Source organism: Microbulbifer variabilis (assembly GCF_056232115.1).
Genome location: NZ_CP174325.1, coordinates 82,501 through 140,171 on the forward strand (window position 1 = coordinate 82,501; position 57,671 = coordinate 140,171).

At 47.9% G+C, this 57,671-nt stretch carries 55 protein-coding genes, 1 tRNA gene and 1 pseudogene (1 of these 57 running past the window's edge); 13 read left to right on the forward strand and 44 right to left on the reverse strand.

Annotated elements, in window-relative coordinates:
- Positions 1-227: 227 nt before the first annotated feature.
- The 30 genes and pseudogenes from ACJJI7_RS00365 to ACJJI7_RS00510 form a co-directional block, all read right to left on the reverse strand.
- Positions 228-317, reverse strand: a tRNA-Ser gene (locus ACJJI7_RS00365).
- 282 nt (positions 318-599) lie between these two features.
- Positions 600-794 (reverse strand): carbon storage regulator CsrA, encoded by a 195-nt coding sequence (gene csrA / locus ACJJI7_RS00370; RefSeq protein WP_020411317.1) that lies wholly within the window; start codon positions 792-794, stop codon positions 600-602.
- Positions 795-1,023: 229 nt separating this feature from the next.
- A complete protein-coding gene (locus ACJJI7_RS00375; RefSeq protein ID WP_282952804.1) occupies positions 1,024-2,256 on the reverse strand; it encodes an aspartate kinase in 1,233 nt (410 codons plus the stop codon).
- Between the two features lie 128 nt (positions 2,257-2,384).
- A complete protein-coding gene (gene alaS, locus ACJJI7_RS00380; protein WP_444901169.1) occupies positions 2,385-4,997 on the reverse strand; it encodes an alanine--tRNA ligase in 2,613 nt (870 codons plus the stop codon).
- Between the two features lie 72 nt (positions 4,998-5,069).
- Positions 5,070-5,417 carry a histidine triad nucleotide-binding protein gene (locus tag ACJJI7_RS00385; protein WP_444901168.1) on the reverse strand — a complete coding sequence of 116 codons (348 nt, stop codon included), beginning with the start codon at positions 5,415-5,417 and terminating at the stop codon, positions 5,070-5,072.
- Between the two features lie 4 nt (positions 5,418-5,421).
- Positions 5,422-5,607, reverse strand: coding sequence for a Trm112 family protein (locus ACJJI7_RS00390; protein ID WP_020411321.1), 186 nt, complete (start codon positions 5,605-5,607; stop codon positions 5,422-5,424).
- 144 nt (positions 5,608-5,751) lie between these two features.
- Complete coding sequence (locus ACJJI7_RS00395) at positions 5,752-6,591, reverse strand: alpha/beta hydrolase (RefSeq protein WP_282952803.1); 840 nt, start codon at positions 6,589-6,591, stop codon at positions 5,752-5,754.
- Positions 6,592-6,641: 50 nt separating this feature from the next.
- Entirely contained in the window at positions 6,642-7,661 is a 1,020-nt protein-coding gene (locus tag ACJJI7_RS00400; RefSeq protein ID WP_282952802.1) for a class I fructose-bisphosphate aldolase, read from the reverse strand.
- A 50-nt stretch (positions 7,662-7,711) separates the two neighbouring features.
- Positions 7,712-9,190: a glycerol kinase GlpK gene (gene glpK / locus ACJJI7_RS00405; RefSeq protein WP_282952801.1), complete on the reverse strand. Its 1,479-nt coding sequence runs from the start codon at positions 9,188-9,190 to the stop codon at positions 7,712-7,714.
- Between the two features lie 96 nt (positions 9,191-9,286).
- Positions 9,287-9,772 carry a regulatory protein RecX gene (locus ACJJI7_RS00410; protein WP_020411325.1) on the reverse strand — a complete coding sequence of 162 codons (486 nt, stop codon included), beginning with the start codon at positions 9,770-9,772 and terminating at the stop codon, positions 9,287-9,289.
- On the reverse strand, positions 9,773-10,807 hold the full coding sequence (recA, locus tag ACJJI7_RS00415) for a recombinase RecA (protein ID WP_353376146.1): 1,035 nt from the start codon (positions 10,805-10,807) through the stop codon (positions 9,773-9,775). It lies immediately after the preceding gene.
- 172 nt (positions 10,808-10,979) lie between these two features.
- On the reverse strand, positions 10,980-11,495 hold the full coding sequence (locus tag ACJJI7_RS00420) for a CinA family protein (protein ID WP_444901167.1): 516 nt from the start codon (positions 11,493-11,495) through the stop codon (positions 10,980-10,982).
- A 542-nt stretch (positions 11,496-12,037) separates the two neighbouring features.
- The gene (locus tag ACJJI7_RS00425) at positions 12,038-14,041 is read right to left on the reverse strand and encodes a polysaccharide biosynthesis protein (protein WP_282952800.1); all 2,004 of its coding nucleotides are present in this window, start codon (positions 14,039-14,041) and stop codon (positions 12,038-12,040) included.
- Positions 14,042-14,069: 28 nt separating this feature from the next.
- Positions 14,070-14,651 (reverse strand): acetyltransferase, encoded by a 582-nt coding sequence (locus ACJJI7_RS00430; RefSeq protein ID WP_282952799.1) that lies wholly within the window; start codon positions 14,649-14,651, stop codon positions 14,070-14,072.
- Between the two features lie 111 nt (positions 14,652-14,762).
- The gene (locus ACJJI7_RS00435) at positions 14,763-15,791 is read right to left on the reverse strand and encodes an MraY family glycosyltransferase (protein WP_282952798.1); all 1,029 of its coding nucleotides are present in this window, start codon (positions 15,789-15,791) and stop codon (positions 14,763-14,765) included.
- Positions 15,782-16,750 carry a UDP-glucose 4-epimerase family protein gene (locus ACJJI7_RS00440; protein ID WP_282952797.1) on the reverse strand — a complete coding sequence of 323 codons (969 nt, stop codon included), beginning with the start codon at positions 16,748-16,750 and terminating at the stop codon, positions 15,782-15,784. The genes ACJJI7_RS00435 and ACJJI7_RS00440 overlap by 10 nt, the downstream gene beginning before the upstream one ends.
- Positions 16,747-17,997, reverse strand: coding sequence for a glycosyltransferase family 4 protein (locus tag ACJJI7_RS00445; protein ID WP_282952796.1), 1,251 nt, complete (start codon positions 17,995-17,997; stop codon positions 16,747-16,749). The genes ACJJI7_RS00440 and ACJJI7_RS00445 overlap by 4 nt, the downstream gene beginning before the upstream one ends.
- A gap of 8 nt (positions 17,998-18,005) precedes the next feature.
- Positions 18,006-19,139: a non-hydrolyzing UDP-N-acetylglucosamine 2-epimerase gene (gene wecB / locus ACJJI7_RS00450; protein WP_282952795.1), complete on the reverse strand. Its 1,134-nt coding sequence runs from the start codon at positions 19,137-19,139 to the stop codon at positions 18,006-18,008.
- A gap of 23 nt (positions 19,140-19,162) precedes the next feature.
- Positions 19,163-20,281, reverse strand: a complete 1,119-nt coding sequence (gene wbjC, locus ACJJI7_RS00455) for a UDP-2-acetamido-2,6-beta-L-arabino-hexul-4-ose reductase (RefSeq protein ID WP_444901166.1) — start codon at positions 20,279-20,281, stop codon at positions 19,163-19,165.
- 3 nt (positions 20,282-20,284) lie between these two features.
- Positions 20,285-21,319 (reverse strand): polysaccharide biosynthesis protein, encoded by a 1,035-nt coding sequence (locus ACJJI7_RS00460; RefSeq protein ID WP_282952792.1) that lies wholly within the window; start codon positions 21,317-21,319, stop codon positions 20,285-20,287.
- A gap of 85 nt (positions 21,320-21,404) precedes the next feature.
- Positions 21,405-21,584, reverse strand: a pseudogene (locus ACJJI7_RS00465) (DapH/DapD/GlmU-related protein); the annotation flags it as partial.
- 318 nt (positions 21,585-21,902) lie between these two features.
- Positions 21,903-23,084, reverse strand: a complete 1,182-nt coding sequence (locus ACJJI7_RS00470; protein ID WP_444901165.1) for a glycosyltransferase family 4 protein — start codon at positions 23,082-23,084, stop codon at positions 21,903-21,905.
- A 14-nt stretch (positions 23,085-23,098) separates the two neighbouring features.
- A complete protein-coding gene (locus ACJJI7_RS00475; RefSeq protein WP_444901164.1) occupies positions 23,099-24,409 on the reverse strand; it encodes a hypothetical protein in 1,311 nt (436 codons plus the stop codon).
- Between the two features lie 2 nt (positions 24,410-24,411).
- A complete protein-coding gene (locus ACJJI7_RS00480; protein ID WP_444901163.1) occupies positions 24,412-25,683 on the reverse strand; it encodes an oligosaccharide flippase family protein in 1,272 nt (423 codons plus the stop codon).
- Positions 25,658-26,770 (reverse strand): DegT/DnrJ/EryC1/StrS family aminotransferase, encoded by a 1,113-nt coding sequence (locus ACJJI7_RS00485; RefSeq protein ID WP_282952785.1) that lies wholly within the window; start codon positions 26,768-26,770, stop codon positions 25,658-25,660. Before ACJJI7_RS00485 ends, ACJJI7_RS00480 begins: the two co-directional genes overlap by 26 nt.
- A 3-nt stretch (positions 26,771-26,773) precedes the next feature.
- A complete protein-coding gene (gene wbpD, locus ACJJI7_RS00490; protein ID WP_282952784.1) occupies positions 26,774-27,355 on the reverse strand; it encodes a UDP-2-acetamido-3-amino-2,3-dideoxy-D-glucuronate N-acetyltransferase in 582 nt (193 codons plus the stop codon).
- Between the two features lie 56 nt (positions 27,356-27,411).
- A complete protein-coding gene (gene wbpB / locus ACJJI7_RS00495; RefSeq protein WP_444901162.1) occupies positions 27,412-28,359 on the reverse strand; it encodes a UDP-N-acetyl-2-amino-2-deoxy-D-glucuronate oxidase in 948 nt (315 codons plus the stop codon).
- Positions 28,360-28,377: 18 nt separating this feature from the next.
- Positions 28,378-29,691, reverse strand: coding sequence for a UDP-N-acetyl-D-glucosamine 6-dehydrogenase (gene wbpA / locus ACJJI7_RS00500; RefSeq protein ID WP_444901161.1), 1,314 nt, complete (start codon positions 29,689-29,691; stop codon positions 28,378-28,380).
- A gap of 237 nt (positions 29,692-29,928) precedes the next feature.
- A complete protein-coding gene (locus ACJJI7_RS00505) occupies positions 29,929-31,026 on the reverse strand; it encodes an LPS O-antigen chain length determinant protein WzzB (RefSeq protein WP_282952783.1) in 1,098 nt (365 codons plus the stop codon).
- A gap of 1,270 nt (positions 31,027-32,296) precedes the next feature.
- Positions 32,297-32,731, reverse strand: coding sequence for a GNAT family N-acetyltransferase (locus ACJJI7_RS00510; protein WP_444901160.1), 435 nt, complete (start codon positions 32,729-32,731; stop codon positions 32,297-32,299).
- 28 nt (positions 32,732-32,759) lie between these two features.
- Here ACJJI7_RS00510 and ACJJI7_RS00515 point away from each other — a divergent pair, with 28 nt between their 5' ends.
- Both ACJJI7_RS00515 and ACJJI7_RS00520 read left to right on the forward strand, forming a co-directional pair.
- Positions 32,760-33,359 (forward strand): tRNA-uridine aminocarboxypropyltransferase, encoded by a 600-nt coding sequence (locus ACJJI7_RS00515; protein ID WP_444901159.1) that lies wholly within the window; start codon positions 32,760-32,762, stop codon positions 33,357-33,359.
- Positions 33,360-33,885: 526 nt separating this feature from the next.
- Positions 33,886-34,485, forward strand: coding sequence for a TetR/AcrR family transcriptional regulator (locus ACJJI7_RS00520; protein WP_282952778.1), 600 nt, complete (start codon positions 33,886-33,888; stop codon positions 34,483-34,485).
- Between the two features lie 90 nt (positions 34,486-34,575).
- On the opposite strand, the gene ACJJI7_RS00525 is transcribed toward ACJJI7_RS00520, so the two are convergent.
- Positions 34,576-35,346 carry a sulfite exporter TauE/SafE family protein gene (locus ACJJI7_RS00525; RefSeq protein WP_282952777.1) on the reverse strand — a complete coding sequence of 257 codons (771 nt, stop codon included), beginning with the start codon at positions 35,344-35,346 and terminating at the stop codon, positions 34,576-34,578.
- A 3-nt stretch (positions 35,347-35,349) separates the two neighbouring features.
- A complete protein-coding gene (locus tag ACJJI7_RS00530; protein ID WP_444901158.1) occupies positions 35,350-36,138 on the reverse strand; it encodes a TauD/TfdA family dioxygenase in 789 nt (262 codons plus the stop codon).
- 301 nt (positions 36,139-36,439) lie between these two features.
- On the opposite strand from ACJJI7_RS00530, the gene ACJJI7_RS00535 reads away from it, so the two are divergent.
- Entirely contained in the window at positions 36,440-37,627 is a 1,188-nt protein-coding gene (locus ACJJI7_RS00535; RefSeq protein ID WP_444901157.1) for a glutathione S-transferase, read from the forward strand.
- Positions 37,628-38,435: 808 nt separating this feature from the next.
- Entirely contained in the window at positions 38,436-38,624 is a 189-nt protein-coding gene (gene csrA / locus ACJJI7_RS00540) for a carbon storage regulator CsrA (RefSeq protein ID WP_282952774.1), read from the forward strand.
- A 387-nt stretch (positions 38,625-39,011) separates the two neighbouring features.
- Here the strand turns inward: csrA (ACJJI7_RS00540) and ACJJI7_RS00545 are convergent, their stop codons facing one another.
- From ACJJI7_RS00545 to ACJJI7_RS00565, 5 genes are all read right to left on the reverse strand, one after another.
- Positions 39,012-39,398, reverse strand: coding sequence for a DUF805 domain-containing protein (locus ACJJI7_RS00545; protein WP_282952773.1), 387 nt, complete (start codon positions 39,396-39,398; stop codon positions 39,012-39,014).
- 149 nt (positions 39,399-39,547) lie between these two features.
- Positions 39,548-39,853, reverse strand: coding sequence for a DUF5076 domain-containing protein (locus tag ACJJI7_RS00550; RefSeq protein WP_444901156.1), 306 nt, complete (start codon positions 39,851-39,853; stop codon positions 39,548-39,550).
- A 1,104-nt stretch (positions 39,854-40,957) separates the two neighbouring features.
- Positions 40,958-41,557, reverse strand: a complete 600-nt coding sequence (locus ACJJI7_RS00555; protein ID WP_353376120.1) for a dihydrofolate reductase family protein — start codon at positions 41,555-41,557, stop codon at positions 40,958-40,960.
- A gap of 49 nt (positions 41,558-41,606) precedes the next feature.
- The gene (locus tag ACJJI7_RS00560; protein ID WP_444901155.1) at positions 41,607-42,020 is read right to left on the reverse strand and encodes a hypothetical protein; all 414 of its coding nucleotides are present in this window, start codon (positions 42,018-42,020) and stop codon (positions 41,607-41,609) included.
- Positions 42,021-42,172: 152 nt separating this feature from the next.
- On the reverse strand, positions 42,173-42,439 hold the full coding sequence (locus tag ACJJI7_RS00565; protein WP_353376118.1) for a hypothetical protein: 267 nt from the start codon (positions 42,437-42,439) through the stop codon (positions 42,173-42,175).
- 2,368 nt (positions 42,440-44,807) lie between these two features.
- Here ACJJI7_RS00565 and mutS point away from each other — a divergent pair.
- The 4 genes from mutS (at position 44,808) to ACJJI7_RS00585 (ending at position 48,918) form a co-directional block, all read left to right on the forward strand.
- Positions 44,808-47,459 carry a DNA mismatch repair protein MutS gene (gene mutS, locus ACJJI7_RS00570; RefSeq protein ID WP_444901154.1) on the forward strand — a complete coding sequence of 884 codons (2,652 nt, stop codon included), beginning with the start codon at positions 44,808-44,810 and terminating at the stop codon, positions 47,457-47,459.
- 139 nt (positions 47,460-47,598) lie between these two features.
- The gene (fdxA, locus tag ACJJI7_RS00575; protein WP_020411359.1) at positions 47,599-47,922 is read left to right on the forward strand and encodes a ferredoxin FdxA; all 324 of its coding nucleotides are present in this window, start codon (positions 47,599-47,601) and stop codon (positions 47,920-47,922) included.
- Positions 47,923-47,990: 68 nt separating this feature from the next.
- The gene (locus ACJJI7_RS00580) at positions 47,991-48,659 is read left to right on the forward strand and encodes a polysaccharide deacetylase family protein (protein WP_282952769.1); all 669 of its coding nucleotides are present in this window, start codon (positions 47,991-47,993) and stop codon (positions 48,657-48,659) included.
- A 91-nt stretch (positions 48,660-48,750) separates the two neighbouring features.
- Positions 48,751-48,918 (forward strand): DUF1328 domain-containing protein, encoded by a 168-nt coding sequence (locus tag ACJJI7_RS00585; protein ID WP_020411361.1) that lies wholly within the window; start codon positions 48,751-48,753, stop codon positions 48,916-48,918.
- A gap of 55 nt (positions 48,919-48,973) precedes the next feature.
- On the opposite strand, the gene ACJJI7_RS00590 is transcribed toward ACJJI7_RS00585, so the two are convergent.
- Positions 48,974-49,516, reverse strand: coding sequence for a carboxymuconolactone decarboxylase family protein (locus ACJJI7_RS00590; RefSeq protein WP_020411362.1), 543 nt, complete (start codon positions 49,514-49,516; stop codon positions 48,974-48,976).
- Between the two features lie 149 nt (positions 49,517-49,665).
- Between ACJJI7_RS00590 and dinB the strand changes: the two genes are divergently transcribed.
- From dinB to ACJJI7_RS00615, 5 genes are all read left to right on the forward strand, one after another.
- Positions 49,666-50,691: a DNA polymerase IV gene (gene dinB, locus ACJJI7_RS00595; protein ID WP_020411363.1), complete on the forward strand. Its 1,026-nt coding sequence runs from the start codon at positions 49,666-49,668 to the stop codon at positions 50,689-50,691.
- A 308-nt stretch (positions 50,692-50,999) separates the two neighbouring features.
- Positions 51,000-51,527 carry an RNA polymerase sigma factor gene (locus ACJJI7_RS00600; RefSeq protein WP_020411364.1) on the forward strand — a complete coding sequence of 176 codons (528 nt, stop codon included), beginning with the start codon at positions 51,000-51,002 and terminating at the stop codon, positions 51,525-51,527.
- 13 nt (positions 51,528-51,540) lie between these two features.
- On the forward strand, positions 51,541-51,990 hold the full coding sequence (locus ACJJI7_RS00605) for a hypothetical protein (RefSeq protein ID WP_020411365.1): 450 nt from the start codon (positions 51,541-51,543) through the stop codon (positions 51,988-51,990).
- A gap of 125 nt (positions 51,991-52,115) precedes the next feature.
- Positions 52,116-52,694 carry a hypothetical protein gene (locus ACJJI7_RS00610; protein ID WP_157533296.1) on the forward strand — a complete coding sequence of 193 codons (579 nt, stop codon included), beginning with the start codon at positions 52,116-52,118 and terminating at the stop codon, positions 52,692-52,694.
- A 3-nt stretch (positions 52,695-52,697) separates the two neighbouring features.
- Positions 52,698-53,027: a hypothetical protein gene (locus ACJJI7_RS00615; protein ID WP_020411367.1), complete on the forward strand. Its 330-nt coding sequence runs from the start codon at positions 52,698-52,700 to the stop codon at positions 53,025-53,027.
- 23 nt (positions 53,028-53,050) lie between these two features.
- Here the strand turns inward: ACJJI7_RS00615 and ACJJI7_RS00620 are convergent, their stop codons facing one another.
- The 6 genes from ACJJI7_RS00620 to ACJJI7_RS00645 all read right to left on the reverse strand — a co-directional run.
- Positions 53,051-53,512, reverse strand: a complete 462-nt coding sequence (locus ACJJI7_RS00620) for a MaoC family dehydratase (RefSeq protein WP_020411368.1) — start codon at positions 53,510-53,512, stop codon at positions 53,051-53,053.
- A gap of 94 nt (positions 53,513-53,606) precedes the next feature.
- Complete coding sequence (locus ACJJI7_RS00625) at positions 53,607-54,383, reverse strand: SDR family NAD(P)-dependent oxidoreductase (RefSeq protein ID WP_020411369.1); 777 nt, start codon at positions 54,381-54,383, stop codon at positions 53,607-53,609.
- Position 54,384: 1 nt separating this feature from the next.
- The gene (locus tag ACJJI7_RS00630) at positions 54,385-55,161 is read right to left on the reverse strand and encodes an SDR family oxidoreductase (protein ID WP_020411370.1); all 777 of its coding nucleotides are present in this window, start codon (positions 55,159-55,161) and stop codon (positions 54,385-54,387) included.
- Positions 55,162-55,219: 58 nt separating this feature from the next.
- The gene (locus ACJJI7_RS00635; RefSeq protein ID WP_371840129.1) at positions 55,220-56,275 is read right to left on the reverse strand and encodes a phosphotransferase; all 1,056 of its coding nucleotides are present in this window, start codon (positions 56,273-56,275) and stop codon (positions 55,220-55,222) included.
- Positions 56,268-57,500: an acyl-CoA dehydrogenase family protein gene (locus ACJJI7_RS00640; protein WP_444901153.1), complete on the reverse strand. Its 1,233-nt coding sequence runs from the start codon at positions 57,498-57,500 to the stop codon at positions 56,268-56,270. The genes ACJJI7_RS00635 and ACJJI7_RS00640 overlap by 8 nt, the downstream gene beginning before the upstream one ends.
- A 35-nt stretch (positions 57,501-57,535) precedes the next feature.
- Positions 57,536-57,671, reverse strand: the final stretch of a protein-coding gene (locus ACJJI7_RS00645; protein ID WP_371840131.1) for a histidine phosphatase family protein. 542 nt of this gene lie beyond the right edge of the window; only the last 136 of its 678 coding nucleotides appear in the window; its start codon lies beyond the right edge, outside the window; the stop codon is at positions 57,536-57,538.

The window sequence follows — 57,671 nt, forward strand, 5'->3', positions numbered from 1 at the left end:
CTAACTGCGGGACGCGTATTCTACACATCCGGGCTGCTGAATCAAGTGATTTTTTGCAGCTTTTTTTTCGGTGATTTGAACTGCTCAAAGCGCTTTTCAAATCCCGGCAAGGTTGTTTCCGCCCCTGCTTGAAGTGGCGCGCATTATAGCTTCGCAACTTCCTTTTGCAAGCGCCTCAAAAATTATTTTTTGGGGCCGCAGACCTTCTTTTCAGAGGGCCTTTTATATGGCGGTGAGAGAGGGATTCGAACCCTCGATGAGTGTTAACCCATACGCCCTTAGCAGGGGCGCGCCTTCAGCCACTCGGCCATCTCACCTTTTTAATTTGCTTCGAAACTTTTCTTCCGAAAAACCTCTTTTAGGAGGTTCTTTCTACTCAACAACCTAACTGGTTGCTCGCTGAAAGTGGGCGGCATAATACCAACGGCCCGACAAAAAGCAATGGGGAATCAATAACTTTTTGCACTTTTTTGTCTTATCGAACACCTTTTAGACAACACGGGCAAAAAAACGACTTTCCCGCCAAGCACTTCTTTTGAGGAGAAGATTCAAAAATAAAAAAAGGCCGGGTTACCGGCCTTTTTAGGGAAACTGTGCGTCTAGTCGTTACCACCCTCCTCAGAGGATTGCTTTTCACGCTGGATACGCTGGTAAATTTCTTCGCGGTGCACGGCGACTTCCTTTGGCGCATTGACACCAATACGCACCTGATTGCCCTTCACCCCCAGCACGGTAACCGTGACATTGTCGCCAACCATCAGCGTTTCGCCAATTCGGCGGGTTAAAATCAACATTACCTACTTCTCCTTGATCATCCTGTGATAAAGAGCGGCCGGTGTTTTCCTGACGCTGCTCTTATTTGGTCATCTTAACCGGATGGCGGTGCAAAAAGGTCAAAAACTACCCATCACACTATTCAGTATTGACCAGTCGAACAAAATCTCAACAGGTTGGATGTAATGCCAAGCAACTGAATCGAAATGGGTGGCTCTTGCCGCCTTAGCTCCGGTTATAGCGTTTATTTCATCTCTGTTTATCAGAGAGCTCAAATTCACTATGCAAGGCACGCACAGCAAGCTCGAGGTAGCGCTCATCGATAATCACCGATATCTTTATTTCAGATGTGGTGATCATCTGAATATTGATATTGTCTTCACCCAGAGCACTAAACATACGACTGGCCACGTTCGCATGGGAACGCATTCCCACGCCGACAATTGATACTTTGGCAATCTTGTCGTCTGTGATCACTTCGCGTGCGCCAAGTTCCGCCGAAACACGCTCCAGAACATCACGCGCTTTATGCAGATCATTTCGATGCACAGTAAAAGTAAAGTCTGTAGTTCCATCAACCGCGCTGATGTTTTGCACGATCACGTCCACTTCAATATTTTCGCGGCCAACTGGTGCAAGAATACGGCAGGCAACCCCAGGGGTATCCGGAACACCGCGAATAGTTAGCTTGGCTTCATCACGGTTGAATGCGATACCAGATACGACGGGTTGTTCCATCTCGTTGTTTTCCTCATCCAGACTAATCAGGGTTCCTTCACCCTCTTCAAAAGTTGAAAGTACGCGCAGCGGAACCTTGTATTTACCGGCAAACTCTACGGCGCGGATCTGCAGGACCTTTGAGCCAAGACTCGCCATCTCCAGCATTTCCTCAAACGTAATCCGATCCATACGACGCGCACTATCCACCACTCGTGGATCAGTGGTGTAGACCCCATCAACATCCGTATAAATCTGGCACTCAGTGGCATCAAGCGCTGCAGCGAGAGCCACGCCCGTGGTATCTGAACCACCGCGCCCCAAAGTAGTGATATTTCCATCATCATCTACCCCCTGGAAGCCGGCTACTACAATTACTTTGCCGTTATCCAGGTCAGCGCGCATGCGTTCAACATCAATACGCTGGATACGTGCTTTGGTATGGGCGTTGTCCGTGAGGATCTTGACCTGCCCCCCGGTATAGGAGCAGGCATCATAGCCACGTTTCTTCAGAGCCATGCTCAATAGCGCAATGGTGACCTGCTCACCGGTAGACACCAGCACATCCAGCTCGCGGGGATCGGGTTTTTCCTGGATCTGATATGCCAAATCAATCAGGCGGTTGGTCTCTCCACTCATGGCAGAAAGCACCACAACCAAGCCATGCCCTTTGGCGCGAAACGTGGCTACTTTATCAGCGACAGCCTCTATACGCTCTATCGAGCCTACAGAGGTTCCACCGTATTTCTGCACGAACAAACTCATAATCTTTGTGTTTCCTTAGCCCCTGGCCAAGTACGCGCACTGCTCTGACTTGTGCAGGCGCGCACTTAATCACCAAACTTCGGTGAAATCAACTTCACATACGACTTCTGGCGCCGTTTTTACCGAAATCAGCTGCTGAGGGAGCCCTCAACCCATGTGGGCACCTCCTGCAACATACCCGCCAGGGCGGCAACATCAGTTCCTCCCCCCTGTGCCATATCCTTACGGCCACCGCCCTTACCACCAAGCTTGGCAGCGGCAAAGCGCATAAGATCCCCCGCTGACAGGCGATCTGTCAGGTCCTTGGTTACTGCCGCTACCAGAGCCACCTTATCCTCACCAGGTGCTGCAAGCAGGACAACACCACTACCAAGCTTGTTTTTCATCTGGTCAGCCAGGTCTCTCAGGGATTTAGGGTCTGCGCCATCAACAGACGCCGCCAATAACTTGAAGCCAGCAATTTCCACCGCTTGAGCAGAGAGATCACCTCCGGCACCACTGGCCAATTTGGTCTTAAGCTGACCAATTTCCTTCTCCAATTTGCGGTTGTTAAGCAATAGCTGCTCAACTTTATCGGCAAGGCTATCCGGGCGCGCCTTGAGAAGTGCTGCAATATGTTCAAGACGCTGCTGGGTTTGATCGAACAATGACAGCGCATGTGCGCCAGTCACGGCTTCAATACGGCGTTGACCGGAGGCGATACCGCTCTCACTCACAATGCGCAGAAGACCTATATCACCGGTGCGCTTGACATGAGTCCCGCCGCATAACTCAACAGAAAAAGCGCCAGTTTCAGTCTCTCCCATGGAAAGAACACGAACTGTATCGCCATATTTCTCACCGAACAGGGCCATTGCCCCCATTTCCTTGGCAGACTCAATATCGGTTTCGCAAGTATCAACCGGAGTATTGGCGCGAACCTGGGCATTCACCAGGGATTCAATGGCATGCAGCTGCTTATTGGTAACAGCCTCTGGATGAGAGAAATCGAAACGAAGGCGCTCGGAGTCCACCAGCGACCCCTTTTGCGTAACATGCTCGCCCAACACTTTGCGCAGAGCAGCGTGCAGCAGGTGGGTGGCGGAGTGATTCAGTGCGGTTGCCTGGCGCACTTCTGCAGACACCTTGGCAGAAATTTGATCACCAATAGTGATGACACCCTGCAACATTTTACCGGTGTGCAAGTGGTGGCCGCCCTGCTTGGTACAATCACGAACCTCAAAACGGCCAGCTGTTGAACTCAGATAGCCACTATCGCCAGCCTGGCCTCCAGACTCGGCATAAAACGGGGTGCGGTCGAGAATCACCGCACCTTCTTCACCTTCCTCCAGGCGATCGACTTGCTCGCTACCTTTGACGATAGCGATAACCCTGCCCCGCGCCTCAGTTGTTTCGTAACCGAGGAACTCTGTCACACCTTCCAGATCCAGAACCTCGGTATAGTCCTGTTTGAATTTACCTGCTGCGCGCGCACGTTCGCGCTGGGCTTCCATCGCAGCCTCATAACCTGCCATATCCAGTGACAAACCACGCTCTCGGGCAATATCCTGAGTCAGGTCGGTGGGGAAGCCATAAGTATCATGTAAAGTAAACACCAGCTCACCAGGAATCTCGCTATCTTCCAGGGAGGCCAGCGCACTCTCCAGCAGAGCCATCCCTTTGTCCAGGGTTTTGGCAAACTGCTCTTCCTCTTTACGTAGAGCCTGCTCAATAAGCTCTTGCTTCTCACGCAACTCAGGATAAGCATCACCCATTTGCTCAGTCAGGGCTTCCACTAACTTAAAAAAGAACACCTCTTTATGGCCGAGTTTGTGACCATGACGCACAGCACGACGGATAATGCGACGCAACACAAAACCCCGCCCCTCATTGGATGGCATCACCCCATCAGCAATCAGGAAGGAGCAAGAGCGAATATGGTCTGCAATGACACGCAGGGATTTTTCTTCGAGGTTCTTGCAGGAGACTATTTCACTAGCAGCTTTAAGCAGCGCCTGGAAAAGATCAATTTCATAATTTGAGTGCACGCTTTGCATAACCGCGGCAATACGTTCCAAACCCATGCCTGTATCTACGGAGGGCTTGGGCAGTGGGTGCAGTTCGCCATCAGCAGTGCGCTCGTACTGCATAAATACCAGGTTCCAAATCTCAATATAGCGGTCGAGATCGTCGTTATCGGAACCTGGGGGGCCACCGGGAACATCGGCACCGTGATCGTAGAAAATTTCTGAGCTGGGCCCACAAGGACCTGTATCGCCCATTTGCCAGAAGTTGTCCTCATCGAGGCGAGAAAAACGCTCTGCGCTAACGCCCACTTCTTTTAACCAGATATCAGCGGCCTCATCATCGCTGATATGAACAGTCACCCACAGGCGCTCTTCGGGCAGACCCAGTACTTTTGTGAGGAAATCCCAGGCAAAGCGGATGGCTTCACGCTTGAAATAATCGCCAAAACTGAAGTTGCCCAACATTTCAAAGAAGGTGTGATGGCGCGCGGTATAGCCCACATTCTCCAGGTCATTGTGCTTGCCTCCGGCACGCACACAGCGCTGGGAGCTAGCGGCCCGATTGTAAGGACGCTTTTCCTGACCGAGGAAGGTGTCCTTAAACTGCACCATGCCGGCATTGGTGAATAGCAGGGTCGGGTCATTGCCCGGAACCAGAGAGCTCGACGGCACCACAGTATGGCCCTGCTCGGCAAAGTAATTCAGAAAGGCGTCGCGAATCTGTGCGCTTTTCATCCGGCGTAATTCCACTTCGTTAGTTGAAAGTTATGTGAACGACACCGATGACGCGGTGCCACGTCTGTCCTGCTACTGCGCAAGCCCTTGTTCGGGCATCTTCTTTTGAGCCAGCAGGTGAACATGCAGGTGAAATACGGTCTGCCCCGCACTACGGCCATTGTTAACCACCAGCCGAAAGCCCTCGAGTCGCAAGCGCCGGCCCAGCTCGGCTGCCACCCACATCAGGTGGCCGAGTAGACCTTTGTCTTCGCTTTTGGCATCGGACAGATTAACTAGAGGTTTGCGCGGGATAATGAGGAGATGGATCGGGGCTTGTGGCGCCCGATCCTCAATAACGACACAAAGGTCATCCTCGTAGATTTTCTCGGCCGGGATATCGCCCGAGATTATTTGACTGAAAACGCTGGGTTCACCCATTGGCTTATTTTTCCAGCTTTTCCTCAGCTGTCAGCTGACGCGCCTCAGATTCCAGCATCACCGGAATCCCGTCCCTAACCGGATAGGCCAAGCCACTGGCTCGACAAACCAGCTCCTGGGTATCTTCGCGGTACTCAAGCGGTGCCTTACTTACAGGACACACTAATAGGCTCAGCAACTTCTTATCCATGTTCCACCCCACTATTTCCCCCCGACACAACTTCCGGGGGGCAAAAATGACCGCGTATCATACAATGCTTCATGGGGTTTTTCACGGTATTCGCCTCTGCTTAAGCCAACAGATTTCCCCGTTTTAACCCATCTTTACCTATTTTTATCCAGAGATGACAGGGTTTGAGGCTGGCAAAATGGAGTTTAGGTGGCCCAGTAGTAAATCACGGGCTAGACGCCCCTCCTCCACCTCGTTGAACAGCTCGTGGTAAGCTGCCGGAAAACAGTGAAGCCTTTTATTGGTCGAACCCATTCGACCAAACCACTCCCGGCTCAGCTCTACATCCACCAAACGATCCGATTCCGGCAGCAGCATTAAGCAGGGTGTAAGCAGCCGCTCCAGGTTAGCTGACAGAAACGCCCTCTCCTGGAGAAAGCTTTCAAACCAACGCAGGGAAACCCCGTGGTGGGCAAGCTCATCATTGCGATAGGCTTCGACAATAGAAACATCCCGGCTCAACCACTTGTCATCAATTCGACTGGAAAGTACAAGCTTCGGAAATAATTTGGCCAGCATCATTACCAGCCACAGCTCCAGGCCAGCGGGCTCTTTAGCTCCGCGAAATCCAGGCGCAGACAGGATCACACTGTCCACGAAACCATACCGAATAGCGCTGCCGCAGGCCACCACCGCCCCCATACTATGACCCAACAGATGCACACTTGTATCGGGGTTACCACTTTTGACCAAACAAATAAATTCATGCAGGTCCTCGCAATAAAGGGAGAAATCATCAATATGCCCCCTTTTTCCATCCGATAACCCATGACCATAATGATCGGGGGCGTAGACGCTGAACCCGGCACGATTCAGATACTGGGCCAGCATGGTGTAGCGGCCGCTATGCTCACCCAAGCCGTGGGAAATAACTACTACCCCAAGCGCTTTCTCAACCCACCAACGGCGGTAGTGCAGGCTTACATTTCTGGTTACAAACTCCATTGCCCCTCCTTATTTTCCTTATTGTTGTAGCTTGGACCATTCGGCACCTGTCAGCTCTCCCGCTCCAGACTGCTGCGGTACTGTCCCAACATGGCCAAATGGTTAAGGCGTGCCCGCTTGAGTAACGCACCCTGTGCTTTGGCAATATTCTCAGAGCGCCCCGCCCAAGCTGCCAATGCTGGCTGCTGCAACGCCCGGCCGTAGGAAAAGCTCAGTTGCCAAGGTGCATTATTTATCTTGTTCAACGCGTTGAGATTTTCAGAAGCCTCTTCGTTCCCCTGGCCACCAGAGAGGAAGTTTATGCTCGGTACGGCTGCTGGCACTGACCGACGTAAACTTCGCAGGGTGGATTCCGCAACCTGCTGCGGCTCCGCTCGCGCCGATTGCGCCCCAGGTATGACCATGCTGGGCTTCAGTAACATCAATTCAAGAGTGACACCATGACGATACAGCGCGTGAAAAACAGTATGCCAAACTTGTTCATTAACTTCGGCACAACGCTCAATGCTGTGATCCCCATCCATGAGAACTTCCGGCTCCACAATTGGCACCACGCCCTCGGCCTGACACACAGCTGCGTAACGGGCCAACATTTCGGCATTGGCCCGTAGCCCGAGCTCGGTGGGATTGTGTGGACTAACTGGATAGACTTCACGCCACTTGGCAAATCGAGCTCCCTGCTTTTTGTACTCGCGCAGTCGTTCGGCAAGTCCATCCAGGCCATATGTAATCATATCCCCCGCAGCACCAGCCAATGGCCCTTTTCCCTTGTCGACCTTAATCCCGGGGACAACCTTTTGATTCGCAGCCACCTGTGCCAAAAGTTTGCCATTAGCACTGCATTGACCAAGCGTCTCCTCAAACAGAATTACCCCACTGATAAAATCTCCCAGGCCCTTTGCCTCTAGCAGGGCCGCACGGTAATCCCGTCGACTCTGCTCGGTGGACTCCACCCCAATCGTGTTGAAACGCTTGGCAATAGTGCCACTGCTCTCATCTGCAGCGAGAATTCCCCTGCGACCATCCACCAATGCATCAACTGTTGCCTGTAACTCCTCCCAAACCGCCATTTGGCCACCTCCCTGTGCCGAAAGCCCATCTTGAAAAATTATTGGCCTAACTAAAATGCCTTACACGCGGCAACTGCCCGTTGCCAGCCGGCCAACCGCGATTTCCTTTCTGAAGCAGCCATAGAGGGCATAAAATCTCGCTCAATCTCCCTCAAACATTCCGGCAACTTGTCAAAGTGCCACAGACCACTACCAATACCCGCCAGAAGAGCAGCGCCGATGGCTGTAGACTCGATTTGCTTTGGCCGCTCAACCCGCAACGCAGAAATATCTGCCTGAAACTGCATCAGGAAATTATTTGCGCATGCCCCACCATCCACTCGCATATGGCTAATGGATACCCCGAGAGCCCCCTCCATCAAGCGCGCCAACTCATCACTCTGATAGGCGATAGATTCAAGCGTAGCGCGCACTATTTCTGCCCGGCCAGCGCCGCGACTCAAGCCGCACACAGTGCCCCTCGCTGATGGGTCCCAATGAGGAGCACCGAGGCCACTGAACGCGGGCACCAGGTAAACTCCACGGGTATCAGGAATACTCTGCGCAATCACCTCTGTATCCACTGCCTGCTGAATCAAGCCCATCTCATCACGTAGCCATTGGATCGCAGACCCCGCGGTAAATACCGACCCCTCAACTGCATAAGCAGGGGCACCGCTGATATCACAGGCAATAGTGGCGAGCAGCCCCGGAGATGGCTTCGGTCGCTTCTCACCTGCAAAAGCCAGCATAAAACAGCCAGTACCATAAGTATTTTTGATCTCCCCGGGACGGAGACAGCCCTGACCAAACAACGCTGCCTGCTGATCGCCGGCCACACCACAAATAGGTGCGCTTGCCCCAATGAACGCCTCAGGATCGGTATCGGTAAAATGACCGGCAGAAGGCCGGATTTCCGGCAGGATAGACTCTGGACAACCAAAGAGAGCCAGCAATTCCGGATCCCAGCGCTTTTGTTCCAGGTTGTAAAGTAGGGTGCGACTGGCATTGGTGTGATCAGTCAAGTGTGCGCGGCCACCGCTCATTTTCCACACCAGCCAGCTATCTACTGTGCCGAAACACAGGTCTCCGCGATGAGCGCGCTCCAGCAGCTGTGGCTGTGCACGGAAAATCCACAGCAATTTGCTTGCGGAGAAATAGGCATCCAACAGCAATCCACTTCGTTCGCGCAGCCAATCAGATTTTTCTGCAGCAGCTAACTCCTGGCAGATTTCTGCGGAGCGACGGCACTGCCATACAATGGCGGGGTGCACCGGCTCGCCGGTATGCCGGTCCCACAGAACTGTAGTTTCACGCTGATTGGTAATACCCACTGCCTCAACATCGGACGCGCGGATGCCGGCGCGTTGCAGAGCTGCCGCGCAAACCCGCTGCGTCACCTGCCAAATCTCTTCGGCATTCTGCTCAACCCAACCGGGTTTAGGGTAGTAGTTGGGGATTTCAGAGTAACTGCGCCCAACCAGAGCACCGCTACTATTAAAGACAAAGGCCGTAGTGCCCGTAGTGCCCTGGTCAATGGATAGGATCATAGGGTGTCTCGCGCTTATTATTCTTGCTTTCATCATCACAGGTCGGACAGCAACAATACCACCGTGACCCAATCATGCATGAGAGTATAAGCCCGATTACTTCCCGTCTAGCGCCCAGCTGATAGCATCTGCGGGAAAACCGCGATACGCCAAATAGCGCTGGCGCCTTGCGCGCTCTTTCATTTGCTGGTCTCTGGGCAGCGCTATATTGATAGGAGCACGGTATTTGCGCTGGAGCTGCTCCTGGGCAAGCTCAAACCAATCAACCTCCAGCTGCTCAATCGCATGGGTCGCGAGCTCTCCTCGAATCCCCCGCTGCTGCAACTCCTGACGAATACGCATAGGCCCCTGCCCACGCTGAACACGAGCGCGGACAAATACTTCAGCAAAGCGCTGATCTGACTGATAATTAAGTGTTTGCAAGCGCTCGAATAGAGCATCGAAATCGGCACCGGGGAACTTGCCCGCAAGCTTTTGCTTCAATTCATGGCGCGAATGCTCACGACGGGCAAGTAACTCAAGCGCCGCACCGAACAGCACTTGAGCGGGATCAACGGAGAAATCCGTGTTTGAATAAGGCACTTACTCTTCCGGGAGTTCCACTACCTCTTCGGGGCTTGCCGGAACCAGGTCACCCAGCAGTTGCGCACGCAGCTGCCCTTCAATCTCATTGCGGATATCCGGGTTGTCACGTAAGAACTTTGTGGCGTTAGCCTTACCCTGGCCAATCTTCTCGCCCTTATAACTGTACCAGGCACCAGCCTTGTCAACCAAGCCCAGCTTCACTCCATAGTCGACGACCTCGCCAACCATATTGATGCCTTCGCCATACATGATCTGGAATTCAGTCTGCTTGAAGGGGGGCGCCACCTTATTTTTGACAACTTTTACGCGAGTCTCATTACCCACTACCTCATCGCCGTCCTTTACGGAACCGATACGACGGATATCCAGACGCACGGAAGAATAGAACTTAAGCGCGTTACCACCAGTGGTGGTTTCCGGGGAACCAAACATCACACCGATCTTCATACGGATCTGGTTAATAAAAATTGCCAGAGTATTGGTGTTCTTGATATTACCGGTCAGCTTGCGCAAAGCCTGGGACATCAGGCGGGCCTGCAAGCCGACGTGGGAATCCCCCATCTCGCCCTCAATCTCTGCACGCGGGGTCAAGGCCGCCACAGAGTCCACTACCAGCACGTCCACGGCACCGGAGCGTACCAGCATATCGGCCACTTCGAGAGCCTGCTCACCGGTATCCGGCTGGGAAACGATCAGCTCGTCAACATTAACACCCAGCTTCTCTGCATAGATGGGGTCGAGCGCATGTTCAGCATCCACAAACGCGCAGGTGCCACCTTTGCGCTGCGCCTCAGCAATAACTTGCAGTGTCAGGGTAGTTTTACCTGAGGATTCAGGACCATAGATCTCAACAATACGGCCGCGGGGCAGACCACCAATACCCAGGGCCACATCCAGACCTAAGGAGCCAGTTGAGATCGCCGGGATACGCTCGCGCTCTTTATCTCCCATGCGCATCACTGTGCCTTTGCCAAACTGGCGTTCGATCTGCGAGAGCGCCGCCTTTAGCGCCTTGTCTTTATTGGAATCCATGACCATTCCCATATTGCTAAGCTGTGTTGATTGGTGGCAAGCTTAACGAAGGATTACTGTATAGGCAACCAGTAATTCCGGCACAACCGGTACCAGTCACCATCGCGCAAATTATGGGCTTTGGGCAGCTGCAAAGCTCGCCCTAACATTGCCAAGGTAACCCCCTGCAGCCCTAAACCGGATGCTCATCCAGGATAGCGAGCATACCTTTGATTGCCTCTCTCACAGTCTGCGCCTGTACTTCAGCCCTATCGCCTTGAAAATGAAAGCAACGGGCATCGATCTGCACGGGTTCCTGCCCATCGGCATGAGCCCAGGCAATCCAGACGGTACCTACAGGCTTCTCTTCAGTACCACCATCGGGACCGGCGATACCACTCACTGCAACAGATAGATTGGCATCCATCATTGCCAACACGCCACAGGCCATCTGGCGGGCAACCGGCTCGCTGACAGCACCAAACTGTTGTAAATCCTTGACATCTACACCTAGAACGCTGTGTTTGATGCGGTTGGCATAACTCACGACAGAGCCATCAAACCAACTTGATGCCCCGGCAATAGCGGTTATCGCTGCGGCAACAGCCCCCCCAGTGCAAGACTCCGCAGCGGTAACTCGCCATGCACGTTTATCCAGCTCTTCGCCCAATTGCTGAGCTAACAGGGTAACGTCTCTATACTCAATCATTACACTTCCCATTAAATTGAATCGGGAGTAGCCCCCTGCCAGGCAGCAGCCTTGATACACATTGCTCCTAAACCATCGATACGATTGATGCTTTATTAGCTTCGAATTTTAGGGGGCCGGCTATCAAGAGTAGTTTTTCATATCGAGATTAAAAAAGACTGATCGCTTACAGCCTTGATCAACGCTGACTTCAGGGAAAACGAAATACAAAATGCCAGAGAGCCTTCCCCAAAGCGAGACCATCAAAACCACCTCCATATTTACCATGATCATGAGATCAGAGTTGTTCACTTATTGGATGATGGCTGGTTTTACTCCAGCCACTCAAAACCAAGTCTATTGAAATCCAATTGGCTCATGTCCACAAATAAGAGAAGGGAAACGAAATTCAGGTCGGTAGTATCATTTAGCCATGGCGGAATTTATTAACGAGCTGTTTTGAACAGCCAACGGTGAAAATTTTTCCGCCATTCTTGCATCTAGCTTCGCACTAAACCTGGGCTAAGTTACGACGAAGGTGGTACATGAACTGTTCGGCGCGATTAAGCCAGCTCAGGTTCCGCACATCGCTTCTGATGAACCCAATCTACAATTTCGCCCTCAGGGATATAACCACAAACAGTTTCCCTCAGTAGCTGGCGTACCCGCTCATAATCATCACGCTCTACCGCACTAAGTAGCTGGGCCAACACCGCCTTGAATGATTCCCAGGACAAGTGATCTTCTGTCGCGCACATGATCATTGGGTGATCGGTCGGGCTGACGTTATCACCAATCAAAAGTTCTTCATAAAGCTTTTCGCCAGGGCGCAAACCGGTAAACTCGATAGCAATATCACCGTGTGGGTCTTTCTCAGAGCGTACAGAGCAACCGCTGAGGTGGATCATCTTTTCTGCTAACTCGGCAATTTTCACTGGACTACCCATATCCAGTACAAACACATCTCCACCCTGCCCCATCGCACCAGCTTGAATAACCAACTGAGCAGCCTCAGGTATCGTCATAAAGTAGCGGGTAATATTTGGGTGCGTTACCGTTACCGGACCCCCACGCTTAATCTGATCACGAAAACGCGGGATCACCGACCCCGATGAACCCAGCACATTGCCGAATCGAACCATGGTGAAACGGGTTTTGTTAACCTGGTTTACAGCTTCACCATCATTGAACAGCGTAGGAGCGGGCTCTTGGCTCAGCGCCTGTAGCACCATTTCTGCAAGGCGTTTAGTGCTACCCATCACATTGGTTGGGCGCACCGCTTTGTCAGTAGAAATCAATACAAAGTGTTCAACTCCTGCTTTTACCGCCGCCTGGGCGGTATGCAGAGAGCCAAACACGTTGTTCATCACACCCTCGGCAATATTATGTTCAACCATCGGGACGTGCTTATATGCCGCCGCATGATACACCGTGGCCACATCCCAGGAGCGCATCAGATCCAATAGGCGCCCTGGGTTACGGATAGACCCAAGGACCGGCACCAATCGCACTGGCAACGATTCACGTCGGATCCGCTGCTCCAACTCTGTATGGATGCTGTAAAGGTTAAACTCACTGTGCTCAAACAACAGCAGTGTAGTTGGACCTGTAGCTACAATCTGACGACACAACTCCGAACCAATCGAGCCTCCAGCGCCAGTCACCATCACTACATGACCACGAATACATCTTTCAAAAAGAGCCTGCTGTGGCGGCACCGCATCGCGGCCAAGTAAATCAGCAACATCTACTTCCTGAATATCTTCGACTTTAACCCGACCGCTGGCCAAATCCATGAAGCCCGGTACGCTACGCACATGTAAAGGGAATCTTTCGAGTAACTCAAGTATCTCGCGTCGGCGTGCTCGAGAGGCAGACGGAATTGCAAGAAGAATTTCCTCAGCTCCGGTTTGCTCAATCATCCGCTGAATATTCTTGGGTTTGAAAACCCGTAAACCCGCAATCACCCGATTGGCAATGCCACGATCATCATCGATAAAAGCCACCGGCAGCATGACTCGATCTATACGTAATGCCGCTACCAATTGATTACCTGCCGCCCCAGCACCGTAGATAGCCACCTTCGGTAAGTGATCGACTCGATTGATAAAGGGCACCTGCTGGCTAGCCACATACCAGTCGCCCATAAAGTACTGTCGCATGACCAGCCTGAGGCCGCCAATCATCAATAGGCTTAGCCAGCAGTAGATAAACACAACCGAGCGAGGCACTCTTACCGGTGGCTCGCGGTTCAAGTAAACAGCTAAAGCAAGTACCAAAGCCGATAGCATTACCGCTTTGAAGATGCTAATCAGCGCATCCTTGCCGAAATAGCGCATCACCGCACGATACATCCCAAACCTAACAAAAATAGGTATCGCGATTAACGGTGCACTGATAAATAACCAAGCGTGTTCGGCAAAGGGGTTAACAGGCTTATCCAAACCCAAACGAATTGCAAAAGCCAGCCAAAGAGCTAGCCACACTAGCAGAACATCAGTTACCACTTGTAAGATGCGTTTATTGCGACGGGGCAGCCCCAGTAGCCAGTTGCGCAGCTTATCCATTATTCTTTGGACCCCATAATAGTAATCATTATGCTGTCAGCACCGTTCCCGGAGCCAAGACCTCCCCCTCGGCTATAACTACGCGATACCCAGCACTGCACCCCGCCTGCAACCAGGCTTTTGCACCCACCTGCACTCCGCCAGCTATATGTACGCCAACTCCTAAGTGGGCAAACTCCCCCAAGCAAGCATCATGATCCACAGTTGCGTGAGCATTGACGATTGCACCGCAGTCAATCCGTGCATCCACTCCAACCATGGCTAACGCCATTATCGTACTTCCCGCCCCCAGCACTGCACTAGCACTGACAGACGCAGAGGGATGGACGACCGTAGCCACTGGAAAGCCCTCTCGCTGTAGAGTTGCCAACCACTGCTCTCTTAATACATTATTACCAACTGCTGCAATGGCAGCATCCACTGTTCCAGCAACCTCAGCCAAAGTGAAGCTATTCGCTATTACAGGGCAATTGAAAGATTCTTTCAATTCCGGCCAACGGTCATCAGCAAAACAAACCCGCTGCCATTCTCCTGACAACATTGCGGCCTCAGCCACGGCTTTGCCATGGCCACCTGCCCCCAGAATTAGCAGTGTTTTTTTTAGGCTCATATCTCAATTACTTGTCACGCAAAGTGTCATTACTTTTTAAGGGTTTCATTTTAGGACGTACTTTTCGCTACCAGGAATAACCAATAAATTAACTACAGTAAGATCCATTACCTATTCTTGCCCGCCCGCTTTAAACTTCACCGCCAGTACCAGCAGGGGGAAATAAGCAATAAGCAAACCTAGCATACCATTCAATTCTCCCAGTCCAACCCACAATGCAATTGGCAGCAACCAAAGTAAATTAATACCCAGCACTGCCAGAGTTACAGGCAAGTGATTACCGAACTGACGTGAGGCGTACTGGTAAGCATGACTTCGATGTGCCTCATACACCTTTTCTCCACGCAGCAAGCGACGCATCAAGGTCCAAGTGGCATCCAATACGAAGACCCCGAGCAGGATTAACCAGCTCCATAATAACTGCGGTGCCACCCAGGCAGCCTGCAGAGACAATATCCCCAAAGTGATACCTAGAAAACCGCTGCCCGCATCGCCCATAAATATTCTTGCAGGAGGAAAGTTCCAAAACAAAAAGCCTACGACCGCAACAGCAAGAAGCAGCGGCGTGATCCATACCGGAGTCTGTAGTGAGCCGGTAAAACCCAAGACTGCATACAACAGAGCTCCGCCCAGGCATACACAAATGGCCTCTACACTGGCAACGCCATCAATGCCATCCATAAAATTGTAGAGATTCAACAGCCAAACTAGATAGACAGCCGCCAGCGCATGCCCAATCCACCCCAAGTCCAGGGGCATACCGAATAGACTCAGTGGCGGTAGCCCACCCAACCAGAACAATGCCCAAATGGCAGCCGTGAAGTGCCCCAATAATCTCCAGCGAGCGGGAATATGGCCATGGTCATCCAGAAAGCCAATTACGGCCACACCGGTACCTGCTCCCAGTAGCGCCCACATCACGTCCCAGGACAACATATTTGCCCAAGTCAAAACCGGCAAAGTTACCAGGAAGGCCACCACAATGGCCACCCCACCGCCGCGCGGCGTCGGCACAGAGTGCGAACTGCGTGCATTCGGGATATCCATCAGGCTCCGTGTTAGTGCGTAACGACGCAAGGCACCAGTCATAAAAAGTGAAACGCAAGCCACAGCAAACAGCAGCAAAATAGTCATTTGCATTGCTGCTCCAAAAAGTGCTTCGCCGTCTTATGCAACGCCTGGTCAACACTAACCGGGGGAGCCCAGTTTAATAGCTCTCGTGTTTTATCGATATTAACCTGCAAAGATCCGCACAGCCTCTGAGAGAGAGATCGCCTCCCTAAAACCGCCGCACTAGCCTCCAAAAGCCTGCCTGGAACAGGCAACAATCGTGCAGGCTTACCTAATGCTATGCCCATCCTACGCAACAACCCCGTAGTAGAAAGATCTTCACCATCGCTAACCAGGAAAGTCTGATTGGCAGCAGCAGGATGGCAAACACAAGTTACGATCAGATCGACTAGATTATCTAACGCGACCAGACTGCGCTGATTGTAAATAGCCCCGAAAGGCAAAGGTATGCCTTTATGCAACCAACGCATCATATTGAAAAAGTTAGCTTTCACACCCGGCCCATACACAAGTGTCGGGCGGATAATCACCACCTCCATCCCAGTTTCAACCGCCAGTGCACGCAACCCCTTCTCAGCTTCCAATTTGGAGATACCATACGAATCTTTAGGAGCCGCCTTCACATCGGCAAGGAAAGGCTCTCTCCCTGACGTACACTCACCATTAACTTTAATCGAGCTGATGAAGATGAAACGGCGTACACCCTGTTCGGCAGCCTGGCGAGCGAGGTTTAACGTGCCTTCAACATTGACTTTATAGAACTCCGCAAACGGGTCAGGTGACGTATCCTGCATAACATGGACACGAGCAGCCAAATGGATCACTACATCAGTATCTATTAATGAAGATTCCCAGCTAGTAGTGCCATCAAGAAAATCAAAATGTGAGTTAATCACTCCAACAGGTAATTCTGATATTGGAGTTCTAGAGCAGGCTACTATCCTGTATCCGTCAGCAGACATACGAGAAAGCAGCCCTCTTCCAACAAACCCACTACCACCAGTTAAAAGTACTTTTTTTGCAGTCAATTTTTTTGCCTCAGGGTAGCCTGGTGAAATAAGCTCTCCAGCCTTGAGAATAGCTTCTCCTTAGAAAAATTGTCTTGATAGTAACGTTTAGCTGCGTCCCCCATATCTTCCCTTTGTGATGCACTCATCTGTGCCATTTGGCTAACAACCGCTGTTAAGCCGCGACGGTCTCCCGAGTTGCAGACCAGTCCTGCATTAGCCTCCTCAATGATTCGACCCGCCTCCCCATCGATCATCCCCAAAATAGGCTTACCCGATGCCAAGTAAGCCTGCACCTTACCTGGAATGGTCTTCTCGAATACCTCATTGGTCTTCAATGAGACCAAGAGTGCATCAGCTATTGCAAATAATGGGGGCATAGCCTCGAGAGGGTGACGCCCAAGTAAATATACGTTATCCAGATCTCGTTCGTTGACTTGCTCCTCAAGCCACCTGCTCATCCTACCGTCCCCAACAATAACCCAGCGGATGTCTAGCTGGCTGCGCAACCCCTCAGCCACATCAAGAATCGCAGGAAAATCCTGGGCCTCTCCCAGGTTGCCTGCAAATAAAATTGTAAACGAACAGGGAGCATGCTCAATTAGCAACGACTTCTCTTCAGGAACACTAGAAAAACCATCCTCAGCCCAACTTGGGAAATACACCAACCTATTGGGAGGCATCATACGCGTGCAGTACTGCTGCACACTGGTGGAAAAAGCTTTTGATTGGAGAAGTAAATAATCAGCCTTGTTATATATCCAAGACACGACCTTTCCTACCGCCGAAAGCAGGCGCTCATTACTCAATACTCCAACTGCTTTCAATGTCTCTGGCCATAAATCAAGAACCCAGATAAATACTGGTACTTTCTTTAACTTTCCAATCACAAGAGCTGGGATGGCCGACATGATCGGTGAGACCGCATAAACAAAAATTACGTCAAATTTATTTCCGCGTAATTTCCAGCCACCCAATACCGCTCCACTTAAGAAAAACGATACATAATTTAAGAAAAGAGTAATACTTCTTTTTCCCCGAGGGACAATCGGCACCCGTACAATTTTTGCACCACGATATTCAACATAGTCATTTGGCGATTGACGGAAATCGTCAAATATATGTCCTTCCGGGTAGTTAGGCCTACCTGTCAAAACAGTAACTGAGTGCCCGCGCTGAACCAAGCCTTCAGCAAGGTCATTAATACGCATATTTTCAGGCCAAAAATATTGACTGACAATCAGAATGTTCAATTTTTGCTCAGGCATGCAAAAGCTCAGCTGTTCCGCTTCCAGACATTGCGCATCACATAATCTCGATAACTATGAATAATACGCACCACTTTTTCACCAACATTAGGCATACTGTAATCTGCTACCGTACGTAAACTGCGCTCTATACCCCTTGTTTGAGTCTCAAGTATCTGTAGGCCCTGCATAACTCTCTCGACTTCAAGCCCAACCATCATGACAGCAGCTTCTTCCATACCCTCAGGGCGCTCATGAGCTTCACGGATATTCAATGCTGGAAAGTTGAGAATCGAGGACTCTTCATTGATCGTTCCACTATCTGAAAGCACGGCTTTTGCTGTAAGCTGTAGCTTGTTGTAATCCTTGAAACCGAGCGGTTTGAGTAAGCGCACATTTTCATGAAATACAATTTTCATTGCGTCAACCCGCTTCTGAGTACGAGGATGGGTTGAAACAATCACTGGATAGCCATAATGCTCCGCAACAGAGTTAAGAACATTTACTAGCTTGAGAAAGTTATTATCGGAATCGACATTTTCTTCCCGGTGAGCACTTATCAAGAAAAACTTTCCAGCCTTTAGGTCTAAGCGGCCTAATATATCTGAAGCTTCAATGCCGTCTCGATAATGATTAAGTACCTCGAACATGGGGCTACCTGTTTTAATCACCATCTCAGGCGGTAGCCCCTCTCTTAAGAGATATTCTCGGGCAATTGTACTGTAAGTCAGATTAATATCGGCCGTATGGTCCACAATACGGCGATTGATTTCTTCAGGAACACGCATATCAAAGCAACGGTTGCCAGCTTCCATATGAAAAGTCGGTATCTTGCGTCGCTTAGCAGGAATTACTGCCATGCAACTATTGGTATCGCCCAATACCAGCAATGCCTCCGGCTGAACTTCAGCCAGCACACGATCCACGGCAACAATCACGTTTCCTATAGTTTCGGCACCGGTCTCTCCAGCTGCATTGAGAAAAAAATCAGGTTTTCGAATACCGAGATCCTGAAAAAAAACCTCGTTCAATTCGTAATCATAGTTTTGGCCAGTATGAATCAATAGATGCTCACAGTGCTGATCCAGCTTGGCCATAACACGCGAAAGGCGGATAATCTCTGGACGAGTACCTACTACAGTGACAACTTTCAACTTTTTCATGGAAATTCTCAACAAGAGGGTGTTTATGCCTCAACCCCGATGGAGCAGGCATAGGTATCGGGTTGCTCGCGATTAAAAATCTCATTAGCCCAGAGCATCACTATCATCTCTTCATCACCAACATTAGTAATGTCATGGGTCCAACCGGGCACTGTTTCGACTATCTCCGGCTGGTCACCCGAAGTGATCAGCTCATGAAATTCACTAGTGCTGATATTGCGAAAGCGGAAACAGGCCCGCCCCTTGACAACTAAAAATTTTTCCGTTTTGGTGTGATGGTAATGGCCACCCCGCGTAACCCCTGGGTGGGCGCTAAAAAAAGAAAACTGCCCAGAATCTTTGGTCTTAAGCATTTCCACAAACACTCCACGTTGATCGCCATATTTCGGCACCTCATAAGCGAAACGCTCGGGCGGTAAATTACTCAAATACGTAGAATGAAGGGCGCGAACTAAGCCGGAACCGACACGTTCACTAACTAAAGTGGTGCGACTATCACGGAATGCGTATAATTGTTCAGCCAACTCACCGACCGTAACTTGGAATTGCGGATCAATAGTAACAAACGGGGTACCTACCTTTCTGCCTTCCATCACTGCGATAAAGTGAGCAATCACATCATCGACATAAACCAAGGTGATGGACGCCTGAGCGTCGTTGACCTGTATTGGTATGTCTCGTGCGATGTTATGGCAGAATGTCGCCACAGCCGAATTGTAATTTGGCCGGGCCCATTTGCCGAACACATTAGGCAAGCGGAAAATATGCACCTCGGAGCCATACCTGCAATTCAGGTCAAGCAACTCTTTCTCGGCATTGCGCTTGCTGTTCCCATAGAGATTATCCAGCTCAGCCTGGCTTGATGAGGTGTACAACACAGGGATATTCCGGCCACTAGTTTCGATAGTCTCACATAGCTTACGAGTCAGGTCGGTATTTCCACTCTGAAACTCCTTAGGATCCTGTGGGCGATTGACTCCAGCCAGGTGAAACACAAAATCAGCTTGCTCTACAAGGCTCTCCAAGGCATCTAACGAATCATTTCGGGTAAAGCATAATATCTCAATATCTTGCCGCTCTTCCAAGTGCGAGATAAGATTCCGCGCAATGAAACCATTTGAACCGGTGATCAATACTTTCATCGATCACTCCTCCAGCGTAGCGTGCTCACCACGCTGGATAGCACTCATAAAGTCCAGCTTGAGGAGCAAACGTTGCATACTCTCGACATCCAGGCGTTTGGTATTGTGCGAGTTATAGTCTTCCATAAGCGAGATCTTTTCCTCCCCCTGCTCTACAAATTTGGCATAGTTAAGATCACGTAAGTCCGGCGGCACGCGATAGTAATCGCCCCTATCTTCGGCACAAGCCATTTCTTCACGACTAAGCAATGCCTCATAAAGTTTCTCGCCATGCCGAGTGCCGATTACCTGGATGGGGTGGTCAGGTTTGTCTAACATTTGCGTCAATGCCTTGGCAAGAACTTCCACTGTAGCGGCCGGTGCTTTCTGCACAAATAGGTCACCGTTACTGCCATACTCGAAGGCGTAAAGCACTAAGTCTACGGCGTCTGCCAACGTCATCATAAAGCGGGTCATGTTTGGGTCAGTTAACGTCAGAGGCTGCCCGGAACGAATCTGCTCGATAAACAGGGGAATTACCGAGCCACGGGAGGCCATAACATTTCCGTACCGGGTACCGCAAATTACTGTTCTACTCTCATCTACATTGCGTGACTTCGCCACCATGACCTTCTCCATCATAGCCTTAGAGATGCCCATGGCATTAATCGGATACACCGCTTTATCGGTACTCAAACAAACAACTCGTTTGATCCCATTCTGGATAGCAGCTTCTAGCACGTTTTCAGTGCCCAAAACGTTAGTCTTCACCGCTTCCATAGGGTGAAATTCACAAGAAGGCACTTGCTTTAACGCAGCAGCATGAAAAATGAAATCAACACCGCGTGTAGCATTTAACACACTTTGATAATCACGCACATCACCAATGTAAAATTTCAATTTGGGATTTGAGTAGCGCTTTCGAATAGCATCTTGCTTCTTCTCATCACGACTGAAGATACGGATTTCTTTGACGCCAGTATCAAGAAAGCGCTTAAGTACAGCATTACCGAAGGAGCCTGTCCCCCCCGTTATTAACAGAACTTTACCAACAAACATAAGTCGTTTCCTATTTACCAATATCAGAGCAAAAGCGACCGCGCCTAGGAGCCTGCTCAAGCATTACGTCGTGTATGTTAATATCCTCAACTGAAGAAAATCGATCTTTGATTTTCTTTGCAGGTACACCACCATAAATCTCATACGGCGGCACATCTTTCGTCACAACAGAGTTTGCGGCGATGATAGCCCCACGCCCAACTCTGACTCCACTCATTATCACACTGCCGTAGCCGACCCACACATCATCTTCAATAATCGTTTGCTTTGGCTTCGGACGACCTGAAAATATCATGGGCGTCCCAGGAATATCGAATCTATGATCTCCGCCTGTTATCGTTACATTTGGACCAAACATTGTATACCGGCCAATACTCACTTTCGGACATATTCTACAACCATCAGAAATAAAGCTATACTCGGCAGCCACAAAGTCTCTTGAGACTCGCCCCTTTCCAGCCATAAAAAAAGTCGAGTGCACATGCTTAAGCCCATAAAACTTACGTTTCAGCAACATAAGTGACGATCGGTAAAAAATGTATATAGCATCAATGTTTCTCAGGTATATACGTAACGACATAATTTAACCCCCTCTAGATTTCAGCTCTCGCTTAAACTCCCGAGCAATCACCTTCCAACTATAGTGTTCACGCATCCGAGCAGCGGCAAGGAAACCAATAGCAGAACGCCGTTTAATATCTCGATATTTCATTAATGTCGCCTTCATTGATGCCACATTACCCAGCTCATAAGTCGAGCCAATATCCTCCCAGCGCTCTTGCGCTTTTTCCTGATCACTCAGGATAACCGGTAGACCACACGCGGAAGCATCAAGGGTGCTAGTAGTAATCGAGCGAGGCCATGCTGCAATATCAGCTGCACGATAAAATGCTGGCAGCTCAGACCAAGGCACAAATGGCTGAATAGTAGATTTTTTATACTTTTTTAACTTTTCTTTCTCAGGCCCATCACCCACGAAAACAGCAACAAAAGGGTATCCTTCAGAATTTAACTCTTCCACCGCCTGTGCCAGAACCTCAACTGATTTAGCCGTAGTCATTCTGCCCGTCCATATACACACAATTTCTTCATTCGAGATTCCCAGACTCTCTCTTACTTCAAATCGAGCCCTCAGCACAGAAGGGTCCACAGCAGGAAAAAATATATTCGTGTCTACGCCAAGGGATATGACTACTGTTTTACGTCTAGGCACACCATAGAAATCCACTACTGCATCAATACAATCTTCCGTTGAACCAATACATTTGGTGACAAAATAGCTGAAAAATTTTCCAATCAAGAAACGAGAAAAGAAATTATGAACCTTTACCATAGATAGACCTCCCTCCCTCAGAGCCTGAGGAAGAGCGGAATAAGCTTGACCAGTAGAAGTGAAAATCTCAAACCCCAAGAGCAATTTGGCCAGCACTACTTGACCCAGAACAGGGGACGCAATACCTCTGACTATGACAACATCTGGATCTATACTTTTTAACTTATTGAAGAGTCCCTTGATAAGAATTCGCTTCCCCAGATTCTTATAAGCACAAGTGTGTATAGTGCAATTCTCAGATTTTTCCTCTTCTAAATAATCGCCCTTTTCAGGCAGCGCCCCAAAGAATGCTGCCGAATTCTGATAATACGCCGGGAGACGGCAAGTTATTATGTGCACTTGATCCCCCTCAGCCCCAAGCTCCTTGGGCAAAACATTATCAATATAACCGAGACCTTCTGTATAAGTCTCAACAACGTAGGCAATTTTCATGAATCTCACACTCTTTAAGCAATAGTCGGCCCCTTATAGCTTCTATCACTACGTTCTAATTTCATATTGAATGCAGGTGAAAACAAAGATAAAACGAGCAAAACCACTAAGCCATTTGTAATTAGTGACACCTGTATTGGGCCATTCAGCATAGAAACGATATGAGGCAAAAATATCAAATAAGCATAATGACCATACTTATCCTCCAGCAACGACTGAGCAACTCCAAGAAGCAAGGCTGCAACTAATGTAGAGCCCAAAACCCCCAACCACCCGGCATTAATAAAGCCATCACCAAAAAAACCTGTATTTGCCCTTACAAATTTCCCCCAATATTCATTACCAACCATAACAAAGGGGTCAACATCATAGACAGGATCGACAAAATGTCTCAAAAAACTATTAGACCAATATACAAGCTGAGCATCAGAGAACATCTCAATTATAAATAGACTAATCACCCCATGCGCATAGACAACCCTATCTACAAGGAGGGCAGACACAGATTTATCTTCAGAGCCAAAATCATTCCAAAAAGCAACTAGAATCATTAGCAAAAACAGAGTGGAAACAAGGTGTACACCGACCCTTTTTTTCCACAAGCCTGAAGTAACAAAGCCAACAACCATCAAAAACGGCACCAAAAGAGCCACTTTGAAGGCTGTTATTGAAAACACAACAAAAAAGCCAATCAGTGCAAGAACAATCAGATCAAGCCGGCGTCGCATCATGGATATCAACAAAAGAAGAGGCGAAAAAACCATAAACTGCCAATTCACAAAATATGAAACTACATTAGCCGATTCAGTATAAATCGCGCGCTGCATATAAATATTACTAATCGCACCAAATGAAAAAACATCCTTAAAAGTAAAAACTATAAGGCAAATATTCAAAATGTTAATCAAGAATAATACAAATAGGAATTGTGTCTTTCGAATATAGCCGAACCCACACCAATCAATTTTAAAACTCTTCAACCCAAAAAATACACCCATAATTGAGAACATCACAGATATAACAACCGCAAAGCATGAGACCTCCGAAAAAACATATCTAGGGTTGTAATATGGCATCAGAGAGAAAAAAGGGATGAAAAGGGTAAATAGTAAACAAGCGTTAAAGATCGCATATACACCCGACCTAATAAAGGCTGCCGGGATAGCCACCAAAACAACACAGAGAAGAGACACCACAAAAAGAGACACATTATGACTCTCATTTCTTAATGCGGCAAAAAGATTCCACTCATAAAAAAATGGATGCAAGACATAAAGCAATATAGAAAATAGAATAGAAGTCAGCAAAAAAACAAACTGTCTCATCCTTATGCCACCACTTGCTCGCGACGAACAAACGAATTAATACTGAAAACTGTTAGGATTATATTGAGCACATAAATAAGACACATAGAAACCCCATAAGCTCCAAGAGACTCCACATCCCCAAATCCAGTTAAAAAACACAAGACCAGCGCCAAATTAGGCACCAATAATCTAATCAGGTCCCAGAGAAGCTGAACATCTTGTCTATCTATAACATTGAGTGTCTGACTAAGAGGCGCAACTACAAACTGTCCCAAGAAAAAAGGAATAAGATATATGACATAATCTGTTACCTTTGACCACTGCGCGCCAAAAATATAGTCAACCCCCCACCAAAGAATGAGGGTAGCCGAGCAAACCAAAGGTAAACCGACGGCCAAGAGGTTTCGGCAAGATCGCAAATAAAACCCCAATAGCCGCTCAGGTTCAGACTCTTTAATCTTTGGGAGTTCAGAAAGGTAAACATTAGCGATCGCCATCCCTAAAAACGCCATAGGCGCACCCATAGCTCGATGTGCTAAAGAAAAAAAACCTGCAGACGCAGCACCGTAAAGATAAACGAGAAGAAACGGAGTCAAATGTAAAGCACTAACATTCAAGACGCTTGCTGGCATAGAAAACAGTGGGAATCGTATATACCTGACAGCTACAACTTTCAATCTCGGATACGAAGGGAGCCGGGTATCTCTAATCACACCTGATAAAATCTTTATTGCACCCACTGCCTGGCTAAGCACATAGCCAGCCACAAGGGCAATCACACCAATACCCGCGAGTCCCAACCCTACCTGGGTCACGGCCTGAAATAAGCTCCGACTCACATTCGCCTTTGCTAAATCATTGAAAGATTTCCCCCTTACGGCCCAATAATTAGCAACTTGGAAAGCTCCAGCAAATATTACACCGATCGGCAAAAACCAAATTAATCCCTGATCCCCCCAAAATACAAACCCCGACGATGTTGTGAGCACGACAAAAACAAATACAAAAAAACCACTAACTAGAAGAACCCAAAGACATAAAAAGACTAGTGTTTGAGCTTGCTTTACATTTCGCACCTTTGGCAGGGCGAACTCATATCGTAAAGAACTTACTGCAAGCAAAATTGTAAGTGCTGATGTAAATACCGCCAAAAATCCAAATTCCTCTGGAGAGAAAATCCTTGTCAGGATCGGCGTCACCCCTAAAGTTATACCTTGGGCAATTGCGGCACTTCCCGCAAGAAGCATAACCGATGCTAGAAAGGAATTAACTTTCAGTTTGGCAAATAACACTTACCGCGGCTCCGTATGCTGTAGCAATAGCCGACAACTGCTGCTCTGACAAATAAGGATGCATTGGTAAACTCATCACTTCATTAGCGACTCGATCCCCTACAGGGAGAAAGCTTCTACTGTCTGCAACTGCGGGTTGCTTATTAAGCGGTATGGGGTAATGTACTGCGGTTGGGATGCCAGACCTGTGAAACTCAGCTAACAAATGCTCTCGCCCTTTAACACGAATGGTATATTGGGCATAGACACTAGTATTATGGGGCTCTACATAAGGAGTAAAGGTACACCCCACTTCATGTAACTTTCGGTTGTATAAGTCAGCGACCTGCTGACGCAAAACTATTTCTTCAGCAAAAATAGCTAGTTTAGGTAATAGTATCGCGGCTTGTAATGTATCCAGTCGGCTATTTACACCTACCCGAATGTGGTGATAGCGACGATCTTGTCCATGACGAGCAATTTGGCGAAGTACTTTTGCTAGCTCATCGTCATTTGTGAACAAGGCGCCACCATCACCGTAACACCCCAATGGCTTACTCGGGAAGAAGCTAGTGCATCCAACAGTCGTAAGATTACAAGAACGCTTACCTTTATAAGTAGCACCAAAGCTCTGTGCAGCATCTTCTATCACTGGTATACCATATTTAGCTGCAATGGCATTAATAGCATCCAAGTCGGCGCACTGACCATAAAGCGACACTGGGATAATCGCCTTCGTACGCGGAGTGATAGCAGCTTCCAGCAGGTGCGGGTCGAGGTTGTAAGTACGTGGATCAATATCCACGTATATCGGCTTCGCGCCCAGCAATACTACAGTTTCAGCAGTGGCAATATAAGAAAAACCAGGCGTGATAACCTCATCACCGGATTCAATGCCAAAAGCCATCAGAGCGATTTGTAGAGCGTCAGTACCGTTGGCGCAGGTAATGCAGTATTTAGCTCCAACAAAATCTGCCAGTTTTTCTTCCAGCTCTGAGACTTCCGGCCCTAGGATATATTTGCCATGAGTCAGGACACGCTGAATACCAGCATCGATTTTATCCTTGATGTGAACTTGCTGAGCTTTCAGGTCGATAAAGTCAATCATATATTACACACCCACTTTGCTGAGCATACTACCCTTCAACACATAGTGTGCATTCGTGTGTTGACAAACTACCTTCCCCTCGCCCATCACAGGTAATGCCAACTGCTCACCAAACTCACTCATCCAGCCGATCTGCCTCGCGGGAACGCCAACCATCAGCGCATAATCCGGCACATTCTTGTTCACCACTGCTCCCGCTCCGATAAAAGCGAACTCCCCGATAGTCACACCGCAAACGATTGTACAATTGGCCCCGAGAGTAGCCCCTTTTTTTACTAAAGTGTCCCTGTACTCATTTTTACGCTCAATCAAAGAGCGCGGGTTATAGACATTGGTGAAAACCATACTTGGCCCGCAGAATACTCCCTGCTCAAGGGTAACATTGTCGTATACTGATACGTTATTTTGCACCTTACAGTTATCGCCAATTACGACTTTGTTTCCGACAAAGACGTTCTGCCCTAATGACACCCCTTTACCTATACGTGCGCCACCACAAACGTGAACAAAATGCCACACACGAGAGCCGTCACCAATTTGCGCACCATCGTCAATGATGGCGCTTGAATGTTGGTAATGAGTCATATGAGGTCCTCTCTTTCAACTACTCTGACCACCAGCTAGCTGGCGCCTAAAACTTATCAAATGAGTTGCTGAAGGAATGGATGACCTTCCTGATTTTGAGGGCCAACAATGGCAGCAGAACGGATAGCATCTACGGTTTCAACGCAATGACGCGCATCTTCAATGCCATAGCCCCCCCCAGAAAGGATCTCCCGGTAACTTGTAGTATGCAAGTCGGTAAAACCTTCAGAAAACTCCATCTCTTCTCCGCTTACAGTAATCGAGCGATAGGTAGGCTTTTTGCCTTTAACCGAAGCAGGCAGGTCGTTAGCATCAATGGACAGAAACCAGCGAACACGAGCTTTTTCATATTCGAGATAACCCGCCGCTTTATGCTCACCAGTAAAATGCACGACACTTCTCTGCAAATTGCCAAAAATAAAATGCAACATATCGTAGAAGTGAACACCAATATTGGTCGCCACACCGAAGGATTTACGTGGATCGCCTTTCCAGCTCTCCATATACCATTTGCCCCGCGAGGTGATATAAGTAAGGTCCACATCATATTTATGCTCACTTGCCTCGCGGGCAACCTTATCCTTGAGATCAAGGATTGCCTGGTGGTGCCGCAGTTGAAGAATATTGTACACGCGTTTGCCGGTTTCTCGCTCGATCAGGGACAACTCATCAAGTATCACGGGAGTTGGAACCAACGGTTTCTCACAAATCACATCACAACCTAAACGCAAGCCAGCAGCGATATGAGCGTGATGCAAGTAGTTGGGCGAGCAGACGGAAACGTAATCTAATGCCGTCTCAGTGTTACGCTTCAAAGTCCAGGCATGCTCTGTAAATCGCTCGAATTCGGTGAAGAATTCACTTTGCGGAGAAATGCTGTCGATAATACCAACGGAATCATTGATATCATAAGCAGACACCAACTCGTTACCAGTGTCTTTGATTGCGCGCATATGGCGCGGAGCGATATAACCGGCCGCACCGATCAGGGCAAAACGTTTCAAAAGTGTAACTCCAGCAAATCAGGCTTTAATGATGTGGGCTTTAGGAACGCGGTATCTACCACGGCTATCAACGATCAAGCGCGCATGTTGACAAATCAGATCATAATCGAACTCATCATGGTCGGTCGCAAGAACAACAGCATCGAAACTAGCGAGCTTTTCAGCTGTCAGCGGCTCGCTGGACAGATTGAAATGGTGCTCACGCATTTTTGGAAAAACTGGCACATGAGGATCACTATAAGCCACCTGACCACCTTTAGCTTCCAGCAACTCCATAATTTCGACAGAAGGCGACTCGCGCATATCATCTACATTCTTTTTATAGGCGATACCGAGAACCAGCACCCTACTCCCTTTCAAAGCCTTGCCACTATCATTGAGGCCATCCACCAACTTATTGACGACATACTCGGGCATTGCCTGGTTGACCTCGCCAGATAGCTCGATAAATCGAGTATGCAAGCCATACTCTCGAGCTTTCCAAGTCAAGTAAAAAGGATCGATGGGGATACAATGCCCCCCCAACCCCGGACCTGGATAGTAGGGAGTAAAGCCAAATGGCTTGGTAGCAGCTGCATCGACTACCTCGAAGATATCAATACCCATACGATCGGCAACCACCTTCATTTCGTTAACCAAGCCAATATTCACTGCGCGGTGAATATTTTCTAACAACTTGGTCATTTCCGCTGCCTTAGTCGAGCTGACAGAGACGACCTTATCGATTGCCTGCTCATACAATGCATTTCCGACCTCCAAGCAAGACTCAGTTTGACCACCAATCACCTTCGGAATCGTACGGGTTTCGAAATCAGGGTTACCTGGATCTTCCCTCTCAGGAGAATAAACTAAAAATATATTCTTACCGACATGCAGACCACTCTCCTCTATACGCGGCAACAGCTCTTCTTCAGTGGTGCCAGGATATGTAGTGCTCTCCAACGAAAGCACTTGAGCATTACGAAGATAGGGTTTAACCGCACTGACTGTACTGGTCACAAAACTCATGTCCGGCTCACGGTATTTATTGAGCGGAGTAGGTACACAGAGGATAAGAGCATCACATTCACTGACTCGCCGAAAATCGGTTGTAGCCTCAAAACCACTTTCCCGAGCGCTGGCAATTTTCTCACCAGGTATATGCTCAATGTAGCTCTGCCCAGTATTTAACTTAGAGACCTTATCCTCATCAATATCAATGCCGAGAACACAATAGCCAATATCGTTATAACGCAGCATCAAGGGAAGGCCAACATAGCCCAACCCAACTATACCTATGATGGCCTCTTTATTTTTGAGCTTAGCAATAATTTCTTGCTTAATCTCAGTCATCAGGTCTAACTCCGATTGAAAATTATTCTCTTTTGGGCTTGAGGTAACTAGGTGTGAGAGCAAACCTAATTCACATGCTAGATTTACTTCACTTATCCCATTAAATCGGACCACTCAAGGTCAAGCTACAACTAACTCAATGAGGTAGATGCTGTGCTCTACCCTACCAGCTCACACTTTCCCTAACCTTGCAAGCATTAATTAAATAGCCGGTCGATTTTCTCAACAAGTGGATTGTCAAGTTCTCAGCATTGGAGGCTCAGCTGAGCTTGAGAAATCATGGAATGCATCAGCTTCCTTACTGAACATCAAACGAACCAAAGCAATGAAGAGGCCAAGCATCCCTCCAAGAATAATACCCAGCGCCAAAATCAATGCCTTTCTAGGTTTAATGGGCGCATCTGGAACTTTTACAACACCATCCGGACGGGAAACAGCAAGCTCCTTCCCTGATATAGACTGGACTCCTTTGAGGAGGCTGAGCTGCTCTTCCACAAAGCGCAACGAAGGTATAAATGGATCATCCGAAGTACGACTTTCCAGTGCCTCGATCTCGGCATTGATCGCTTTAGTACCACGCATATACATTAAGTTACCACTCATAAAGGCCGACAGCTGTTCCGCCGCTTGCCCACTGAGTACTGGAGGGGAGCCCAACCCGACTTTACTCGCCACTGCTAAAGCCTCCCTAAGCTTAGAAAGGCGATCATTTTTGCGAATTTTTGCAAACTCCCTCAAGGTTTTGAGTTCTTGCTGGAGCTGCTGAATCCTCACTTCAGACTCTCGTTGAGTATGATTCAATACATTTGCCAAAGTTCGTCGAGTTACCTGATCTAAATACTGTCTAGCCCACTCTGCTGACTCAGCTGCATCATGGCTCTCTACAATAATCAAGTAAGCTGGCTGTCTTTTTGTAGGAGGTTTGACCCTCAATACTTCAGCAAATTTCTCGTATAGCCGATCCCGGGACCCTAAGCGTTGATCACTATCGAGGGATGGCATATACACTTCTTCGAAGAACTGTCGGCGGCTCTTTTCGGATTGAAGGTTACTTGTAAACTCAGAGAATATTTCGTTTACAGTAAAGGGCTTGAGTCCACTCTTGCTCCCTCGCGCTAAGTTAAAATCGGCAATATCGCTGAGTGTTGGCGGCAACAAACCAATACGCGCTTCGTAAACAGGCTTACTCAGGAATGCATAAAGTGCAGCTCCAAGGGTAACAACGAGAGTTACTAACGCTATCATCCACTTTTGAGCCCATAGGCCCTGCACCAAGGCAATCAAATCAATTTCGTCCCCCCCAGGTATGCCCCTGAGGTTATTAGCATTACTCACTTTCGATCCACCTTGTTTTGACTTATTTTCATTTACCACGAGAGCGAATGGACTCCCTAAGCGCTCGCGCAAAAACGGGGCATTTTGCCATCGCCCTCGTGCATTGCAACCCCCAAGACAAGTTGCTCTGGGGCAGGTCAACCGGTATCGAAGCTGGCCCGCTCCCTCATGCCCCCTTTATATTGTCAACTAACTTAGCTTCGACCAGAAAATTGCAAGGTTTTTCCTTTAGAGTACGGCTAACGTCAAACAAAGTGGCTTTACGTAGTTGTACGTGCACATCCAGATGCGACGCGACTACTACTTACTCGTAATTACCACAGGATAGATGTGGGTACATAGCCACACGTAACAGTGTTTGCACATTCTACTCGCACCCAACAAGCTAAGATTCGCTACCCACCCTACCAACCACGATTGGACAATCCCCAGAATCCAAATAATTAGCAGCATTTCGACGATGGAAATAGAAGGGGGTCGGAACATACAACACCCCAGCACCAAGCTAACCGACCATTATATACGAATTGAGAACCAAGTTACAGACCAAATCTCTTAATGAAGATTAATTCACTAGGGTGAATGGCTACCTTATTTTAGTACCGTGCCACCACTAATCACTCCCACCGCTCATCACCAGCTAAAGAAGTAACGACCGTCGGCTACATGCCTTTGAGTCAAAGCTATGGATTTTAACCAACCTCAAGCACCTTACCGCGAATCATGGGCCCATATTGTCTTGTTTGATACAGAAAGGGGGAGCGCTTCGCTTGGCGAGCACATGAACCCAGCCCCCCCCCAAATATGATTGTTGCGAGCCCCTCCCCTCCAAGCCGGGATTTCAAGCAACTCTGCTCGAGTGGCCATCCAAGATACTCCCCGAAAGCTGAGAGTGGCCAAATAGTCCCCTCCTGTAAAAAACGCCAGCTACTACTTAAAAGAAAGTACAAGCCAGGAATTTCAATAACCAAGAGCATAGATGATGTAAACACCTAGCATGAAGACAAGACGCTCACTCCGTACCAGCCGAGGGAAACACACAATTGCCCATCTCCACCGGCGAAATAAGCTAGTCCACCGTTTAGCCCCAAAAAAAACGCATTATTCGAATAAAGAGCCTAAGGAATCAACACCCACTAAATTCCATAGGAAGAGCACCCAATTGATGGTGCCCATAGGGGAAGAAGTTTCACTTGAAGTGAAATTAAATATTAACTATGCCCCGCACCAACAAAGATTTAGCCTAGGCAAAAATACACAAACAGGACAGCTACCTATACCCCATCAACAAAATCCCACGGCCCTGCTTCAGATAACTGCGGTACAGGTCACCAACAGGCCCTACCAATACCTCAGCGCCGAGTCGCTTAAAGCCAAAGGATAAATAAAGGGGTTCCAAGTCAGTATACGGAAAGGTGTAAGTATTCTGGTTAAACCTTTCAGCCAGGAGCGCTAACAGGCTACGCGCCACTCCCCTCCCCTGATGCAACGGCGCCACCGAAACCCCAGCAAGCAGCCTGAAGGTGTCGTACCCCCTTAAGTAGCCACAAGCTACAATCTCCCCCTTTTCATCCCGCACCACAGCACAGTCCTCATAACGCCTAGCTTTGCCTCGAAAGCCATGCATGCGATAAAATTTATTCGCCAGTGGTATCTCAATATCTGACAACCACTGAGCCCGATAGGAAGGCTGTGTTAACGTCACTATTCCGCCTGCATGATGTAGAAAAGAAATGCCCAGAAAAACCTGTGATACCTGCCTGCGCCCACAGAATGCGTGCTACTGTACCGCTCTGGTAAAGGTAGCTAATACCATAAAGGTGCTGATCATACAGCACCCTCTAGAGGGGAAGCACCCATTTAATACCGGGCGTATGGCGCATCTTTGCCTCAGTAACAGTGAGATGATCATTGCTGAGAAGCTCTCAGGCTCAGAACTGGATACACTTCTCGACACACCTTCAGCACTCCTATACCCATCCCTAGGTTGGCTACCCGATAATATTGACTTGGATATCGATTCCTTTATAAGCGACAGTGACAGCAACCAACAACCGGTAATTACACAGCTGATAGTTATTGATGCTACCTGGAAAAAGTCTAAGAAGATTCTCCACTTAAACCCTCAACTTCAAACCCTTCCCAGAGTCAATCTCAGTGGTGGTTTAAAGTCCAATTACACAATTCGAAAAACCTCAATATCAAATGGTTTATCAACAATTGAAAGTATTGTCCAGGCAATGCAACTGCTTGAACAAAAAACTGATTTTCAAAGATTACTAAAGCCATTTGAGAGGATGATCGCCTTACAGAAACTTAGCTACCTGAACTAACCCTACTCGCCCCAACCCAAGTATTATTTCTACTACATGTGTTATTCCCCCTTAAAGGTATCAGCCGACCTGATTCCTTTAGCTAATTCCTCTACGGCCACAAAATCCCTTCATTAACAATTTGACTTACAAAAGACTCATTAAAAACTGGACCCCCATAACCAGCCAGTAAGAGCTAATCGAAAATATTCGTTTTCAACCCATACAGCCCTAAGAACGGGCAGGCAACATGGCCAAGCCATGACTTCTTGACGACATCTTCATAAAAAAACAATAGTTAACACCTTAAATCGAAAAAATATGTCGCAATGTCCAGACTGATACGTCTTTGCCTAATAGAAGCAGGCATAAGATGACTCCATAGGGATTAGACAGCTCTTTATGTCAAATAGATTGCCGTATTGAAGTCACATGAAGATTAACCAATCGGACGCTGCCAACGGTAACGCCTTTCTGGAGTTGTCAGAGGAAAGGCCCAAGCTATTAATTTTCATCAGAAAACGAATCCGCAACACACAGGAAACAGGTGAAAGACCAAAAGGCCCCAAATAAGCGCGCCTTGCGCGCAGACGCAGTGCGTAATGAGGATGCGTTACTGGAGACAGCCAAAAAGGTATTTCAAATTTCAGGTATGAATGCACCCGTCAGAGAGATTGCCGCTAAAGCCGGCGTGGGTATAGGTACCCTGTACCGCAGGTTCCCGCAGCGGTCAGATTTGGTGGCCAGCGTATTCCGTCGAGAAGTGGATGACTGCGCTGCGGAAGCCGCCACCCTTGCTGCTGAAAAGAGTCCGCTGCAAGCGCTAACCCTCTGGTTAAAGCGCTATGTTAATTTTCTCGCTGATAAAAAAGGATTGGCCGCAGCCCTCCATTCCGGTGATCCTGCATTCGAAGCACTGCCAGCCTATTTCCGTGAAAATTTCGAACCGGCCTTGGGTACACTACTCGCTGCAGTCATGAAATCCGGAGAAATTCAGGAAGAGGTTGATCCCTTTGATCTGTTACGCACGATCGGCAACCTGTCTGTCACAAGCAGTGAAGACGATATTCAACATACATATCGTATATTGGACTTACTGATTAAGGGATTGCAGTTTACTGGAGGTACTAAAGGGAAAGTAGGGTAATGCTTTTACATGTAAATTAATAATGGGGCTAGATGTAGCCCCACTTATCAATTAACTCATGGCGTTGTAGATATCCTCTTCTCCGTGGTTTCACGTCACTCCTGCCTCAATAGATACCAAATTTGCCACCCCTTGATAGACCAGCAAACACATAAAAAAAGATAAAGCATATCGAATCATCGAGCGATATCGGTCGCTATCAATTCTAGTCTGTAACCTAAAACCTACCACCAACCCTAAATAGGCAGCAATAGTTATTATGGATAACGGAATCAATTCAAATTCATTATAGGTTAGGTACAAAGAAAGAATCGCAAGTTGCATCAACTTACCGATAAAAAAGCAGATATTTGAGACAAAAATAATTTCCAGCTTGGATTTTGTCATTTCAAGCAGGTAGATCATAAGAATTGGCGCGATAGCATTTGTAGCGCCGCCTATTAATCCTGCCAACAGGCCCATTAGAACTGCAAAAAACTGTGGTCTTTTCGATAACGCAGATAAGTATTTTCTCAAGACTCCAGAGAACAGGTAAATTAATATGGACCCTGCGAGTAACAGCTTTAGAATATCAGGGTTAACCCATGTTAACAGCCATGCTCCTGACAAACTTCCCAACGAAACAAGAAGGATAACTAAACTATATTTAGACAAGTCAATCTGAAAACTCCTACATTTATATAAGCTTGATACTATCACCAACAGTGAAGGTACCATCGTTAAAATAACAGCAGCTTTCAGATCATAGACCAGTGCCAGAATGGGGGTCGAGAGCATTGGAAAGCCAAAGCCCAATGCTCCATGGAATAAGCCTGCAATCAATATTAAAAGCAAACCAACTAAAATTATCTCTATCGCCACTCGCTAAGCAACCCTCAAAGTAGCAGGCATATTGAAGCGTATGCGCTTAAGGTGCCTCTTCTTATCCTTTATCTTGGTCCTAGCATGAAGATAACGCCGATTATCTAACAATAATATTTGATTATCACCCAAATGAAATCTAAACATATTGTGTGACAGCGAAATCTTCAGCTCAAGTTCACTTAATGCCTCCAGCTCATCCTTAGAACAAAGGCTTCGCTCGATAATATCATACCTATATCTAAACCCATGGCTTTCATCAATTAGGGTCGCCTCAATAAAGCTGGCTTTTTTATGGAATTCTTCTGGCACTCTTAATCTAAACCTCTTATTTGAAAGTATTTGAAAAGCTCTCTCGCTAAGGCTCTCAATAATCCTATCAGCACATACCAAAACACTTTCACCTCCTCCAAGAGTATCTGCTCTCACCACATGAAGGCCGAAGTACCCTGGCATTTCCTGCTCAAAGGCACCATCATTGTGCAGATTAAATTCCCGGTCGCCATGCGATATTGCAAGTGCCTCATCGCCTGTTTCTCCACCAATCCTAACGTCCCATACTGTGCGCCCCCTTCCATCATGTTCATGAATTAAGCCTATGGTACTGACTATATTCTTCATAATTTCGGCTGAATCATCTGGAAAGCCCAACCGTATTAGTACGATACCTTTTTTAAGTAGCGCTATTTTATAACTTTCATATTCATAGTCAGAGTTCGAGCCCAAATTAAAGCAGCAATAATCTGGAACCCTAAGTGGTATAGCATGAGATGATAAATGTAACGATGACATAGCTAGCTCCCTCTATGGTTTCACAATTTCCAACGTAAGGTATGTCTGCGATCACTGACAATCAATGAAGAGCAAGCTTTATGCCAGAAATGATCAGCGCATCACAAATTGTTGCATTTTGGCAATTGATTATTCCCTGAGTTATCTATCAGCTCCAACAACGTAGCTGTACAATATGGTCAAGAGTTCAAATACCTGATGTACCTGTAGCTTGCTCCAGATAAGTGATAGCGATACCCCCACTCCGTCTGTAGATAGTTTAATTTTAGCGCGTTTGATCCGAGAATCTTAGGAGCACGACATGAGCAAACCCTATAAGTTATATGGTATGGCTGCCTCCCTTTATACCGCCAAGGCCCGTAGCTATCTGCGTAAGCAAGGGATTGATTTTAAAGAGTACGGTGTCAATAGTGATCACTATGGCCAGCAACTACTTCCTGTGCTGGGCCGCTTTATTATGCCCGCCATAGAAACACCAAACGGCGAAGTAATTCAGGACAGCTCAGATATTATTGAGTACTTTGAACGGAAAGGTAGTACTCACAACTCCGCCTACCCGACCAGCACTGTTTTACAGCTAATCTCGTACTTATTCGAACTATTTGGCGGAGAAGGCTTACTGCGACCCGCGATGCATTATCGCTGGAATTTTGATACCCAGAACCTGCAGTATCTCAAGAACGAGTTTGTAGCGGGACTCGCTCCCCCCAATGCTGACGAGGAAACAGAAAATAGTTTGTTCGGCTTTGCCTGTAGCCGTATGCGGAAAGCCTGCCAAGGCTTTGGAGTATCCGAGCAGAGTGCAGCTTTGATTGAGGCCTCCTACAAAGAGTTCCTTGATCTCTTCTCTCACCATCTAAAGAAATTTCCCTATCTACTGGGACATCAACCTACTTTAGGTGACTACGCACTAATGGGACCATTGTATGCCCACTTGTATCGGGACCCAGCACCCGGAATGTTGATGCGGCAACACGCCCCTATAGTTGCGCGCTGGGTGGAGCGTATGAATACAACTGAGGATTGTTGGGTAGAACATATGGAGTCAAATTCTCCCCTTGTTGACCCAGCATGTCTCCCACCGACCTTAAAGGCCTTAATGCGATATATTGCTATAGAGTACTTGCCTGAATTAAAAGCGCATATCCAGTTTTCCAATAATTGGTTGGATCAGCACACCACCTTAAAAGCTGGAACCAATGGTATGGATAACCCAACTGCTCGAACAATTGGGCAGGCTGAGTTTACTTGGCGAGGTATCCGCTTAAAAACACACGTACTACCTTACCGTTTTTATCTGCTACAACGCTTGCAAGAATGTTATCAGCGCGCCAATCAAAAAGAACAAGATGCTATTAAGTCACTTTTTACTGAAGTAGGTATCGATTCTCTACTGACACTCACTACAAACCGAAAGGTAGAGCGGCATCAATTTCTTGAGGTATGGGGAGAGTTACGCGCTATTAAAGCAACACCTGAAATCTCATAAGAAACTAATACGTTACTCAGGGATTGGGAGCAATCTAAATACGCCTTTGCTCCCATTGCACTTTAATAAACAATTACATCTCTTTAAGCCGATCGCTGATTAATTATTGCTGCCAAATAAATTTGCGTAGATACTACTGTAAATCCAGTGTTTCGTTCAGCTCCAAATAGCTTTAGTTCCATTTACTTTATCTAAAAAGAAACTGATACTCTTCCAGTAGCAATTCGTTATCACATTTAGAGTACTCGCAGCTTTGTGAATCCTAGAGGCCCATTTATAGGCTGTTTGATTCTTCAAGCGAGCGCATATAGAAATATAGGCGCCAAAATTAACCCATTATATTTCATTAAGTTCCTTTAACATCAAAGCTGCGTAAAATCGATAGACTTTTATCAATATTGTAAGCTGTAATTGAACAGGCTTCTACAGGCCAACAGCTTAAGAACTGCATTAGAACCCAAATTTCTAAGAGCCCCATCCCCTCAAGAAGAGAACGGTAGAGTAACGTAAGAGTAGATGAAAGGCACTGACCCAAGGTGCAACACCAGGGGCCGGCTAACCAAATTGATAGAACAAGTATCAAGATGGTTATATGGATAATACGCTAGAAACCCACTCGTCTTCAATAAAGTGGAGTACATTCAGCAGCTTGGAGCGACGCCCTAAGCTCTGGGAGTGTTGCATCCGTCTTTTCTTCTTTTACGCCTATCGTTCTCCTGCACCACCTCTTATTTCCTTCAAGTACTACTTTCTAAACTTTCTCACCAAAGAATGCCCCTCATGAATTGAGTATCATTAGGAAATGAATATGCTGACCTTAAAGCGCCGGACAAGCGAAAACCTACGGATTGGGACAAGTGTCACTGTTACAGTATTGGAGGTTAAGGGTAATCAAGTAAAGAAAGGAATACATGCCCCCAAGTCTTTGGCCGTACACCGCGAAGAAATTTTTATGCGGATTCAAAAGAAGCGAAAAGCCGGCAAAAAAAATTACTGAGAAGCGGATTCTCTCAACAGAAAGCGCCCGTAGTGAACCCATACTTCCTTGCAAGGCCATTTAGCCTAGCATTGAGGAGGTCATGACACTATTTAATAGTGCAAGCCCTAGAGGGGGCAAAAAAGCCAATTGTTAAGCATCTGGGAATCCACTCCGAAATAAAGATCGTCTCCATAAAGCCCTGAAAACCCAAAATGCTTGTTATCCTCAGAATTAAGAACTCAACCAGAATAAATTTTTCCGTTTTAAACGCCGTATATTTTTAGCTCAAAACTCACGATTCACGAATAAAACCCCGGGAGAATTGGATCTGTTGAGTACTCGTGTGTCGCGCAGCATAAAACCGTCGAAATGTAACTGACTGGCAGTAAACTTAGCATGCGGCACTTACTTTCGGTAAATTGATTTCCCATATTTATTATCTTTAAAATCACCGATTGTGGTTCCACACTCCAACAATATCCAAATCCAGCCGATTACAGGCCAAAATTGAATTAATCCCCACCAGCCTCTCTTGCCAATATCGTGATACCTTTTGGCCGTAACAGCCAATAGTGGCCAAAGAAGAACGACAAATAAGCTCAAAGCAGCATTTATGCTTACATCGACCAACAATGTCGGCATTAGAGAGATTGGTAAAAAAGCCAGCAAAAATTGCCTTCTTGCGATTCTACCATCAAAGCTAAAAAGCAAAGCTTTAATAGAAACTGATCTAGGGCTATCAAGAGTAACTAATTTTACCCTTTCAATGGGAGAACGACCTAAAACTTCCATTGATTCCTCTTTACTATTAACATCCGCACTAGCAGCTTTATTGAAGTCCAGCGGAAATATGTGATCTTTCTCCTATAAAACGGGGCAAGATCACAATCCGCTGCAGGCCCTTGTTAGCTACGTTTAAAGATTACTCCATGATTTTTCATCTATTCCTTAAGATAACCACCCTGAACATCAGAAGTAGATAAATCCAGTTCATTGTTAAGAGCTTCAACTATATCAACTATAACATCATAGCCATCAACTTTTTTGCTTTCTGAGATTGCGCTTGCAAGGTGTTTTATAGTATCTGCCAAGAATATCCCCCAGGCCTTTTCCTCTTGAAATTCATGGTTACGGAAAAGATGTGGATTGATAGAAGTCCATTGAGCGCCATTGGCGACAAAAGCTCGAATTAATTCAACCGAATTTTCATCCTGAACCGCTGCAGGAGGTATTTCTAATTCATTCATAACATTCCTGATATGTACTACTACCACGGCAATTATCGGCCAGTCAAGCAGCGCTTGGCAAGACCTTGCTGCCAAAACCAGCAGTCTGGATAGATTGCTTTATTATACTCTTTTCCACTCATACCACAGATAGTGATACCCTTGGATCTCTCTGACAACGTAGCGCTGAGAACAGCTACTGCACTGAACACAGTAATGCTTTTCTTATAGATCTTTCGAACTTCAGAACTTTCGACAGAAATATTTTCAGAATCTTTTTCTGGCTAGAACAGCTAATCGGCTGGATAAAACTGACAAATACGCCCCTGATCCACTGAAACGAACTCTATTTTTTATGGCGAATAATAGATGATGCTCATTCGATATAAAAGCACCACCAGCTCGACTATTGACGCATGCCTCCTAAAATCGTTCAAATATGGCGACAAGGCCATTATCCTTGACAAATCTCAAGATGCTTTTATCTCAAAAGCAGCATCTCTTACTTTTGATACACCATAAGAAAGAAGCCTATTTAACCACGGATCTTTTCGCAAAAAATTAAACAATCTTTTCACCTACCTAAAAGCATTACGCCCGGTACATCGACGACCAAAACAAAGCGAAGCGAAGCGACGTATAGTCCGTCTGGACTAACGCTTTCACTGAGTGTAGGTACTGCTGTTTTTTTCAATGGATGGCTCAACTTACGAAGCCATTTATAAAATAAAAAACACAGCTATGGGGATAGGGTATATAAATCCCATATAAATTTGTTCGATGGCTTCAGGTGAATTTAGCTATTGACGAAATTTATTCATTTCATCCAGTTACTTTAGGTTAGGGGGAAACTCGCTTAACCTCTTTCCTCTGTGACGAAACAAGGCACTGCATATAGGCTAAAGTAAGAAGAATACAGACATACCCTATTCTACCGCAATAAGTTTCTCGGCGTTTTACCAATTATTAACGATCTCCGCTTGATAAAAATAGTTTACTGTTAATAGTTACCCATTTGCACATAGTGGAACCAGTATTTTGGTATAGATGTGGTTGATTATATTTATACACTTAACATCTCGCATCAACGGCCATGTAAGTAATGTGTCCGCTTGCATGCACTTATTATACAGCACCGCCATCTAGTGATTGATAGAAGTGCATAAAAGCACCTGAAGGACAGGTCGCAAATTTGATGAGTTTGTATTTTGACGAAATGTCACCGTTTTCAAATAAGCGTTTTCCTTCTCCAACAACTACTGGGAACGTCCAAAGTCTAAGCTCATCTACCAGATTATGCTTGAGAAGTGACTGCACCAACTGCCAACTTCCGTGAACCTGTAGTAGTGGTCCTTCCATTTCTTTAATTTTGGCAACCTCTTCGGCCGCATCCGAGCCCCTTAGCTTAATTGAATTATTCCATGTAAGATCATCAGTCCTTGATGTCACGACGTATTTTTTTGCCTGATTAAGTTTTTCCGCAGCTGGATTACCTGGTTCAACATTTGCAAAATTCGAGGCAAACAAATTGTAGGTATTGCGTCCTAATAGCAGATCATACGGTTCCGCCATTGCCTCCTTTCCAACCTGCTCCATGACTTCATCCCAATAATCCTTGGCCCAGCCTCCATGACTGAAACCGCCTGAAAAGTCTTCCTCAGGTATGCTCGGTGCCTGCATTACGCCGTCAAGCGTTTGAAATATCAGTATGGCCAGATTTCTCATTGGTTGATTCTCACGAAGAGTCAAATCTTTTGGGTCGTATAACGCCAAGCTAAGCGGTGCCCTTTACGGCACCCTTGCTTGAAAGTCTGATTAGCCTTTTAAGGTGGCATCTAGCACCGTAGTAGAAAAATGGTGGCGCTAGAAAGCCAGACAATAAAATATACCATACCGGCACCTCACGTGCTGGGAAAAACGCTAACACTAACATTATTGAAGAGACGATAAGAGGGTTAAGCAATTTACCTTTTCGGGATATTTTAGAGATTATAAAGCCCGACCAGAAGTAGCTAGAGATACATGCTAAAAATAAAATAATCAGCTCTTCAGTGGTGTATGGAGCGTCGTATGGCTGGGAACCAAATAGTAAAATTTTAATAAACACTGAAATTACAGCTATAACGACAACACCAAGCAGCCCAAGAAAACCGCCCAAGAAAATTCCTTTTAGATCTATATTATTCATGAAATTCCCAGAAGAAGCTAACGCCCGCAATAGGGGTAAACAATGCTGTGTGAAATTGGGAGTGTACCGACCTGCACAAAATATGCACAGCGTTGGGCGTCCCGCTAAGGCCCGCAACGCCATAGCAAACTGCTTACGCTTGTTATACATCTCTAGCTTACCGAACCCGGGAAAAACTCAATTGCACAACCATCTCTCTCTAAAATATAGCCATCCATATAATAGCCACGGAGTGACTCTTTAAAGAAATAGATTTTATCGCCAAACTTCAGCTTTTCCTTGACGTCTACAAGAAGTTTGGATTCTGAAATAGGATCAAGACCTAATTCTTTTCTCCTTTTATTTATATGCGTCTTAATTTCAGAAACTAGTAACGGCCCAAATATCTCCACACCTTCATTAGAATACAAGTCCTCCATAGATGGACTTTCCTTGGCGCAAGCGAATACTAAATTTTTTGCGCTACATATGGAAAAAAGTACTGCGGAGAAAATTGTCTTATTCATAAGGTATAATGATCAGATTTTGAGTAGCCGAAATGCGGTGTAGACTGCCCCTGCCATGTGAAGCATGGCGACAACAGCGCTTTGTTATGTGTTTTTGGCATGTTCCCTGCTCAGCACTTTAATGAGTATTATTGTTGATAGTACTAGGGCGAATGATAAGGCTATGCCCCATGTAACCCAGAATGCTACGTATTGGAACCCGCGATTATTTGCATACAAATCTGGAGACGGATTCCTAGCCAATTATTCCATCATTATGGAAGCATATATTTCGTCTAGAAAATGGATACCAACTGTTCCCAGAATAATATATACCGCAACATAGATGCGCCTGCCCTTCTTACTCATTCTTACCTCGAGTTACACATAACGCCACCGGCAGGGGCAGCTTATCTTGTGCACTTTTTGCGCAAAAAGGGAGCGTAGCAACCCATGCAAAATATGCACAAGGTAAGCTACGCCACGGAGGGCCGAAAGCCAGGAGCTTTATTGCCTGGCGTTGTTAACTATGATGCAGGATGTAGTACCCAACAGCCCATAACAGTGCCACATTCAGAACGCCGATCACATAGCCAAAAACTCTAATATTCTTTTCTTTCATACAGCTTTGAAAATAGCCGACAGTTAACCCTAAATAAACCACTGGGAGTGCCACTGTCATAATAAACCATACAATTTTGTATGCATTATAGTCAAAGCTATCTAGGGTCTTCTTGATTTTGGGAAATCGCTCTTTTCTCTCCTTCGATCCTAGAATCGTAGGAATGAGACTTCCGTAGCCTATTAAAAATAATAGAAGCTACAAGATGAACATTAATACTACCAATATTTCTTTCACGGCTTTTGCAGTTAACTCCGCGATAATCGGAACAGCATGCGAAGCGTGGTGTGTCCGGTGGAAGTCCGTAGGGCTGGAACGAAATTCATCACCTTGTTATGCCTTAAACAAGTCTTTGATAAAACTTACCGGAGACTTTTTACTTACCACCAGATCAGAAATAGCTTTGACAAATAACTCCTTATCAGAAGCGGGTCCTGGTCCATGATTTGCTCTGCTATCTTTCGATCGTTCCGTAAGCATTGTGCCGACCTCACCATTCATTGGGTTAACGAAATATTCCAAACTGAAACATCTATAAATCTCACTACCCTTTGGCTTTACCAGGCCTGGTAATAGGTTTCGATTCTGAGTAGGCATAGGTAGATTAATTGTTGTTAGCTCCACCCTTTTTTCAATCTCATCAACGAAAACATCGATTTTTTTCTTGATATAAATTCATTTTCCGGAAACTTTTCTGCAAAACTATCCCAAGCATTAGAAAACACACTTCAACCATTCCTATCTATAGCCGCCACAAAATTTTCAATTGCATCACTAAATATTACTTTCGGAAGTAGTATTCTAGTCAAGCAATAATGATGCTCTTTGTTCTCAGTTATTCCACTCTTTAGTTCTTAACCTCTGAGAGACATAGCAGCTAATTCAAAAGCAGCCTCTATATAATTCTACCGTCTTAAATCAAAGTCCGCTTAAAAAGCCAACAAAATCAAAAAGTTACATCAAGTGTCACGAAATCAAACAGGTAGACATATAGCAGCGCCTTTATACTTCCAAGCTTTCTCTGCTTTGTATCATTTTTCAGTTCCCTTAAATATCAACAAGTTCGAAAATTTCCTCATGAAGTAGGAGAAGCTTCTCTAGAACTTTGATATACGAAGTGGGATTTAGCTATCAGCACTGTATTTTCCTAACTTGATTACGTACATGCGTCCTAGTTGAAAGTGCGCTACCAATAATTTTCTTTGTGCACCACTATGAAGAATCAGGAGTTACATAGATACCTAGCCTTACATCTTCTTAACTGCCAGGCCCTCCTATGAGTAACATCACACTCTTAAGAGCAAAGAGGTCTTACCTCAAAGTCAAAACACCGTATTTCCCTATCAAAGCTTTGCTCTTTAATACACTCGTTTGCTACAAACCATTCCTCTTGCGGTTGATCAGCCATCCATAGTGGTTTGCCCCTCACTCTGCTATTCTGCGCCCCCTATAAAAGAAGCCCTTCGAACTCTGGGCTGGGCTTCCCGTCCAGACCTGCCAAGATTGCGCGCTTCAGGAACATCAGGTTTGGGCTTTCCGTTCAATTTTTGATCGAACGCTTCTGCTTTTTATGCCCTAGAACAAACCTGCCCCCTACCCCAGTATGAGCTAGCCGTATCTCTTGCGGGGCTCTCGGGGTTTGCGAACACTTTTGTAATTTACTGATTTTCTTAGAGAAAAATGCCAAAAACCGCAAGCAAAACCAAACCCGCGAAGCCCGAACACACTCCCATGATGCAACAATACATGCGCATCAAAGCCCAGCACCCCCATGAGCTGGTGTTCTACCGTATGGGGGACTTTTACGAGCTGTTCTTTGATGATGCCAAGAAGGCTGCAGAACTGTTAGATGTCACCCTTACAGCACGAGGCAAATCAGGCGGTGAGCCAATCCCCATGGCAGGCATTCCTTACCATGCCGCAGAAGGATATTTAGCGCGTTTGATCAAGGCTGGTGTATCTGTAGCGATTTGTGAGCAGATTGGCGATCCAGCCACCAGCAAGGGACCCGTTGAGCGGCAAGTAGTAAGGATTGTCACCCCTGGTACCGTCACTGATGAAGCTCTCCTCAATGACCGTCGCGATAACCTGTTGGCTGCCATCTCTCACTTAGGTGATGGTTTTGGCCTGGCACTATTAGACTTGGCCACTGGCCGCTTTGTGGTGCAAGAGACCGATACCCTTGAGGCTCTTGCTGAACAGGTTCAACGGCATAATCCCGCAGAACTTCTAGCTCCAGAAGATCTCACTTTGCCGGCGGAGATTGAGCGCCGCACCGGTTTGCGCCGCCGCGCCCCCTGGGAATTCGAATTGGAAACTGCCCTGCGCCTGCTGAATCAGCAATTTGGCACCATGAATCTGGAAGCCTTCGGCTGCAGCCATATGCACGGTGCGGTAGTCGCCGCTGGTTGCCTACTGCAATATGCGCGGGATACCCAGCGTACCGAACTTCCCCATATTCGCGGCCTGCTCACCGAAAGCGGCGATGAAACAGTTGCCTTGGACGGTGCCAGCCGCCGCAACCTGGAAATCGACCTAAACCTCAACGGCGGCGATGACAATACCCTGCTGTCAGTTTTTGATAGCTGCAAAACCGCAATGGGTAGCCGTTTACTACGCCGTTGGTTAAATAACCCTCTGCGCCAGCTCACTACACTGCGCAACCGCCAGGATGCTATTGCGGCCCTGATTGCTGATTATGGTTTTGAACCACTGCGTGATGCCCTGAAACCTGTGGGGGATATGGAGCGTATCCTGGGTCGCTTGGCATTGCGCTCTGCACGCCCCCGCGACTTGGCACGCCTAGGCCAATCCCTGGCACAGTTCCCCGAAATTCAGGGGCAGTTAGAAGATTCAGGTGCCACGCTGCTTAGAGAGTTATGCAGCCAGGTCGGTGAATGGCCAGAGACCGTGGCGCTTCTGCAAAAAGCCATTATCGAAAACCCGCCTGTCGTAATACGCGATGGCGGGGTTATCGCCACCGGCTATGACGAAGATTTAGATGAGCTGCGGGCTATCAGCGAGAACGCCGGGGATTATCTGGTTCAGCTGGAGCAGCGAGAGAAAGAGCGTACAGGCATCCCAACCTTAAAAGTGGGTTACAACCGGGTGCATGGCTACTTTATCGAGATCAGCCGGGGCCAGAGTGACAAAGCGCCAGCCGAATATATCCGCCGCCAGACCCTGAAAAATGCCGAGCGCTTTATTACTCCGGAATTAAAGGAGTTCGAGGACAAGGCACTCTCCGCCAAGAGCCGCGCATTGGCTCGGGAGAAAGCACTTTATGAGGAGCTGATCAATCAGCTAAATAAGTCCCTGGCAGAGCTGCAAGCCGCTGCGGCCGGTATTTCTGAACTGGATGTATTGGCCTGTTTGGCCGAGCGAGCGGACGACTTGCGCCTCTGCCGCCCCGAACTGGGTACCGAGCCGGGTCTGTATATTACCGGCGGGCGCCACCCGGTAGTCGAGCAAGTTTTAGACGAACCCTTCGTAGCCAACGATATCGAGCTTCGCAACGACCGACGCATGCTGGTCATTACCGGTCCAAACATGGGTGGTAAATCTACCTATATGCGCCAAACTGCGCTGATTGCACTGCTGGCCCACTGCGGCAGCTATGTACCCGCAGACAGCGCCCAGATCGGTCTACTGGATCGTATCTTCACCCGTATCGGCAGCGCCGATGACCTGGCCGGTGGCCGCTCTACCTTTATGGTAGAGATGACCGAGACAGCTAATATCCTGCGTAATGCCAGCGAGCACAGCCTGGTGCTGATGGATGAGATTGGCCGCGGCACCAGTACTTACGATGGCCTCTCCCTGGCCTGGGCCTGTGCTCACTATCTGGCAGGGGAAGTACGCGCCTTTACCCTTTTTGCCACTCACTACTTCGAACTGACCGATCTACCCAGCCAATGTGCAGAAGCAGCCAATATCCATTTGGATGCCACTGAGCACGGTGAAGGTATCGTCTTCCTGCACCGCATTCAGGAAGGGCCCGCGTCTAAAAGTTATGGATTGCAGGTCGCCAAGCTGGCGGGTATTCCTGCAGATGTGCTTACCGAAGCCCGCGCCCGCCTGGCAGCATTGGAGGCCGGCGTCCAATCAGTAGATGTTCCGCCTCCTCTCCCCAAACCCGCGCCGGCCCCCAGGCAGGAACCGGAATCAGCGGTAGCTCCAGCGGCTACGGCACCCGGCTCTCCCCAGCAGGTTGACCTGTTCGGCAGCCCCAGCCACCCGGCGGTGGATGCCCTGGAAGAGCTGGACCCGGACGATATGACACCACGTCAGGCATTGGAAGCACTCTACTCTTTACGCAAGTTATTGAAGTGAAGACTTGGGCGACAGCTGTCGTCCAACGCAACTTGTTATAAACAGTGAACTAAATCGACTGAAAAGCCACTACAATTCGCGCCAGTAATTGATAAAATCCGCTGCACGAAGAATTCAGTGGCACTATCGAGGGACAAACATGACATTCGTAATTGGGGAAAACTGCATTAAGTGCAAATACACTGACTGTGTAGAGGTTTGCCCGGTAGACTGTTTTTACGAAGGCCCCAACTTCCTGGTTATTCACCCCGACGAGTGTATTGACTGCGCCCTGTGTGAACCGGAGTGTCCCGCCAATGCGATTTTCTCGGAGGATGAAGTTCCTGATGACCAGCAGGAGTATATTGAGCTGAACGCTGAGCTCGCTGAAGTCTGGCCCAATATCACTGAGAAAAAAGACCCATTACCAGATGCCGAGGAGTGGGATGGTAAGAAGGGTAAGCTCGAGCTTCTCGAGCGATAACAGCCTACAAAAAAGCCGTCACTGACGGCTTTTTTCATTTTTGAGCTTTAATAAAGCAGGATAGCTAAATGAGAATAATAATAACTGCGATTTCAATTATTTTTTTAAGCTTTTCTCCAGCCACTTTGGCTAATACTGGGAAGGAAAAACAGATTGCCCTGGCCTTTGGCGAGGGCCCCGTACCCGGGGTAACAGAGTCCCTATTACAGCAACTCGATGCACTCCAAATCAAAGCCACCTTTTTTCCCGTCGGCATGCAAATGGAACAGTTTCCCGAACAAACTCGCGCCATTATTAATGCCGGTCACCAGCTGGGAAATCACGGTTACTCCCACATCAACCTGGCTGAACTACCCCTAAGCAGTGCTAAGGAGGAAATCAAAAAAACCTGTAAATTACTCCAAAGCCATGGTTACCAGGAACGCCCAATGATTATGCCGCCATTTGGCAATATATCCGTTGAGCTCAGTGATTTACTGGAAGAACAGGAGTTCCAGCTGGCTGAATGGGATCTTGAGCCCCGCCTTCATGTCGACATGAGTGAACCTGAGTCAATTGCCGGCTATGTGGCAGAAAACGCTACCGATGGCAGTGTGGTGATGTTTCATCCCATGTATGAACACAGTGAGCAGATTATTGAGGCCCTCCCGCTGATCAGCACTCAACTCCACCAGCAAGGATTTCGTTTTGTTACTCTCGCCCAAATAGCAGAGAGCGAGAAAATCGAAAACTTGTAAGAGACAGCAGACGACATTATCAATAAGGCCAATGGGAGCCGGGTATTGAACTCTGCGGCCCACTCCCGTACTCACATTGGGAGCTATCGCCATGTTGCGCTGGGCCATACTCTTTCTGGTAATTGCCTTGATCGCCGCCTTCTTTGGCTTCAGTGGTATTGCCACCACGGCGACGGAAATCGCTAAAATTCTCTTCTTTATCTTTATTGTGCTGTTCGTACTGGCACTGATATTCGGTAAATCCAGGCCGCCCAAATAGTATTGCCTGACAAGTAGCTCAGGGACTCAGCCAGTCACCCCGGTATGTACCGGGGTTACTTTTGGTGTGGTGTGCGAGTCGGGACCAGACTTAGTACTTCTGCCAGGTGGTTAAAGCCCGAAACCAGTTCCATCACTCCCAATGCTTCAAGCAGCTCATCATCCCTGGCCCCTAGCTTTCGCGCTTCAGCGATCAAGTGCCGGCGATGATCATCGGGGGCACTGTTGGCATTGCGGGCCAGATCGAACAGAGCATGTTCTTTTTCTGAAAAATGCACGTTTTTGGGGTCGGTACGGATGCGCATAATCTCCGCAGCATCCACTCCCAGCATTTGCAAAGACGTACTGTGATGATAGATGCCATAGTCACAATGATTGTCCGCGGAAACAGCAAGCCCGATAGCTTCTTTCAGCTGGGCAGACAGGCAACCGTGCAGCATGACCGCCTTAAACTTGTCCCAATTGGCTTTAAGCAAACCCTCGTGGTGTGCATAAACGCGAAACAGGCTCGGTATGCCGCCCAGCTGATCCTGAATCTCTGCAAAAACCCTGGCCTCCTCGTCACCATCCGGGCTCTCCACCAAAGGGATGCTGCTCATCGTTCACCTACCTGTTAACCTGGCTGTTATTAACTGGCTCCGGCCCCAGCGACACAATTGACTTCCTGGCGCCCTAAAAGACTGTATATAATCACAGCATGCGAAAGATTATCCATTGCGACTGTGATTGTTTTTACGCGTCGGTTGAAATGCGAGACGATCCCAACCTGCGTGGGCGACCACTGGCTGTAGGAGGTAGCAGTGACCGCCGTGGGGTTATTTCCACCTGCAACTACGAAGCGCGCAGCTATGGGGTGCGCTCCGCTATGCCTACCGCCCAGGCCAAGAAACTCTGCCCTGACTTGATTGTAGTACCCGGTAACATGGCTAAATACCGGGAGGTTAGCGGGCAGATCCGCGAGATATTCCTCGACTACTGCGATGATATTGAACCCTTATCCCTTGATGAGGCCTTCCTGGATGTCACGAATAGTGCTCGCTGCCAGGGCAGCGCCACTCTCATTGCTGAAGAAATCCGCCAGAGGGTAAAAGACAACCTGGGTATCACCATCTCCGCTGGGGTGGCGCCAAACAAGTTCCTGGCCAAGATTGCCAGTGACTGGCGTAAGCCCGACGGCCTCACAGTTATTACCCCCGACGAAGTAGATCAATTTGTTGTGCGCCTGCCGGTTGGCAAAATCCATGGTGTCGGCCGGGTAACCGCTGAAAAAATGCATCGCCAAGGCATTCATACCTGCGCGGATCTGAGACGTTATTCTCAAATCGAGTTAAGTAAACTTTTTGGTAAATTTGGCCGCCGCCTTTATGAACTGAGCCGTGGTATCGACGAGCGCCCGGTTAGTGGTGACGGTGCACGTAAGAGCGTCAGTGTAGAACGTACCTTCAGTGAAGACCTGTGTGAATTTGAGGAATGGCTGGAGCAATTAAGCGCACTTTATATGCGCCTATTGGAACGGGTGGAAAAGCTCGGCGATCGCTACGAAGTTAATGGCGCCACCGTAAAAGTAAAATACGCGGACTTTACCCAGAGTACCCATGAGCGCAGTAGCCGCGCGGGAAGAATCTCTGAGTTTCGGCAGCTGCTACAAGAGTGCTGGGAAAAACGGCCGAACCCTATTCGTCTCCTAGGTGTCGGGCTCAGGCTGACCGACTTACGCGCAGGCAAAGGTCCTGAGCAGCTGCCTCTGCCACTACCAGAATTACTACTTCGATAATTTTTCCACCAGACATAATATTTCTTTTTGCGCCATCTCCCCTTTAAAAAAGGCTTAAAGCGACAATCAACCGCTCGTCAAAAACTGGCGTTGGCCGTTACCCGATGTAAAACCGGGTAAGAAACGGACACCTATACTTCGCAAGCCCAAAGACTCTTAGCCAACCTCTAAAAAACCAGAGTCCACCGGTGCCTGAGAAAATATGTAAGACGCTTAAACATACTACAATTTCCATTATCAACGCCGTATAAACCCAGGCTCCAGAAGCCACCAGAGCTCGGATTATCCGCGTACGGAGGCGCGACAACTTGTCCCGCAAAGCATTTCAACACCTGACAGACGAAGCGCTCCTCGATCACTACAAGGAAACGCGTAAAACTGTCGTATTTCACCAACTTTATACGCGCCACAAAGACGCCTTGTATCGCTATTCAATACAAATGGCGCCAGCCTCTTCCGCAAAAATATTACAAGAGCTCTGGCAAAAAATATTGGAAAACCCGCCACAGTTACATGGCAGGCTTTTTCGCAACTGGTTATTTATTCAAATCAACAAAGCTCTGCGTGAACAACAAGCATTGAACGAGCACAAGTCTACTGCAGTCGATTACCGAAAAAGTGCCGTGCTCGTAGCTATCCAGAAACTTCCCTCCTTGCAGCGCAACATTTTGCTTCTCCATATGGAGTGCAAGCTTTCCCTCGCCACTGTCGCAGATATTGAGCAGATATCCCTGAAAAAGTGTCGGGAATACTATCATCGGGCAAAGGAGCAAATTGAAACGCTGGTGTACGGAGTACAACCAAAACCCTGGCAAGTGGAGGTTATAGAAGAGTGATCGAGGTAAAAGCATGAGCAATTGGGAGCACCAATATCGCGAAGAGGTGTCAGCTTTTACCTCCCCGCAGCAACTGGATACCCAGGTGTTACAGCAAGCAAAAAGGCTACAGCCGAAAAAAGATATCGGCCGAATACTGTCCAGAGCCTCACTCGGCTGCGCCACCATCGCTGCCATCTTAATGTTGGTGCATCCAGCACAGCACCTGGGAGCCCTGACCCCAAGGATGACCCCAGAAAACGAAAGTCCTCAACCCGAATTGGAAATCGCCCGGTGGCAGCCTCCTCAAATAGAGTCTGAAACACAGGAAGACCCCTGGCAGGCATTGAGAAATCAGGTTACAGCGGGAAACTATATTGCTCTATGCCAAGAGTGGCGATTACAACAGAGGACCACAGCAGAACAACCCTTACCTCGTGAGCTGCGCAAATTCGCACAAAAGCGCTGTCGCATCCTGCACTAGCGACAGTCAGTTTTGTATATTACCGCAGCTCCTATTTGAAATCCGGGTATCGGTTTACCAATCGACTCTACAGATGGAAGTCGTAATTAAGGCAAACCTTTCAAGTGCAGTTTGGCTTTACTGAAATGACCTTGATTGACGAAAAACTCCCCACCGAAAAACCAGGCAAAAATCCAGTATTAAAAAATAGCCTAGCCGTGGCTGGTATCTACGGTGCCGGTGGCCCAAGTGCGGGAGACAACCGAGCACTCAGCGCCCTGATCAATGAAATGGGTGGAAGCATGTTTGGCCCAGGCGAGAAGCGCCGGGCTCGAAAGTATCTTGTCCAAGAGGCTAGGCAGAAAAAAAGCCTGATGCTATTTGGCTATAGCCGCGGAGGTACCTCCGCAATTAAGCTTGCCAATATGCTCGGTCGTGTTGGGGTCACTCTAAATCACTTGGTGGTCTTTGATGCACACAGCATTTTTGATAGTAGGACTTTCCACCTTCTGTATGACAACGTCCTCCAGGCCCACAATTTTTTTCAGAGAAATCCGAGAAGCGCTGGACGTTATGGCTGGTGGGGAAGAAATCCTTACTGGGGGAGCCCGTTGATATCAAATTTTATTCAAGTACAGCAGGTCAACTTTACCGGTGCCTACTATAAGAAAGGGATTCCCGTTTCCCACTTGAATATTGTGCGCCAATCCCTGGCATCTCTATAAATAATGACTGCTGTCAATAAAGTATTGGAAGGCAGGGTCCTAACAGAGCGGACACGCTCACCCAAAGCAGGGCTGGATCTATATCTACTTCGTTTGAATGAACCGGTAATGTCGATGCAAAGTTGGGATCGCATTGCAACTGCCCGGAGTGATCGAAATGGCCGTTTTTCTTTTAATATCAGTGAAGCCGGCCCTTATGAGCTGCGCTGGAAACACGAAGCTGACGCGGTAGAACATGAGCTTCATATAGGTGATTTTGATACAAAAAAACAAATAGAAGTTATTTATTCCAACAAAGAAAGAAAGGTCTTCCCCTGGGCTAAAGACCTTTAATAAAGCTGAGCCCCTACCATTTGTTATTTGGTCAGCTGTAGAAACAAACACTCCGCCACGAATGCCGGCCTGACCTCTCCTTCGATATCCATAGTTGCCTGTAACCTGATCAAAAACTGGCCCTGCTTTTTCTCATTGATATCACAGATTTTTGCCCTTACAGCGACTCGGCTACCGACTTTAACTGGCCGAATAAATCGAACCTTTTCCAGTCCATAGTTTACTACCATATGCATTCCCTCAATCTGAATATCGAGCTTCTCTATAAAATGCGATAGCAGTGACAGAGTAAGGAATCCATGAGCGATAGTCCCCCCAAATGGTGTCTGCATTGCAGCTTCAGGGTCAACATGAATAAATTGCCGATCCAGAGTACATTCAGCAAAATTATTAACGCGCTGCTGATCTATCTCCAACCAGTGAGTGGGTTCAATTTCCAGTCCGATAAACTCACCAATTCTCTCTGGCGGAATTAGGGTAGGCATAGAAGGTTCCTTCTTCTGTGTTTTAGCGGGATTAACAAATCGGGGCAGCTGCAATGAGATTGCGGCTGCCCTCGATATTACTAGCACAAAGGAGCTAGTATGCCGATAAACCGCCATCCACCGCTAGTGCCTGGCCCGTAACATAAGTCATCTTCGGAGAGAGTAGCATCAACATAGCCGCTACCACTTCTTCAGGCTCGCCAAGACGCTTCATCGGACAACCCTCGGCGAGAAAAGCCTGTACCTCTTCCGGGCTGGCCCCAGGGGCCTCCACAGAGGTCACCATAGGCGTCAGGCAATAGAATGGGCAAATGGCATTGACCCGAATGCCATATTTGGCATTTTCCATCGCCGCAGTTTTGGTCAGCCCGATAACCCCATGCTTGGCGGCTGCATATGAGGCAATTTTGGGTGCGCCACCCAGTCCAGCCATAGAGGATACATTGAGCACTACACCGCCACGATCTTTCATTAATGGCAGCTGGTGCTTGAGTCCGAAAAATACGCCCTTCAGGTTTACATTGTACTGGTGGTCCATCATCGCTTCGTCAGTCTGCTTCAGAGACATCATCGGCGGAGCGATACCGGCATTATTTACCGCCATATCCAGGCCACCGAATTCGGACTCAGCCAGTTGCACGAGAGCAACACAATCCGCTTCAGAGGAAACATCACAGCGTTGAGCGCGCACCTGGATACCATCACTACCCAGGTCATCGGCGAGTTGCATCAGGCCCTCTTCATTGATATCTCCAAGCACCAGGCGCGCTCCACGAGATCCCAATTCTTTAGCCAGCAGCTTGCCAAAACCACTGGCGGCGCCAGTAATTAGGGCAACCTGGTTGCCGAAATCCAATATTGGATCTTGCATGTTAAATTCCCCCACAGGAAGTCATTCCGCCATCCACCACTACACATTCCCCCGTGGTGTAACTGGACGCATCAGAAACTAAGTAGAGCACAGTGCCCGCCATCTCCTCAGGCTCAGCGTGACGATGCATGGGGATATGGCCGATTGCAGTTTTATAAATATCCTCGTGAGTAAAAAGCGCCCCGGCAAACTTGGTTTTGGTCAGCCCAGGCAATAGGGCATTAACACGGATATTGAACTGGGCACATTCCTTGGCAAAGGCTTTGGTCATATTGACTACTGCCGCCTTGGTGATGGAGTAGATCCCCTGGCCCACGCCAGGCTGCAGGGCATTCACGGAGGCAGTATTCACAATCACACCACCACCTTGTTCGCGCATCAACTTGCCCGCCTCCACAGACATAAAGAAATAGCCGCGAATATTCACTTCAACCGTTTTTTCAAATGCCGCAAGATCGGTATCGAGGATATGACCAAAGTAGGGGTTGGTAGCCGCATTGTTGACCAGGATATCCAGCCGCCCGAAGCGCTCGCGAACATCGGAAAATACTTTCTGGATGTCTTCCATATTGCCTATATGGCAGGGCATCGCTTCTGCTTTACCACCGGCATCGACAATCGCATCAGCAACGGCTTGGCAGCCTTCGATTTTCCGGCTGGATACCAATACATGGGCGCCCTGCTCTGCCAGCAGTTTTGCAATTGCCTCACCAATGCCTCGGCTCGCACCGGTTACCAGAGCAATTTTTCCGGTGAGATCAAAAAGACTCTTTGCCATTTTTTATCCTTATCATTTTCCCAAAAGCGAAATAAATTGTATCGAGATGACCTTCTAACTAACTCGCCTCGCTGGCGATGCTCATTGCCGTTTGTGCCAGTGGCGCCACCAGCGCGCCAAGGCTCGCCGCATTGCGATTTGAGGCGTTTCCATCCTGTGCGCGCTTGGCTACTCCCTGGACTATCGCCGCCAGGCGGAAAAAACTAAACGCCAAATAAAAAGGCCAGTGATCAATGCCCTCAATCCCCATACGCTCACAATACTTGGCCACATAAGCCTGCTCCGAGGGAATACCCAGCGAAGCAATATCCAGCCCCAATAACCCGGACATCTTGTCGCCCCCAGCAGGCATACGCATTTGCATGCACTGATAGGCAAGATCCGCAAACGGGTGGCCCAAAGTAGAAAGCTCCCAGTCCAGCAGCGCGATAACTTTGGGTTCTTTAGGATGGAAAATCATATTGTCGAGGCGGTAATCACCGTGTACCAGAGCTACCCGACCATCGTCTTCCGGTAGCGCACTGCCAAGCCATTCGATCAACTCTTCCATCGCCGCAATAGACTGTGTCTCGGAAGCCCGATATTGCCCCGTCCAACGCTCCAGCTGCCGCTGAAAATAATTTCCTGGGCGGCCGTAATCAGATAACCCCAAAGAGTCGATGTCGAGACTATGTAAAGCAGCGAGTACTCGATTCATTTCATCGTACATCGCACTGCGCGCAGGGGCGTCCACTTCGGGAATTGAAGCATTCCAGAAGATCCGCCCCTCACAGTATTCCATCAGGTAAAACATGGAACCGATCAAATCCCGGTCTTCACATAAATGAAAAACCTTGGGTACCGGTACATCAGTATCAGCCAAAGCAGACATAACACGGTATTCACGATCCACAGCATGAGCGGATTTCAATAGTTTTCCCGGGGGCTGCCGGCGCAATACATAGGTATTTGAAGGGGTTTCCAGCTTAAAGGTGGGATTGGATTGACCCCCAGAGAATTTACTCACTTTCAGTGGCCCGGAAAAACCTTCAACATTTGCGCTGAGGTATTCGCGCAACTTTTCCAGTGGCAAAGCTTCCACCGAACTACGGGATTCCTTTACTGTTTCAGACATGCTCCTCTCCCTGTGCAGTCTCTATGGCATAACGCGCAGCCAGGTTGCGTCCCAACTGCATCATATGCACTTGGTCCGGTCCATCGGCTAAACGGATAGTGCGCGCGTAAGCATAATGGTGGGCCAAGCTATAGTCCTGGCTCAACCCTGCCGCACCGTGAATCTGGATAGCGCGGTCAATCACCTTGCAGGCCATTTGCGGTGCAACAATTTTAATCATGGCGATCAGGTCTTTGGCCGCTTTATTGCCAAGCCGATCCATTTGCGCTGCAGCTTTTAAAGTTAGCAGACGCGCCTGCTCAATTTCACAGGCAGACTTGGCAATATCCTCCCGCACAGACCCCTGTTTGCTCATGGGACGACCAAAAACAATACGTTTTTCCGCGCGGCTTGCCATCATTTCCAAGGCGCGCTGGGCCTGGCCAATCAGGCGCATGCAATGGTGAATTCTACCCGGCCCCAAACGTCCCTGAGCTATTTCAAAACCACGCCCTTCTCCGAGAATCAGGTTAGACGCGGGCACCAGCACATTATCAAAGATCACCTCCGCATGACCTTCCGGGGCATCATCGTAACCAAATACCCGCATGGGCCGAATTATTTTTACCCCAGGGGTATCTGTGGGAACCAGGATTTGAGATTGCTGGCGGTGCCGATCCGGATTAGCGGGATCGGTCTTGCCCATCACAATCATGACCTTACAGCGCTTATTCATCAGGCCACTAATATAAAATTTATGACCATTAATCACATATTCATCGCCATCGCGCACGATGGAAGTTTCAATGTTCGTGGCGTCGGAAGAGGCTACCTTGGGTTCGGTCATGGCGAATGCCGAGCGGATATTGCCTTCCAGCAATGGCCTCAGCCAGGTTTCCCGTTGCGCTTCCGATCCGTACTGGGTCAGTACTTCCATATTCCCGGTATCCGGGGCGCTGCAATTAAAAACTTCTGAGGCAAATAAGACCTTCCCCATCTCTTCCGCCAAAGGCGCATATTCCAAGTTGGTAAGGCCCGCACCATAGCGGGAGTCGGGTAAGAATAAATTCCACAGCTCAGCCTCCCGGGCCTTTTCTTTTAAAACCTCCATAATAGGGGGCTCGCCCCAGGGATCATCCTGTAACTGCTGTATATAAGTACTCTCAGCAGGATATACATATTCCTGCATAAAGCTTTTGAGCCGCTCCAACAGGCCCTTTACCTTTTCTGAATATTCAAACTCCATGTCTTCTCACCTTTAATTGCGTTGTAGGTTTTAATTCAGCTGTAAGTCACGGAAGTGTGGCGCTCCTCTCTCTCCAAATGAGGCACGTGGTTAAAACTGTTCAAGCTAAGGCCCTGCCCTGCGCTAGAGAAAAAACGGGTAGTGCCGGTATTCTGTATCTGCATGTTGAGT

What these genes read in the sequence shown, in the direction of transcription:
- csrA (WP_020411317.1), bottom strand. Translation starts at nt 794, where the DNA reads ATGTTGATTTTAACCCGCCGAATTGGCGAAACGCTGATGGTTGGCGAC.
- ACJJI7_RS00375 (WP_282952804.1), bottom strand. Translation starts at nt 2,256, where the DNA reads ATGAGTTTGTTCGTGCAGAAATACGGTGGAACCTCTGTAGGCTCGATA.
- alaS (WP_444901169.1), bottom strand. Translation starts at nt 4,997, where the DNA reads ATGAAAAGCGCACAGATTCGCGACGCCTTTCTGAATTACTTTGCCGAG.
- ACJJI7_RS00385 (WP_444901168.1), bottom strand. Translation starts at nt 5,417, where the DNA reads ATGGGTGAACCCAGCGTTTTCAGTCAAATAATCTCGGGCGATATCCCG.
- ACJJI7_RS00390 (WP_020411321.1), bottom strand. Translation starts at nt 5,607, where the DNA reads ATGGATAAGAAGTTGCTGAGCCTATTAGTGTGTCCTGTAAGTAAGGCA.
- ACJJI7_RS00395 (WP_282952803.1), bottom strand. Translation starts at nt 6,591, where the DNA reads ATGGAGTTTGTAACCAGAAATGTAAGCCTGCACTACCGCCGTTGGTGG.
- ACJJI7_RS00400 (WP_282952802.1), bottom strand. Translation starts at nt 7,661, where the DNA reads ATGGCGGTTTGGGAGGAGTTACAGGCAACAGTTGATGCATTGGTGGAT.
- glpK (WP_282952801.1), bottom strand. Translation starts at nt 9,190, where the DNA reads ATGATCCTATCCATTGACCAGGGCACTACGGGCACTACGGCCTTTGTC.
- recA (WP_353376146.1), bottom strand. Translation starts at nt 10,807, where the DNA reads ATGGATTCCAATAAAGACAAGGCGCTAAAGGCGGCGCTCTCGCAGATC.
- ACJJI7_RS00420 (WP_444901167.1), bottom strand. Translation starts at nt 11,495, where the DNA reads ATGATTGAGTATAGAGACGTTACCCTGTTAGCTCAGCAATTGGGCGAA.
- ACJJI7_RS00425 (WP_282952800.1), bottom strand. Translation starts at nt 14,041, where the DNA reads ATGGATAAGCTGCGCAACTGGCTACTGGGGCTGCCCCGTCGCAATAAA.
- ACJJI7_RS00430 (WP_282952799.1), bottom strand. Translation starts at nt 14,651, where the DNA reads ATGAGCCTAAAAAAAACACTGCTAATTCTGGGGGCAGGTGGCCATGGC.
- ACJJI7_RS00435 (WP_282952798.1), bottom strand. Translation starts at nt 15,791, where the DNA reads ATGCAAATGACTATTTTGCTGCTGTTTGCTGTGGCTTGCGTTTCACTT.
- ACJJI7_RS00445 (WP_282952796.1), bottom strand. Translation starts at nt 17,997, where the DNA reads ATGCCTGAGCAAAAATTGAACATTCTGATTGTCAGTCAATATTTTTGG.
- wecB (WP_282952795.1), bottom strand. Translation starts at nt 19,139, where the DNA reads ATGAAAAAGTTGAAAGTTGTCACTGTAGTAGGTACTCGTCCAGAGATT.
- wbjC (WP_444901166.1), bottom strand. Translation starts at nt 20,281, where the DNA reads ATGAAAGTATTGATCACCGGTTCAAATGGTTTCATTGCGCGGAATCTT.
- ACJJI7_RS00460 (WP_282952792.1), bottom strand. Translation starts at nt 21,319, where the DNA reads ATGTTTGTTGGTAAAGTTCTGTTAATAACGGGGGGGACAGGCTCCTTC.
- ACJJI7_RS00470 (WP_444901165.1), bottom strand. Translation starts at nt 23,084, where the DNA reads ATGAAAATTGCCTACGTTGTTGAGACTTATACAGAAGGTCTCGGTTAT.
- ACJJI7_RS00475 (WP_444901164.1), bottom strand. Translation starts at nt 24,409, where the DNA reads ATGAGACAGTTTGTTTTTTTGCTGACTTCTATTCTATTTTCTATATTG.
- ACJJI7_RS00485 (WP_282952785.1), bottom strand. Translation starts at nt 26,770, where the DNA reads ATGATTGACTTTATCGACCTGAAAGCTCAGCAAGTTCACATCAAGGAT.
- wbpD (WP_282952784.1), bottom strand. Translation starts at nt 27,355, where the DNA reads ATGACTCATTACCAACATTCAAGCGCCATCATTGACGATGGTGCGCAA.
- wbpA (WP_444901161.1), bottom strand. Translation starts at nt 29,691, where the DNA reads ATGACTGAGATTAAGCAAGAAATTATTGCTAAGCTCAAAAATAAAGAG.
- ACJJI7_RS00515 (WP_444901159.1), top strand. Translation starts at nt 32,760, where the DNA reads ATGCCCAGAAAAACCTGTGATACCTGCCTGCGCCCACAGAATGCGTGC.
- ACJJI7_RS00530 (WP_444901158.1), bottom strand. Translation starts at nt 36,138, where the DNA reads ATGTCATCGTTACATTTATCATCTCATGCTATACCACTTAGGGTTCCA.
- ACJJI7_RS00535 (WP_444901157.1), top strand. Translation starts at nt 36,440, where the DNA reads ATGAGCAAACCCTATAAGTTATATGGTATGGCTGCCTCCCTTTATACC.
- csrA (WP_282952774.1), top strand. Translation starts at nt 38,436, where the DNA reads ATGCTGACCTTAAAGCGCCGGACAAGCGAAAACCTACGGATTGGGACA.
- ACJJI7_RS00545 (WP_282952773.1), bottom strand. Translation starts at nt 39,398, where the DNA reads ATGGAAGTTTTAGGTCGTTCTCCCATTGAAAGGGTAAAATTAGTTACT.
- ACJJI7_RS00550 (WP_444901156.1), bottom strand. Translation starts at nt 39,853, where the DNA reads ATGAATGAATTAGAAATACCTCCTGCAGCGGTTCAGGATGAAAATTCG.
- ACJJI7_RS00555 (WP_353376120.1), bottom strand. Translation starts at nt 41,557, where the DNA reads ATGAGAAATCTGGCCATACTGATATTTCAAACGCTTGACGGCGTAATG.
- ACJJI7_RS00560 (WP_444901155.1), bottom strand. Translation starts at nt 42,020, where the DNA reads ATGAATAATATAGATCTAAAAGGAATTTTCTTGGGCGGTTTTCTTGGG.
- ACJJI7_RS00565 (WP_353376118.1), bottom strand. Translation starts at nt 42,439, where the DNA reads ATGGAGGACTTGTATTCTAATGAAGGTGTGGAGATATTTGGGCCGTTA.
- mutS (WP_444901154.1), top strand. Translation starts at nt 44,808, where the DNA reads ATGCCAAAAACCGCAAGCAAAACCAAACCCGCGAAGCCCGAACACACT.
- fdxA (WP_020411359.1), top strand. Translation starts at nt 47,599, where the DNA reads ATGACATTCGTAATTGGGGAAAACTGCATTAAGTGCAAATACACTGAC.
- ACJJI7_RS00580 (WP_282952769.1), top strand. Translation starts at nt 47,991, where the DNA reads ATGAGAATAATAATAACTGCGATTTCAATTATTTTTTTAAGCTTTTCT.
- ACJJI7_RS00585 (WP_020411361.1), top strand. Translation starts at nt 48,751, where the DNA reads ATGTTGCGCTGGGCCATACTCTTTCTGGTAATTGCCTTGATCGCCGCC.
- ACJJI7_RS00590 (WP_020411362.1), bottom strand. Translation starts at nt 49,516, where the DNA reads ATGAGCAGCATCCCTTTGGTGGAGAGCCCGGATGGTGACGAGGAGGCC.
- dinB (WP_020411363.1), top strand. Translation starts at nt 49,666, where the DNA reads ATGCGAGACGATCCCAACCTGCGTGGGCGACCACTGGCTGTAGGAGGT.
- ACJJI7_RS00605 (WP_020411365.1), top strand. Translation starts at nt 51,541, where the DNA reads ATGAGCAATTGGGAGCACCAATATCGCGAAGAGGTGTCAGCTTTTACC.
- ACJJI7_RS00610 (WP_157533296.1), top strand. Translation starts at nt 52,116, where the DNA reads ATGACCTTGATTGACGAAAAACTCCCCACCGAAAAACCAGGCAAAAAT.
- ACJJI7_RS00615 (WP_020411367.1), top strand. Translation starts at nt 52,698, where the DNA reads ATGACTGCTGTCAATAAAGTATTGGAAGGCAGGGTCCTAACAGAGCGG.
- ACJJI7_RS00620 (WP_020411368.1), bottom strand. Translation starts at nt 53,512, where the DNA reads ATGCCTACCCTAATTCCGCCAGAGAGAATTGGTGAGTTTATCGGACTG.
- ACJJI7_RS00625 (WP_020411369.1), bottom strand. Translation starts at nt 54,383, where the DNA reads ATGCAAGATCCAATATTGGATTTCGGCAACCAGGTTGCCCTAATTACT.
- ACJJI7_RS00630 (WP_020411370.1), bottom strand. Translation starts at nt 55,161, where the DNA reads ATGGCAAAGAGTCTTTTTGATCTCACCGGAAAAATTGCTCTGGTAACC.
- ACJJI7_RS00635 (WP_371840129.1), bottom strand. Translation starts at nt 56,275, where the DNA reads ATGTCTGAAACAGTAAAGGAATCCCGTAGTTCGGTGGAAGCTTTGCCA.
- ACJJI7_RS00640 (WP_444901153.1), bottom strand. Translation starts at nt 57,500, where the DNA reads ATGGAGTTTGAATATTCAGAAAAGGTAAAGGGCCTGTTGGAGCGGCTC.